The 56,796-nt window shown below is 74.2% G+C and carries 46 protein-coding genes and 1 tRNA gene; 16 read left to right on the plus strand and 31 right to left on the minus strand.

The genetic code is table 11. The features are described from left to right. Positions 1–190: 190 nt before the first annotated feature. On the minus strand, positions 191–664 hold the full coding sequence (locus tag ACFY4B_RS16275; protein ID WP_375877113.1) for an SRPBCC family protein: 474 nt from the start codon (positions 662–664) through the stop codon (positions 191–193). 158 nt (positions 665–822) lie between these two features. Between ACFY4B_RS16275 and ACFY4B_RS16280 the strand changes: the two genes are divergently transcribed. From ACFY4B_RS16280 to ACFY4B_RS16290, 3 genes are all read left to right on the plus strand, one after another. Then, positions 823–1,314, plus strand: coding sequence for a hypothetical protein (locus ACFY4B_RS16280; RefSeq protein ID WP_387968374.1), 492 nt, complete (start codon positions 823–825; stop codon positions 1,312–1,314). Positions 1,315–1,389: 75 nt separating this feature from the next. After that, positions 1,390–2,322, plus strand: a complete 933-nt coding sequence (locus tag ACFY4B_RS16285; RefSeq protein ID WP_387968376.1) for a transcriptional regulator — start codon at positions 1,390–1,392, stop codon at positions 2,320–2,322. Positions 2,323–2,393: 71 nt separating this feature from the next. Continuing rightward, entirely contained in the window at positions 2,394–3,377 is a 984-nt protein-coding gene (locus ACFY4B_RS16290) for an NAD(P)-dependent oxidoreductase (RefSeq protein WP_049652368.1), read from the plus strand. 84 nt (positions 3,378–3,461) lie between these two features. Here ACFY4B_RS16290 and def read toward each other — a convergent pair whose 3' ends face one another. From def to ACFY4B_RS16330, 8 genes are all read right to left on the minus strand, one after another. Beyond that, complete coding sequence (gene def, locus ACFY4B_RS16295) at positions 3,462–4,103, minus strand: peptide deformylase (protein WP_117489469.1); 642 nt, start codon at positions 4,101–4,103, stop codon at positions 3,462–3,464. 43 nt (positions 4,104–4,146) lie between these two features. Then, positions 4,147–5,139, minus strand: coding sequence for a tetratricopeptide repeat domain-containing protein (locus ACFY4B_RS16300; protein WP_049652370.1), 993 nt, complete (start codon positions 5,137–5,139; stop codon positions 4,147–4,149). 326 nt (positions 5,140–5,465) lie between these two features. Further along, positions 5,466–6,788 carry an HD-GYP domain-containing protein gene (locus ACFY4B_RS16305; protein WP_387968523.1) on the minus strand — a complete coding sequence of 441 codons (1,323 nt, stop codon included), beginning with the start codon at positions 6,786–6,788 and terminating at the stop codon, positions 5,466–5,468. Positions 6,789–6,913: 125 nt separating this feature from the next. Beyond that, positions 6,914–8,338 carry an HD-GYP domain-containing protein gene (locus tag ACFY4B_RS16310; protein ID WP_387968379.1) on the minus strand — a complete coding sequence of 475 codons (1,425 nt, stop codon included), beginning with the start codon at positions 8,336–8,338 and terminating at the stop codon, positions 6,914–6,916. 422 nt (positions 8,339–8,760) lie between these two features. Continuing rightward, complete coding sequence (gene rsrA, locus ACFY4B_RS16315) at positions 8,761–9,171, minus strand: mycothiol system anti-sigma-R factor (protein ID WP_079271878.1); 411 nt, start codon at positions 9,169–9,171, stop codon at positions 8,761–8,763. Then, positions 9,168–10,073: a sigma-70 family RNA polymerase sigma factor gene (locus ACFY4B_RS16320; RefSeq protein WP_074001401.1), complete on the minus strand. Its 906-nt coding sequence runs from the start codon at positions 10,071–10,073 to the stop codon at positions 9,168–9,170. Before ACFY4B_RS16320 ends, rsrA begins: the two co-directional genes overlap by 4 nt. 163 nt (positions 10,074–10,236) lie before the next feature. Beyond that, entirely contained in the window at positions 10,237–10,890 is a 654-nt protein-coding gene (locus ACFY4B_RS16325; RefSeq protein WP_387968381.1) for an alpha/beta family hydrolase, read from the minus strand. A 44-nt stretch (positions 10,891–10,934) separates the two neighbouring features. Further along, the gene (locus tag ACFY4B_RS16330; RefSeq protein ID WP_387968383.1) at positions 10,935–11,687 is read right to left on the minus strand and encodes an SOS response-associated peptidase; all 753 of its coding nucleotides are present in this window, start codon (positions 11,685–11,687) and stop codon (positions 10,935–10,937) included. 150 nt (positions 11,688–11,837) lie between these two features. Here ACFY4B_RS16330 and ACFY4B_RS16335 point away from each other — a divergent pair, with 150 nt between their 5' ends. From ACFY4B_RS16335 to hisN, 5 genes are all read left to right on the plus strand, one after another. Continuing rightward, positions 11,838–12,563 carry a M50 family metallopeptidase gene (locus tag ACFY4B_RS16335; protein ID WP_074001398.1) on the plus strand — a complete coding sequence of 242 codons (726 nt, stop codon included), beginning with the start codon at positions 11,838–11,840 and terminating at the stop codon, positions 12,561–12,563. Between the two features lie 68 nt (positions 12,564–12,631). Beyond that, complete coding sequence (gene aroA / locus ACFY4B_RS16340) at positions 12,632–13,972, plus strand: 3-phosphoshikimate 1-carboxyvinyltransferase (RefSeq protein ID WP_049655060.1); 1,341 nt, start codon at positions 12,632–12,634, stop codon at positions 13,970–13,972. Between the two features lie 15 nt (positions 13,973–13,987). After that, on the plus strand, positions 13,988–15,040 hold the full coding sequence (gene rsgA / locus ACFY4B_RS16345) for a ribosome small subunit-dependent GTPase A (protein ID WP_049655059.1): 1,053 nt from the start codon (positions 13,988–13,990) through the stop codon (positions 15,038–15,040). Positions 15,041–15,174: 134 nt separating this feature from the next. Continuing rightward, complete coding sequence (locus ACFY4B_RS16350) at positions 15,175–15,498, plus strand: multidrug efflux SMR transporter (RefSeq protein WP_074001397.1); 324 nt, start codon at positions 15,175–15,177, stop codon at positions 15,496–15,498. A gap of 18 nt (positions 15,499–15,516) precedes the next feature. Further along, positions 15,517–16,314 (plus strand): histidinol-phosphatase, encoded by a 798-nt coding sequence (hisN, locus tag ACFY4B_RS16355; protein ID WP_049655055.1) that lies wholly within the window; start codon positions 15,517–15,519, stop codon positions 16,312–16,314. A gap of 90 nt (positions 16,315–16,404) precedes the next feature. On the opposite strand, the gene ACFY4B_RS16360 is transcribed toward hisN, so the two are convergent. After that, the gene (locus ACFY4B_RS16360; protein ID WP_074001396.1) at positions 16,405–17,880 is read right to left on the minus strand and encodes a catalase; all 1,476 of its coding nucleotides are present in this window, start codon (positions 17,878–17,880) and stop codon (positions 16,405–16,407) included. A gap of 104 nt (positions 17,881–17,984) precedes the next feature. Here ACFY4B_RS16360 and ACFY4B_RS16365 point away from each other — a divergent pair, with 104 nt between their 5' ends. Next, the gene (locus ACFY4B_RS16365) at positions 17,985–18,398 is read left to right on the plus strand and encodes a Fur family transcriptional regulator (RefSeq protein ID WP_049655052.1); all 414 of its coding nucleotides are present in this window, start codon (positions 17,985–17,987) and stop codon (positions 18,396–18,398) included. 79 nt (positions 18,399–18,477) lie between these two features. Here the strand turns inward: ACFY4B_RS16365 and ACFY4B_RS16370 are convergent, their stop codons facing one another. From ACFY4B_RS16370 to ACFY4B_RS16380, 3 genes are all read right to left on the minus strand, one after another. After that, positions 18,478–20,454, minus strand: coding sequence for a tetratricopeptide repeat protein (locus ACFY4B_RS16370; RefSeq protein WP_220450059.1), 1,977 nt, complete (start codon positions 20,452–20,454; stop codon positions 18,478–18,480). A gap of 378 nt (positions 20,455–20,832) precedes the next feature. Beyond that, positions 20,833–20,906 (minus strand) — tRNA-Met (locus tag ACFY4B_RS16375). A 76-nt stretch (positions 20,907–20,982) separates the two neighbouring features. Beyond that, positions 20,983–23,943 (minus strand): UPF0182 family protein, encoded by a 2,961-nt coding sequence (locus tag ACFY4B_RS16380; RefSeq protein ID WP_387968525.1) that lies wholly within the window; start codon positions 23,941–23,943, stop codon positions 20,983–20,985. A gap of 246 nt (positions 23,944–24,189) precedes the next feature. On the opposite strand from ACFY4B_RS16380, the gene ACFY4B_RS16385 reads away from it, so the two are divergent. Further along, a complete protein-coding gene (locus ACFY4B_RS16385) occupies positions 24,190–24,762 on the plus strand; it encodes a PPA1309 family protein (RefSeq protein WP_049655907.1) in 573 nt (190 codons plus the stop codon). Between the two features lie 139 nt (positions 24,763–24,901). Here the strand turns inward: ACFY4B_RS16385 and ACFY4B_RS16390 are convergent, their stop codons facing one another. The 4 genes from ACFY4B_RS16390 to ACFY4B_RS16405 form a co-directional block, all read right to left on the minus strand. Beyond that, entirely contained in the window at positions 24,902–26,011 is a 1,110-nt protein-coding gene (locus ACFY4B_RS16390) for a PDZ domain-containing protein (protein WP_375874117.1), read from the minus strand. Between the two features lie 42 nt (positions 26,012–26,053). Next, entirely contained in the window at positions 26,054–26,227 is a 174-nt protein-coding gene (locus ACFY4B_RS16395; RefSeq protein ID WP_234348548.1) for a hypothetical protein, read from the minus strand. 290 nt (positions 26,228–26,517) lie between these two features. Further along, positions 26,518–26,958: a molybdenum cofactor biosynthesis protein MoaE gene (locus ACFY4B_RS16400; protein WP_241852763.1), complete on the minus strand. Its 441-nt coding sequence runs from the start codon at positions 26,956–26,958 to the stop codon at positions 26,518–26,520. A gap of 173 nt (positions 26,959–27,131) precedes the next feature. Beyond that, positions 27,132–28,292: an NAD-dependent epimerase/dehydratase family protein gene (locus ACFY4B_RS16405; RefSeq protein ID WP_107086545.1), complete on the minus strand. Its 1,161-nt coding sequence runs from the start codon at positions 28,290–28,292 to the stop codon at positions 27,132–27,134. Positions 28,293–28,490: 198 nt separating this feature from the next. Here ACFY4B_RS16405 and ACFY4B_RS16410 point away from each other — a divergent pair, with 198 nt between their 5' ends. Then, complete coding sequence (locus ACFY4B_RS16410; protein WP_074001562.1) at positions 28,491–30,014, plus strand: zinc-dependent metalloprotease; 1,524 nt, start codon at positions 28,491–28,493, stop codon at positions 30,012–30,014. Beyond that, positions 30,011–30,595 (plus strand): NUDIX hydrolase, encoded by a 585-nt coding sequence (locus tag ACFY4B_RS16415; RefSeq protein WP_387968386.1) that lies wholly within the window; start codon positions 30,011–30,013, stop codon positions 30,593–30,595. The genes ACFY4B_RS16410 and ACFY4B_RS16415 overlap by 4 nt, the downstream gene beginning before the upstream one ends. 135 nt (positions 30,596–30,730) lie before the next feature. Here the strand turns inward: ACFY4B_RS16415 and ACFY4B_RS16420 are convergent, their stop codons facing one another. Further along, a complete protein-coding gene (locus ACFY4B_RS16420; protein ID WP_259316727.1) occupies positions 30,731–31,468 on the minus strand; it encodes a M48 family metallopeptidase in 738 nt (245 codons plus the stop codon). A gap of 255 nt (positions 31,469–31,723) precedes the next feature. On the opposite strand from ACFY4B_RS16420, the gene ACFY4B_RS16425 reads away from it, so the two are divergent. Both ACFY4B_RS16425 and ACFY4B_RS16430 read left to right on the plus strand, forming a co-directional pair. Next, positions 31,724–32,812: a ThiF family adenylyltransferase gene (locus tag ACFY4B_RS16425; protein ID WP_387968388.1), complete on the plus strand. Its 1,089-nt coding sequence runs from the start codon at positions 31,724–31,726 to the stop codon at positions 32,810–32,812. Positions 32,813–33,482: 670 nt separating this feature from the next. Further along, the gene (locus ACFY4B_RS16430) at positions 33,483–34,910 is read left to right on the plus strand and encodes an ABC1 kinase family protein (protein ID WP_387968390.1); all 1,428 of its coding nucleotides are present in this window, start codon (positions 33,483–33,485) and stop codon (positions 34,908–34,910) included. A gap of 172 nt (positions 34,911–35,082) precedes the next feature. On the opposite strand, the gene ACFY4B_RS16435 is transcribed toward ACFY4B_RS16430, so the two are convergent. The 4 genes from ACFY4B_RS16435 to ACFY4B_RS16450 all read right to left on the minus strand — a co-directional run bounded on the left by ACFY4B_RS16435 (position 35,083) and on the right by ACFY4B_RS16450 (position 38,900). After that, positions 35,083–35,481: a hypothetical protein gene (locus tag ACFY4B_RS16435; protein ID WP_063780373.1), complete on the minus strand. Its 399-nt coding sequence runs from the start codon at positions 35,479–35,481 to the stop codon at positions 35,083–35,085. Next, positions 35,478–35,846: a WhiB family transcriptional regulator gene (locus ACFY4B_RS16440; RefSeq protein ID WP_369808359.1), complete on the minus strand. Its 369-nt coding sequence runs from the start codon at positions 35,844–35,846 to the stop codon at positions 35,478–35,480. The genes ACFY4B_RS16435 and ACFY4B_RS16440 overlap by 4 nt, the downstream gene beginning before the upstream one ends. 170 nt (positions 35,847–36,016) lie before the next feature. Beyond that, positions 36,017–36,472, minus strand: a complete 456-nt coding sequence (locus ACFY4B_RS16445) for a hypothetical protein (RefSeq protein ID WP_049659087.1) — start codon at positions 36,470–36,472, stop codon at positions 36,017–36,019. Positions 36,473–36,731: 259 nt separating this feature from the next. Then, entirely contained in the window at positions 36,732–38,900 is a 2,169-nt protein-coding gene (locus ACFY4B_RS16450) for an ATP-dependent DNA helicase UvrD2 (protein ID WP_074001561.1), read from the minus strand. Between the two features lie 263 nt (positions 38,901–39,163). On the opposite strand from ACFY4B_RS16450, the gene ACFY4B_RS16455 reads away from it, so the two are divergent. Further along, entirely contained in the window at positions 39,164–39,421 is a 258-nt protein-coding gene (locus tag ACFY4B_RS16455; RefSeq protein ID WP_049660517.1) for a mycoredoxin, read from the plus strand. A gap of 86 nt (positions 39,422–39,507) precedes the next feature. Here ACFY4B_RS16455 and ACFY4B_RS16460 read toward each other — a convergent pair whose 3' ends face one another. The 6 genes from ACFY4B_RS16460 to ACFY4B_RS16485 all read right to left on the minus strand — a co-directional run bounded on the left by ACFY4B_RS16460 (position 39,508) and on the right by ACFY4B_RS16485 (position 47,564). Continuing rightward, entirely contained in the window at positions 39,508–40,347 is an 840-nt protein-coding gene (locus ACFY4B_RS16460; protein WP_387968393.1) for a GntR family transcriptional regulator, read from the minus strand. Between the two features lie 210 nt (positions 40,348–40,557). Then, positions 40,558–41,499 carry an NAD(+) diphosphatase gene (gene nudC, locus ACFY4B_RS16465; protein WP_049656848.1) on the minus strand — a complete coding sequence of 314 codons (942 nt, stop codon included), beginning with the start codon at positions 41,497–41,499 and terminating at the stop codon, positions 40,558–40,560. 70 nt (positions 41,500–41,569) lie between these two features. Further along, the gene (locus tag ACFY4B_RS16470; RefSeq protein ID WP_380777640.1) at positions 41,570–42,973 is read right to left on the minus strand and encodes a dipeptidase; all 1,404 of its coding nucleotides are present in this window, start codon (positions 42,971–42,973) and stop codon (positions 41,570–41,572) included. Between the two features lie 134 nt (positions 42,974–43,107). Further along, a complete protein-coding gene (locus ACFY4B_RS16475) occupies positions 43,108–45,975 on the minus strand; it encodes an FtsX-like permease family protein (RefSeq protein WP_387968395.1) in 2,868 nt (955 codons plus the stop codon). Further along, positions 45,972–46,736, minus strand: a complete 765-nt coding sequence (locus ACFY4B_RS16480; RefSeq protein ID WP_049656853.1) for an ABC transporter ATP-binding protein — start codon at positions 46,734–46,736, stop codon at positions 45,972–45,974. The genes ACFY4B_RS16475 and ACFY4B_RS16480 overlap by 4 nt, the downstream gene beginning before the upstream one ends. A gap of 201 nt (positions 46,737–46,937) precedes the next feature. Next, positions 46,938–47,564, minus strand: coding sequence for a PadR family transcriptional regulator (locus ACFY4B_RS16485; RefSeq protein ID WP_049656855.1), 627 nt, complete (start codon positions 47,562–47,564; stop codon positions 46,938–46,940). 79 nt (positions 47,565–47,643) lie between these two features. Here ACFY4B_RS16485 and ACFY4B_RS16490 point away from each other — a divergent pair, with 79 nt between their 5' ends. Further along, the gene (locus ACFY4B_RS16490; protein WP_387968398.1) at positions 47,644–48,615 is read left to right on the plus strand and encodes an endonuclease/exonuclease/phosphatase family protein; all 972 of its coding nucleotides are present in this window, start codon (positions 47,644–47,646) and stop codon (positions 48,613–48,615) included. A gap of 22 nt (positions 48,616–48,637) precedes the next feature. Here ACFY4B_RS16490 and ACFY4B_RS16495 read toward each other — a convergent pair whose 3' ends face one another. From ACFY4B_RS16495 to ACFY4B_RS16505, 3 genes are all read right to left on the minus strand, one after another. Beyond that, complete coding sequence (locus ACFY4B_RS16495; RefSeq protein ID WP_143204490.1) at positions 48,638–49,849, minus strand: PP2C family protein-serine/threonine phosphatase; 1,212 nt, start codon at positions 49,847–49,849, stop codon at positions 48,638–48,640. Positions 49,850–50,040: 191 nt separating this feature from the next. Then, positions 50,041–53,274: a UvrD-helicase domain-containing protein gene (locus tag ACFY4B_RS16500; protein ID WP_387968400.1), complete on the minus strand. Its 3,234-nt coding sequence runs from the start codon at positions 53,272–53,274 to the stop codon at positions 50,041–50,043. Between the two features lie 32 nt (positions 53,275–53,306). After that, positions 53,307–56,723, minus strand: coding sequence for an ATP-dependent helicase (locus tag ACFY4B_RS16505; protein ID WP_387968402.1), 3,417 nt, complete (start codon positions 56,721–56,723; stop codon positions 53,307–53,309). Positions 56,724–56,796: the final 73 nt, after the last annotated feature.

Raw genomic sequence — 56,796 nt, forward strand, 5'->3', positions numbered from 1 at the left:
GGACGGCCTCCAGGCTCGAAGAACAAGCACCGAGCCAAGCGCCATGACGTCGGCAAGACCGTCAAACGCGCCAAGACGATCAAGAAACACCAAGCACACCAGGGTTAAACGGCAAGCTAAGAAGCACACGCAACGACAGAGGTGCCCCGCACGGCTCGGCCGTGCGGGGCACCTCTGTCGTTGCGCGCCGTCACCCGGCGTCGCCGTTCCCGGCCCGCCGGCGGCCGGCGGTGAGGTCGGCGTCGGCGGCGGCGAGGATGCGGCCGAAGGTGTGGGCGATGACCGGCTTGGCCAGGGCCCGGGTGAGGGCCGCGCCGAAGGGCAGGCGGACCTGGAAGGTGGTCGTCCACGCGACCTCGGTCCCGCCGGGGACCTCGGTGAAGGTCATCCGGCCGAGTTCGTGCCGGGACGGCGGCAGGCTGCGCTCGACCGTGTAGTCGAAGCCGTACGGCCGGTTGTACGCGGTGACCCGCTCGCGGAACCAGCCGATCGCCCAGGTGTGCACCCGTACCGCCCCCACGCCGTACGGCGCACCGGCGCCCGGCCGGGCCAGGCGGGCCCGGAGGATGAGCGGGGAGCGGGTGTAGTTGGTGGTGGTGGCGCACCAGTCGAACACGTCCTCGATCGGTGCGGCGATGACGCGTCGGACGGTCAGGGTCTCCATGGTCATGTCCCCTCTCTCGGTCGGCGGCACGGACTGCGGCCACCGCGCCCGACAGATGGACCGGGGAGCCGTCGGAAACGTGACACCGGGGCCGCCGCCCCGTCCCGGAGCGCCTCCGACCACGCCCTGAAACTATCGAATCTGCTACGGTCGTTTATATGACGAAAGATACCGGCGCCCAGTCCGCCGTGACCGAGCTCCGGATGCCCCTCGACACCAAGGTGGTCATCTGGGCCTTCTGCGGCGCGGTCGGCGCCGGCCTCGGCTTCGCCGTCCCGTGGCTCCTCCAGTTCGCCGCCCGGCACCCGATCCCCTACGCGGACACCGTGCGCTTCCTGGGCTCGTTCACCTCCCCGGCCATGGCGATCGGCCGACCGGTGGCGCTCGCCGCCGTCGGGCTCGTGGTCGGGATGTTCGTCACCTACCACGCCGCCACGCTGCGCATCTCGGACGAGAGCATCACCGTCGTCGAGGGCGACGACAGCCGGGTGATCACCCGGGACCAGGTCGGCGGCGTCTTCCGCCACGGCGGCAAGGTGCGGATCGAGTCACCGGTCGGCCGGGTCCTCTTCGACGACGACGTCGAGGGCGGGAAGGCGGCCATCGCCTCGGCCTTCCGCCGCCACGGCTACCCCTGGGAAGGCGCCTGAGGCCCCGCGTGCCGGATGTGGCACATTGACCGGACGGCCCCACCCGGGCCCCGTGATCGAGAACCGAGGTCTCCCGTGTCCGCAGACAACGCCGCGCCGTACCGACCCGCGCCGCGCACGGTCGTCGAGGCCTGCTTCGACCCGCAGGGCACCGCCCCGCTCGACTACGTCTACGACGTCGCCGCGGCGGCCGGCCTGGCGGACCAGCCGGTACGGCTGGCCGTACGGCGGCTGGAGGCGGCGGGCGTCCTGCGGCAGGAGGGGCGGGGCCGCAAGGGCCGGCTCGTCCTGACCGACGCGGGCCGGCTCCGCTCGGACCTGGACGTCCGGTTCGTCGCACTCGCCTACGCCCAGGACGCCGGGCGCGCCCCCTGGGACGGGCTCTGGCGCCTCTACACCTTCTCCGTCCCCGAGCGGCACCGGGCGGAACGCGACGCCCTGCGCACCGCGCTGACCCGGCTCGGCGCCGCCCCGCTCGCGCCCGGCGCCTACGTCAGCCCGCACGACCTGCTCGACGAACTCGCCGCCGAGGCCTCGGCGGCGACCGTCGACGCCTACCTGGTCACGGCGGAGGCCACCCGCCTGACCGGCCGGGGCTTCACCGGCCCCGCCGCCACCGCCGAGCAGCTCTGGCCCGCGGCCGGGACGGTCGAGGCCTACCGGCCCCTCGCCGACGCACTGGCCGAGGAGCCCCTCGGCCCCGACCGCGGCTCCGTCGAACTCGTCGCCACCGCGCTGCACCTGGCCGAGGCCTTCACCCATGCCCTGGAGCTCGACCCGCTCCTCCCCCCGGAGCTGCGGCCCGCCCCGTGGCCGCCGTCCGGGGTCCGGCGCGACTTCGACGAGGCCTGGACCGCGATCCGCGGCCGCACCCCCGACCTCTCGCTCTTCCGCGCCTTCGACACGGAGCCGGAGCACCACGAGCCGGAACACCCCGAGCCGGAACACCCCGAGCCGGAGCGCCAGGAACCGGGACAACACGAACCGGGGCAACACCTGTCCGCCTGATTTTCACCCGGACGGACGCGATTCCGAATTCCCGGATCGCGAATATGTTCGAGGCTTGATATATCGATAATATGCTCGAAGAATACGACAAGGTATTGGTGTCGGGCGGATTGGGTTTCGTCGGAAGGCACCTGACCAGCGCCCTTCTCTTTCTCGGGAAAGAGGTGGCGATCATCGACAACGCCCGCACCGCGACGAGCATCTCGGCGCCGTCCGGGACCACCCTGCACCTGCTGGACATCCGCGAGGTCGACGCCGTCGCCGAGGCCGTGGACGACGCCGACCTGGTCTTCCATGTCGCCGCGAACGCGAACGGCACGCTGTCGGTGACGCAGCCGCGCCTCGACTTCGAGATCAACGCACTCGGCACCCTGATCTTCGCCGAGGCCCTCCTCAAGGCGTCCGTCCGCCGGGTCGTCTACGTCTCGTCCGCGTCCGTCTACGGAACTCCGCGGAAATTCCCCATGGACGAGGACCACCCGACCCGCCCCTTCGTCCCGTACGGCGCGTCGAAGCTCAGCGGCGAGATCACCTGCCTGGCGCTCCACCGCGCCTGCGGTCTGCCGGTGGTGGTCGGCCGCCCGTTCTGCGTCTACGGGCCGGGCGAGAACCCGCACGAGGCGATGGTCGAGGTCGGCCGGTTCCTGCGCTGGCACCTCAACCACCAGCCCATCCAGATCGTGGGCGACATCGACCGGAAGACCCGCGACTTCGTCCACGTCACCGACCTGGTCCAGGGGCTGCTGACGATCGCCGACCGGGCCGAGCTGGGCGAGGTGTTCAACATCGGCTCCGGTACGGAGGTCTCGATGCGCGACCTCGTCAACACGATCGGCGAGGCCACCGGCGTCACGCCCGAGGTCAGCGTGATCCCGGAGATCGAGGACGACACCTACCGGCTGGTCGGCGACATCTCCAAGCTCCAGGGCCTCGGCTACCGGCCGGCGGTCTCGCTCGCCGAGGGGGTGCGCGACCTGGCCGACCACCTCGGCGCGAACCCGGAGCTCCCCGGCAGCCCGACCATCTTCTCCCGCGGCCAGCACGGCGAGTCCTGAGCCGCTCCCCCGTACCGGGCCGCCCCACGGAACGCCGAGGGCCGGGACACCGCTGGTGTCCCGGCCCTCGCGTGCGACGGACCGTCAGTCGTTCGCCACGGTCGCGTACTTCGGGGTGCCCTCGGCCATCTGCTTCAGGGCGTCCTTGCGGTCCCGCTTCGACAGCTTGTCGATGTAGAGGGTGCCGTAGAGGTGGTCGGTCTCGTGCTGGAGGCAGCGCGAGAAGAAGCCGGTGCCCTCGACGCGGATCGGCTGACCGTCCTTGTCGACGCCGGTGACCGCGGCGTAGTCCGGGCGGGCCAGCTCGGCGTAGGCGGTCGGGACGGAGAGGCAGCCCTCGTTGCCGTCGTCCAGGACGCGGCGGCGGTCGGCCGGGTACTCCTCCAGCACGGGGTTGATCACGTGGCCGATGTGGCGCACGCCCTCGTCGTCCGGGCAGTCGTAGACGAAGACCTTGAGGTCGACGCCGATCTGGTTGGCGGCGAGGCCGACACCCTCGGCGGCGTACATCGACTGGAACATGTCGTCGATCAGCGCGGACAGCTCGCCGTCGAAGACGGTGACGTCCTTGACCTCGCGGTGCAGCACCGGGTTGCCGACGACGGTGATCGGGCGGGCGGTGCCCTTGCTGAGGTCGGGCTCCTCACCGATCACCTTCACGGGCGTCTCGGCCGCCGTCCCCTCCACGTCGTGCTCGTGCTCGTGCTGCTCGGCCTGCTCCGCCATGTCTTCCGCTTCCGTCGGTGTACGCGTTACCTCACCAGGGTACTCAGCACACTTCTTCGAGGTCCCGGTACGCCCGGCTTCCCGGGGCGGACGCGACCCAGCGGTCCAGCAGGGTGCGCACCAGATGGGCCGGGGCGGCGATCCCGCACTCGCGCTCGACCAGCCAGGACATCCCGGCCGCACCGCCCTGGCTGAGGTGGCTGAGGTGGCCGGGGTGGGCGGCGTCACCGTCGTCGTGCGGGTCGTGGTGGGCGGCGACCCCGTCGTCGGAGGCCATCCGGCTCTCCGAGCAGGCGCGGCACAGCAGCCGCACCGAGGAGGTCCAGTCCTCGGCCGCGTAGCCGGCGTCGGCGACCAGCCGCTCCAGCGCGTCCCGGTCCCCGGCGGTGGCGGCCTGCAGCAGCACCACGTACGTCGGCACCGGGGAGGGCGCCCACAGCTCGATCTCGTCGAACACCGGGTAGGCGACGCCGTCGGTGACCCGCTCGCCGTGCGGGGCGCCGTCGTGCAGCACCACCTCGCCCCAGCGGCGGCCGGAGGAGGGCAGCGGGATGGACAGCACCTCGATCCGGGCCGGGTCCAGCCGGCGGCCCCAGACCACCTCGGACTCGCCGTCCGGGGACAGCCGCACCGGGGTGGTGCCGAGGTCCAGGCTGACCGGGCCGTCCGGCTGCGCGCCGGGGCCGCCGGACAGCTTCAGCCCGTACGCCTGCCAGGCGCGGCGGGCCAGCGGCCAGTCCTGGAGGGCGGTGGCGGTGATGCCGAGGTTCCACCAGTCCGGGGCGCCGTGCTCGCGGTCCAGCAGGGCGACGGCGCGCAGGCCGGCCGAGCGGGCCTGCTCCCAGTCCCGGCGGAACTTGTGCAGCAGGGCGAGGTTGAACCAGGAGTCGGAGAGCCACGGCTCCAGGTCGGCGGCCATCACCAGCAGGGCGCCGGCGTCCTCGTAGCGGCCGTCGCCGATCAGCGTGAAGGCCCGGTCGGTCGTCTGCCGCCAGGTGGCGGACGGCCGGTGCCGTGCCCGGTGGAAGATCCTCACGTTCGTCCCTGCCGTCGTCGTCCGCTCAAATCCCGTGCCACCGTGCCCGTACCGCCTCGGAGGGCGCCCGGGCCCGGTGCCCCGGGTCGGTGTTCCACGCTACGACCGCATCCAACCACGCCCGCCCCCGCCCGCGCTCCCCACCGCCGAGGTTGGGGCCCGCCCCTCCCCAGCCTGCCTGTCCGATGCCGCCCGCTCAACCCCTGACGGCCGGAACCCGCATCCCGGGCCCCGCGGCGGCGGCCGACGGCCCGGGCCGTACGGGCCCGCGGACCCTGCTCCGCCCGGCCGTACGGGCCCCGCGGACCCGAGTTCGAGGACGGGCCCTAGCCGCCCACCCTGGCCAGGGCGTCCACCACGCGGGCGTCGTAGACCCGGCCCCGGCCCAGCCGCAGGGCCTCCAGCGCCTCCAGCCGCCCGACGGCCTCGCCGACGCCCCGGCCGCGGGCCGCCGTGAGCAGGTCGTCGTGGGCGTTGGCGACCCGGATGATCCGGGAGGCGAGCGGCACCGGGCCGTCGCCCGAGGCGGGCCCGGTGCACGGGTCGGCCAGCCGGGCGACCTGCTCGGCGACCTGCCGGGGAACCCCGGTGCGGCTGATCACCTCGCTGCCGAGGCGGGCGATCCGCTGCTGCTCGGCCTCGGGCAGCAGCGCGGTGGCGCCGTCCGGCACCGGTTCGACCAGGGACAGCTGGCCGACGTCGTGCATCAGCGCGGCGTACTCCAGCAGGGCGAGCTCGCGGGTGCCCAGACCCAGCTCGCGGCCCAGCGCGCACGCCGTGTCCGCGACCCGGCGCGCGTGCCCGTGCGGGGTGTACCCGGCCACCTCGGTGGCCCGGGCGAGGCTGGCGATGGTCTGCCCGGTGGTGGCCCGCACGGCGGCGGCGCGCCGGAAGGACACCTGGGCGAGCAGCAGCGGGGTGCAGAACAGCGGCAGCGCCCACAGCCCGACCTCGCCGGCCGCGAGGCTGACCAGCATCCCGGTGGCGACGATCGCCGAGCCGATGCCGAACAGCGAGCGCAGCTCGTCCTCCAGCGCCGCCGGGAACCGCAGCCCGCCACCGGAGCGGCGCAGCAGCGCCGCCAGGGTCGCGTCGCAGAGCGCGGCCAGCGCGGCGACGGCGGTCAGGAACACCCCGTACGCCGGGCCCTCGGGCGAGAAGCGGTCGACCATGCCGCCGTTGTAGAGCGGCTGGAAGACGGCGCCCGCGAAGCCGACGGCGAGCACCCGGCGGGCGGCGCCGTCGCGGCGGGCCGGGTCGGCCCAGGGCGGACGGCGGTGCGGGCGCCCGGGGCCGTCCGGCAGGGCCCGGTCCGGCAGGACGAGGCCGGCCAGCCGGCCCAGCAGCAGGCCGGCCCCGGTCACCGCGACCACCTGGAGCGTCCCGTGCGCGGTCGGCACCCCGCGCAACGGCCCGAGCAGGGCGTACGCCAGCGCACCGGCCGCGCCGATCGGCGCCTGCTCCCGATCCCCCGGAAGGGTGATGCGGACGCATTCGCCGAGCGCGATCAGCACGGTGAACGCCAGCGCGACCCGGGGCTCCGCGACCCCGCGCAGCGCGATGGCGCCCAGCGCGAGCGCCAGCAGCGCGGCGGCCGCCGCGTGCACCGCGCGCGCGGTGCGCCCGCAGGGCGCGCGGCCGAGGACCACGCGCCGCAGCGCCCGGGGCCCGGACACCCCGGGCCCGAACAGCTCCCGCCCGGCGGCGGCACCGGCACCACCGGAGGCCGCGCCACCGGAGGCCGCGCGCCCGGCAGCCGCCCGCCCGGGGGCCCTCACGGCTGCCCGGCCGCGGGGACGGTCCCGCCGCCCTGGGGCGGCACCCGGCCCGGGGCGGCCCGGACCGGCTCGGGCACCCCGAGCGGGATGTCCGGAACGGCCTCGATGGAGTCCTCGGAGTGCACCACCGGCTGCCAGTCGTACCCGGCCAGCGCGTCGATCAGCGCCCGCACCATCACCGGGTCGAACTGGCTGCCCGAGCAGCGCTCCAGCTCCGCGACCGCCTCGCCGACCGGGCGGCCGCGCCGGTAGGAGCGGGTGGAGGTCATCGAGTCGAAGGCGTCGGCGACCGAGATGATCCGGGCGAACTCGGGGATCTGCTCGCCGGCCAGCCCGCTCGGGTAGCCCCGGCCGTCCAGCCGCTCGTGGTGGTGCAGGATCCCGGCGTGCGCCTCGCCGAGGAAGTCGATCCCGCGCACCAGCTCGTACCCGTACACCGGGTGGATCTCCACCGCCCGGCGCTCGGCCTCGGTCAGGGGACCGTTTCTGCGCAGCAGCTCGGTGGCCACGCCGAGCTTGCCGACGTCGTGCAGGATGCCCGCGAAGCGCAGGGTGCGCAGCCGCTCGGCCTCCATGCCGAGCTGAGTGGCGATCAGCACCGAGGCCCGGCCGACCCGTTCGCTGTGGCCCCGGGTGTAGGAGTCCTTGATCTCCACGGCCTGCACCAGCGACTGCACGGTGGCCTGGTGGGCGTCCCGCTCGCGCTGGCCCTGGGCGAACACCCAGGCCGAGATGGACAGCGGCAGCAGCGCGAGCAGCGCCGCGAACGCGCCGTACGGGCCCTGCCAGAGCACCGCGACCATCAGCCCGCCGGCCGCGTGCACCAGCACCGGCAGCCCGCAGGACGCGTGCGCCCCGCTCAGCAGCACCCCGGGCCGGCGGCCCTCGCTGAGCATCAGCATGACGCCCACCACCACCCCGTTGACCAGGCAGAACACCGCGACGGCGGCGAATCCGGGCAGCAGTGCGGCCGGGAAGCGGGAGCCGAGCAGCAGCTGCGGGCCGTGCAGCAGGTGGAAGGCGACGGAGGAGGCGAAGGCGCACAGCGCGAGCTGGGAGCCGTTGAACAGCTGGCGCGGGCGGCAGCCGCGCCCGCTCGGTCCGCCGAGCAGCGCGGCCGGGGCGGCGACCAGGGCGGCGGCGGCCGGCGGGAGCATCAGCACCCCGGCGAACAGCACCGGGAAGAAGGTGTTCACCCCGGGCCGGGCGGGCGTCCGCTCGGGCAGCGCCGGCCGGCGCAGCAGTCGGCGCACCAGCACCAGGCAGGGCGTGGGCAGGCCCTGGGCCAGGGACTCCCAGCAGCCGTGCAGGAAGGCCAGCAGCGCGACCTTGGGCCAGTCCACCGGCGCGCCGAGCCAGTGCGGCCCCCCGGGGGCGGCCGCGGCGGGCAGCAGCGGCACCAGGCAGCACAGCGCCGCCACCGGCACCACCACCAGGTAGCGCGCCGCCCCTCGCGGCAGGGTCGAGCCTCCACAGTCGGTAGCGATCTCGACCTCCCCGCCGTACGGACCCCGTGTTGCCTCAGCGCGTCGGGCGGACCGACGGTGAGTGTCCGTCAGGAGAATAGGCCGCCCTCCGGACATGGGGACGCATGATGGCGCAATGGCGCAGTTGGCGCACCGCCAGCTCACTCGAACGAGTGACGGCGCATGCGAGCAGAACGGGAGCGGCCCCGGGAGTGTGTACTCCCGGGGCCGCTGTTGCCCTTGCCCTGGACCCGCCCGACACCCGCCCGGACGTGCCCGAACCGTCCGGCCCGCCCTCGCCGGCGGGCCGCGGGGCTACCGCCCCCGGCGGTCGACCAAGGAGTCGGCCGCCGTACGGGCGTTCGCCCGACGGGTCGTCACTCCGCGGGGGCGCCGGCCTCGACCGGAGCGCCCGAGCGCCCGGCCGTCTCCGCCTCGCCCGCCCCGCCCGGCCTGGGCGCCGGCCGGGCCGACTCGACGTGCAGCTCGACGGTGGTCTCCACGGCGACCACCACCTGCTCGCCCGAGCGCTGCCCGGCCCGGATCGAGTCGATCCTGGCCAGCACCTTGCTGCGCAGGTCGGTCGGGGTGTCGTCGCACCCGCAGGAACGCTTGATCAACGCCTTGATCGCCTGCTCCAGCCCGTACTGCTTCAGGCAGGGTGAGCACTCCTCGAAGTGCACCCGCAACTTGGCGCAGTCACCCTCGGCCATCTCGTTGTCGAGGAATTCATAGAGGTGGTCGAGGACCTCGCCACACTCGGTTTCGTGCGGATCGCCGCAGCTCATGAGCCCGAGCCCTTCGCTTCCTGCCCTGCCCCGCTGCCGGCCGGGACGAGCCCGCGCTCACGGGCGTAATCCTCCAGCATGCCGCGCAGCTGACGGCGGCCGCGGTGCAGCCGGGACATCACCGTACCGATGGGAGTACCCATGATGTCCGCGATCTCCTTGTACGCAAAGCCTTCTACGTCCGCGAGATAGACGGCGATCCGGAATTCCTCCGGGATGGCCTGGAGCGCGTCCTTCACATCGCTGTCGGGGAGGTGGTCGAGCGCCTGGGTCTCGGCCGAGCGCAGACCGGTCGACATGTGCGACTCGGCCCGGGCCAGCTGCCAGTCCTCGATCTCCTCCGCCGCGGTGCGCTGGGGCTCCCGCTGCTTCTTGCGGTACGAGTTGATGAACGTGTTGGTGAGGATGCGGTACAGCCAGGCCTTGAGGTTCGTCCCCTCACGGAACTGGTGGAAGGACGCGTACGCCTTGGCGAACGCCTCCTGGAGCAGGTCCTCCGCGTCGGCCGGGTTGCGCGTCATGCGCAGCGCCGCCGAGTACATCGGATCCAGGTAGCCCAGGGCGTCGCGCTCGAAGCGCTCCCGCCGGGCCTCCTCGCTCTCCTCCGCCGACACCCGGTAGGTGTCCTCACCGATCGCCTCGGCCAGCTCCTCACCGGTGAGCGCCTCGCCCGCGGGCAGGGCGTCGCCCGGGCCACGGCCCGGATCGGCCTCGTGCTCGGTCCCGACGACCGGACCCACCTCCTCGGCATGACGGGCACGGCCCACGGCGGGCCGCCCAGAAATGGAGGATATCGGGCTGACGGGCTTCTCGCCCGCGTCGATCCAGTCCGACCAGGAGGGGGCGAACGCCGCGGTGGCCTCGCGCTCCTCAGGCCGTTCGGGGCACGCGATCGAACCCATCTGCCCTGCCTCTCACCGGTGACTCCTGCTGACGGAGACGACAACCACACGCGCCCCGCCCGCATTCCCGTCCCCGGGCGCCATTCACTCGCACGAGTGAGCGAATGGAAACTCCCTGCTCACGGCCCCGGAGCCGGAGCCGGAGCCGGACCGCCCCACGGCCTCACACCAGCCGCAGCACCCAGTCCCCCACCGCCGAGCAGATCAGGTCCAGCACCTCGTCCTGCCCCACCGGCGCCCGCTTGGGCACCTCGAAGCCGTGGCTGCCGTACGGCACCGCCACCAGCTCGTGCCCCTGCGGCAGCTCCGGGAACTCCACCGGCCCGCCGAACGGGTCCGCCGCGCTCTGCACCACCAGCGTCGGCAGCGCGGACCCCAGCAGCTCCTCGGCCCGGCTCTTCTCCGGCCGGCCCGGCGGATGCAGCGGGAACGCCAGCGCCACCACCCCGACCGCCCCGGTCGCCGCGCCCGTCCGGCAGGCCACCCGCGCCCCCGCGCTGCGCCCGCCGACCACCAGCGGCAGCCCCTGCCCGGCCAGCCGCTCGGCCACCGGCCGCCAGCCCACGTCCAGCGTCTTCGGCGCCGGGCCCAGCCTCCGGCCCGCCACCCGCCAGGGCTGCTCGACCAGCGCCACGGTGATCCCCCGGGCCGGCAGCTTCGCGGCCAGCGCCACCAGGTCCCTGGCCTCGATCCCGCCGCCCGCGCCGTGGCCGAGGGCCAGGACGGCCACCGGCTTCGCGGCCCGGTGGTAGCTGATCCGGGCCTCCCCGGCCCCGGTCGGGACCGCTTCGGTGCGGACCGGTTCGGTGGTGCTCATCTCGACGTCTCCCGGAACGTTCGCAAAAGGTCGGAACAGGCGGTTCAGAACAGGGTGGTCTCGTACTCGGGCTCGGCCCACGGCTCCTTGAGCTCCGGGCCGTTGTTGCGGATGCTGCCGACCGCCGGCGACACCGGGGTGGCCACCAGCGCGCCCGGCGACGGGGGTATCAGCAGCCGGCGCAGCCCGTCCGGGTCGGTCAGCCGCGGGTCCAGCCACTCGTCCCAGTCCCCCCGGTCCAGGAACAGCGGCATCCGCTCGTGGATCGGCGCCAGCAGCTCCTCGGCGTCCGTGGTGACGATCGTGAACGTCACCAGCCAGGCCTCCGGGTGCCCCGGCGGCACCGCCCGGTTGCGCCAGAACTCGTACAGCCCGGCCAGCGCCAGCGGGGCACCGTCCGCCCGGGACACGAAGTACGGCCTCTTGCGGGCCTTGCCGCGCTCCCCCGGGACCGTCTGCCACTCGTAGTAGCCGTCCACCGGCAGGATGCACCGGCGGGCGGCGAAGGCCTGCCGGTACGAGGGCTTCTCGTGCACCGTGTCCGACCGGGCGTTGATCATCTTCACCGCCGTCTCGGCGGAGTTCGACCACTGCGGCACCAGCCCCCAGCGCAGCACCCGCAGCTGGCGCACCGGCCGCGGCCGCTCCCGGCCCAGCCGCTCCAGCACCACGAACGCGCTGTTGGTCGGCGCGACGTTCCAGTTCGGGTCCAGGGTCTCCTCGGGGTCCCAGTGCTCGACGCCGAACAGCTCGACGACGTCCCCGGGCTTGCTGCTCGCTGCGAACCGACCGCACATGCGGGCCAGCTTGCCATGCCGCCGCTCCTCAGGACCTGTTCATCCACGGACCAGAACCACCCCCTGCCTCCCGCCCGTCCCCGCATGGGAGGCTGCCCCGAACGGCCCACACGGCGGCCCGGTACGACGGACGGAGGCGGAGAGACCCCGATGAACGCGAACGACCAGACCCTCGGCGACCTGTGGAACCAGGTGACCGGCACCCAGGCCGCCCCGCCCGGCTGGCTGGTCCTGGCCACCGGCGCCGCCGCCCTGCTCACCGTCCTGGCCCGCCCGCTCTGGCACGTCGCCCGCAACGCCGTGACCATCGCCCACGAGGGCGGCCACGGCCTGATCGCCCTGGTCACCGGCCGCAAACTGGCCGGCATCCGGCTGCACTCGGACACCTCCGGACTCACCCTCTCCTACGGCCGCCCCACCGGCCCCGGCATGGTCCTCACCGCCGCCGCCGGCTACACCGCCCCCGCCCTGCTCGGCCTCGGCTGCGCCGCCCTGCTCGCCGCCGACCGGATCACCCTGCTGCTCTGGCTGGCGATCGTGCTGCTGCTCGCCCTGCTCCTGCGCATCCGCAACGCCTTCGGCTTCCTCACCGTGCTGGTCGCCGGCGGCGCCTTCTTCCTGGTCTCCTGGTTCGGCAGCGCCGAGGTCCAGGCCGGCTTCGCCTACCTCGGCTGCTGGTTCCTGCTCCTCGGCGCCGTCCGCCCCGTCCTGGAGCTCCAGCACCAGCGCCGGATCGGCTGGGCCCGCGACTCCGACGCCGACCAGCTCGCCCGGCTCACCCACGTCCCCGCCCTCGCCTGGGTCACCGTCTTCCTGCTCGTCGCCCTCGCCTGCCTCGCCCTCGGCGCCGCCTGGCTGCTCCAGCCCCTGCAGTGAGCCCACCGGGCCTCCCGCCGCCCGGCCGCGCGCCGAGAACGTTTCCGTACGGCCCCTAGACTTGCCCCATGACCGAGACCCTGTGGCCCGCCCCCGTCGCGACCAGCCCCGTCGACGCCACCGTCACCATCCCCGGCTCCAAGTCGGTCACCAACCGGGCCCTGGTGCTGGCGGCCCTCGCCGACGGGCCGGGCTGGGTGCGGCGCCCGCTGCGCAGCCGCGACTCCCAGCTGATGGCCGACGGCCTGCGCGCCCTCGGGGTCACCATCGAGGAGAAGGTCAACAACGACTCCGGCGGCACCGGCGGCGGCGAGGCCTGGCGGGTCATCCCCGCCCCCGCGCTGCTCGGCCCGGCCTCGGTCGACGTCGGCAACGCCGGCACCGTGATGCGCTTCCTGCCCCCGCTGGCCGTCCTGGCCGACGGCCCGGTGCACTTCGACGGCGACCCGCGCTGCTACGAGCGCCCCCAGCACGGCGTGATCAACGCCCTGCGCGCGCTCGGCGCCCGGATCGAGGACGGCGGCCGCGGCGCCTTCCCGCTGACGGTGCACGGCACCGGCTCGCTGGACGGCGGCCCGGTCGAGCTGGACGCCTCCTCCTCGTCCCAGTTCGTCTCCGCCCTGCTGCTCTCCGGCGCCCGGTACAACCACGGCATCGAGGTCCGCCACGTCGGCGGCCCGGTCCCGTCGCTGCCGCACATCCGGATGACCGTGGAGATGCTGCGGCTGGCCGGCGCCCAGGTCGACGCCCCCGAGGACGGCGGCGAGAAGGACGTCTGGCGGGTCACCCCGGGCGCCGTGATCGGCCGCGACCTGGTGGTCGAGCCGGACCTCTCCAACGCCGCGCCGTTCTTCGGCGCCGCGCTGGTCACCGGTGGCCGGGTCACCGTGCGGGACTGGCCCAAGCACACCTCCCAGCCCGGTGACCAGCTGCGCGAGATCTACACCCGGATGGGTGGCGCCTGCGAGTTCACCGACGAGGGCCTGCAGTTCACCGGCACCGGCCGGATCCACGGCATCGAGGCCGACCTGCACGACGTCGGCGAGCTCACCCCGGTGATCGCCGCCGTCGCCGCGCTCGCCGACTCCGAGTCCCACCTGTACGGCATCGCGCACCTGCGCCTGCACGAGACGGACCGGCTCGCCGCGCTCGCCAAGGAGATCAACGACCTGGGCGGCGACGTCACGGAGACCGAGGACGGTCTGCGGATCCGCCCGCGCCCGCTGCACGGGGGCGTCTTCCACACCTACGAGGACCACCGCCTCGCCACCGCCGCCGCCGTCCTCGGCCTCGCCGTCCCCGGCGTGGAGGTCGAGAACGTGGCCACCACCGCCAAGACCCTGCCCGACTTCCCGGGGATGTGGGCCGAACTGCTCGGCGAAGCGGCGGAAGCGACGGCGGGCGTCTGAGCGGAGACTGAGCACATGCGCCGCTACGGCAAGGACGCCGACGAGGACGACATCCGCAACCGCCCCGCCCGCCGGGGGTCCCGGCCGCGGACCCGGATCCGGCCCAAGCACGAGGACGCCGCCGAGGCGATGGTGCTGACCGTCGACCGCGGCCGGGTCACCTGCCTGGTCGACCCGGGGACGAAGCAGGAGCGCGAGGTCGTCGCCATGAAGGCCCGCGAGCTGGGCCGCAAGGGCGTCGTCGTCGGCGACATGGTCAACCTGGTCGGGGACCTCTCCGGGGACGCCGACACCCTGGCCCGGATCGTCCGGGTCGAGGAGCGCGGCTCGGTGCTGCGGCGCACGGCGGACGACGACGACCCGTACGAGCGGATCGTGGTCGCCAACGCCCAGCAGCTGGCGATCGTCACCGCCCTGGCCGACCCGGAGCCGCGCCCCCGGCTGATCGACCGCTGCCTGGTGGCGGCCTACGACGCGGGCATGGAGCCGCTGCTGGTGCTCACCAAGTCCGACCTCGCGCCGGCCTCGACGCTGCTGGACTCGTACGCCCCGCTGGGCATCACGTACGTGGTCACCCGCCGCGACGAGCTGGAGACCACCGGCGCCGAGGCCGTCCGCGAGCACCTGCGCGGGCTGTCCACGGTGTTCATCGGCCACTCGGGCGTCGGCAAGACCACCCTGGTCAACGCGCTCGTCCCGGACCGCCAGCGGCAGACCGGGCGCGTCAACGCGGTGACCGGCCGCGGCCGGCACACCACCGTCTCCGCCCTGGCGCTGCGGCTGCCCCCGCCGCCCGGCGCCAAGCCGGGCTCGAAGAAGGCGCTGAACCCCGGCTGGGTGATCGACACGCCCGGCTTCCGCTCCTTCGGCCTCTCGCACATCGACCCGTCCCGGGTCATCCTCGCCTTCCCCGACCTGGAGCCCGGCACCGTCGACTGCCCGCGCGCGTGCAGCCACGACGAGCCGGACTGCGCGCTGGACGCCTGGGTCGCCGAGGGCCACGCCGAGGCCGCCCGGCTCTACTCGCTGCGCCGGCTGCTGGCCAGCAAGGAGGGCGAGCTCGACTGAGCCCGGCGGCGCCGGGCCCGTCCTCGGGTTCGGCGCCGGTGGCCCGTTCGAGGTGTCGGAGCGGGCTCACCTGGCGATCATAGGAAGGTCGGACCGTACCCGGTCCGACCCCCGATCGACAGGGAGGGCACGCGATGGCATGGGCCCTGGTGGTCCTGGCCGGCCTGCTGGAGACCGGCTTCGCGATCAACCTCAAGCTCAGCGAGGGTTTCACCAGGCTCTGGCCCACCATCAGCTTCTGCGTGTTCGCCCTCGGCAGCTTCGGCCTGCTCACCCTCTCGCTGAAGACCCTGCCGGTCGGCCCCGCCTACGCGGTGTGGACGGGCATCGGCGCGGCCGGCACCGCGATCTACGGCATGGTCTTCCTGGACGAGACCAGTTCGGTCCTCAAGCTGGTCTCGATCTCGCTGGTGATCGCCGGCGTCATCGGCCTCCAGCTCAGCGGCACGGCCCACTGAGCGGCTAGGGTTTCGGGCATGGCCGACTACCACGACGACCTCCGACTCGCCCATGTCCTCGCCGACTCGGCCGACTCGGTCACCCTGGAGCGCTTCCGCGCCCTCGACCTGAAGGTCGAGACCAAGCCCGACCTCACCCCGGTGAGCGACGCCGACAAGGCCGCCGAGGAGCTGGTGCGGAGCGTGCTCCAGCGCGCCCGCCCGCGCGACGCCGTCCTCGGCGAGGAGTTCGGCCTCCAGGGCTCGGGCCCGCGCCGCTGGGTGATCGACCCGATCGACGGCACCAAGAACTACATCCGCGGCGTCCCGGTCTGGGCCACCCTGATCGCCCTGCTGGAGGACGGCCCGGACGGCGTCGAGCGCCCGGTGGTCGGCATGGTCTCCGCCCCCGCGCTCCAGCGCCGCTGGTGGGCGGCCAAGGGCCTCGGGGCGTTCGGCGGCCGCAGCCTGGCCAAGGCCTCCCGGCTGCACGTCTCCGGCGTCTCCCGGATCGAGGACGCCTCCTTCTCCTACTCCTCGCTCACCGGCTGGGAGGAGCGCGGGCGCCTCGACCCGTTCCTGGACCTCACCCGCGCCTGCTGGCGCACCCGCGCCTACGGCGACTTCTGGTCCTACATGATGGTCGCCGAGGGCGCCGTCGACATCGCCGCCGAGCCCGAGCTGTCGCTGTGGGACATGGCGGCCAACTGCATCATCGTCGAGGAGGCCGGCGGCCGCTTCACCGGTCTGGACGGCGTCCCCGGCCCCGGCGGCGCCGACGCCGTCGCCTCCAACGGCCTGCTGCACGAGGAGGCCCTGCGCCGGCTGGGCGTCTGAGCCGGATCCTCGGGCCGAGGCGTGCGCGGGCCCCGGTGACCTGTGGGAGCAGGTCACCGGGGCCCGCCGTTCTCGCCCGGGTGCGCGGGGCTACTGCTTGCGCAGCTCCCGGACCGCCGCGTCCAGCCGCTGCCCGAAGTCGGCGTCGGCCTTGCGGAAGTTGTCGACCGCCCGCTCCACGATGTCCTCGCGGTCGGCCGAGACCTTGGCGATGAAGCCCGCCAGGTTGGCGACCAGGCGCTGCTTCTCCTCCTCGGAGAACAGCCGGTAGAGGTCGCCGGCCTGCACGAAGTCGTCGTCCTCGGCGTGCGAGGGCGCGACGTGGTTGCCGGTGAGGCCGTCGACGGCGGTCGCGGCCCACAGCGGACGGCCGGTCTGCACCGGGCCGCCGAAGCTGTTCGGCTCGTAGTTCTTCTGCCGGCCGTGGCGGCCGTCGTACAGGTAGCCGTCCCGGCTGTTGGTGCGGGCCTCGGTGGCGTGCGGACGGTTCACCGGCAGGTGGTCGGCGTTGATGCCGACCCGGTAGCGGTGGGCGTCGGCGTACGCGAACAGGCGGCCCTGGAGCATCTTGTCCGGGGACGGGCCGATGCCGGGCACGAAGTGCGCCGGGGAGAAGACCGACTGCTCGACCTCGGCGAAGACGTTGTCGGGGTTGCGGTTGAGCTCCAGCTTCCCGATCTCGATCGGCGGGTAGTCGGCGTGCGGCCAGACCTTGGTCAGGTCGAAGGGGTTGAAGCGGTAGTTCGCCGCGTCGGCCGCCGGCATGATCTGGACCTGCACCGTCCAGCTGGGGAACTCGCCGCGCTCGATCGACTCGCGCAGGTCGCGCTGGTGGCTGTCCGGGTCCTCGCCGGCGAGGGTGTTGGCCTCGGCCTGGGTGAGGTTGCGGATGCCCTGGTCGGTCTTGAAGTGGTACTTGACCCAGAAGTGCTCGCCGGCCTCGTTCTGCCACTGGTAGGTGTGCGAGCCGTAGCCGTTCATGTGCCGGTACGAGGCCGGGATGCCGCGGTCGCCGAACAGCCAGGTCACCTGGTGGGTGGCCTCGGGCGACAGGCCCCAGAAGTCCCAGACGTTGTCCGCCTCCTGCGAGCCGGTGTACGGGTCGCGCTTCTGGGTGTGGATGAAGTCGGGGAACTTGATGGCGTCCTTGATGAAGAACACCGGGGTGTTGTTGCCGACGAGGTCGTAGTTGCCCTCCTCGGTGTAGAACTTCAGCGCGAAGCCGCGCGGGTCGCGCACCGCGTCGGCCGCGCCGAGGTTGCCCGCCACCGTGGAGAAGCGCAGGAACGTCTCGGTCTGCTTGCCGACCTCGGAGAGGAACGCCGCCCGGGTCCAGGGCGTCAGGTCGGCGGTCACGGTGAAGGTGCCGTACGCGCCGGCGCCGCGGGCGTGCACCACGCGCTCCGGGATCCGCTCGCGGTTGAAGTGCGCGAGCTTCTCGAACAGCAGCTGGTCCTGGATGAGCGCCGGGCCCCCGGGGCCCGCCGTCTCGGTGTTCTGGTTGTCGGCGACGGGGGCACCCGCCTCCGTGGTCAGGGTCGGGCGCAGCTCGTCCTGGGTCGTCATGGGAGTGCCTCCGCGGTATCCGGTCGTGATGACACGATCCTAACTTGGACTTTGTCCAAGTCAATACTGGAACCAATCTCGGAGCGTGACCTACTCTGGAGGGCATGAGCGACCTGCTGGAGAGACTGCGCGCGAGAGGCTGGCGGCTGACCTCGCAGCGCCGGGTCGTGGCCGAGGTCCTGGACGGCGAACACGTCCACCTCACCGCGGACGAGGTGCACGCCCGCGCGACGACCCGACTGCCGGAGATCAGCCGCGCCACCGTCTACAACACGCTCGGCGAACTCGTCGCCCTCGGCGAGGTCCTGGAGGTCGCCGCCGACGGCCGCGCCAAGCGCTACGACCCCAACGCCCACCGCGCCCACCAGCACCTGATCTGCTCGGGCTGCGGCGCGATCCGCGACGTCCAGCCGCAGGGCGACCCGCTCGCCGCCCTCCCCGCCGCCGAGCGCTTCGGCTTCACCGTCACCGCCGCCGAGGTCACCTACCGCGGCCTGTGCCCGAACTGCCGCCCCTAGCCCGCCGGTTGCCCCCTGCCTCCCGGCTACCCCCGGCCGCCCCGGCCGAACCGCCGCCCCCAGCCGCCCGGTTGCCCCGCTACGCGCTCAACTCCGCGTTCAGCGCGCCCAGCAGCCGCCCGGCCCGCTCCGCCACCTCGGCCGGCCCGGAGTCGATCGCCCGCCGGCACCAGTTCTCCGCCTGCATCGGCTCCCCCCGGCGCAGCGCCAGCAGCGCCAGGCGCAGCGCCGCCCGGCCGTGCCCGGCGTCGGCGGCCCGGGTGTACCAGAGCATCGCCTCGGCCTCGCTGTCCTGCCGGGCCAGCAGCAGCCCCAGGTTGAACGCGGCACTGCGGCTGCCCGCCTCGGCGGCCCGCCGGTACCAGCTCTCGGCGATCTCCAGCGCCCCGCGCTCGGCCGCCCGCACACCCATCCGCACCTGCGCCCGGCGGTGCCCGGCGTCGGCCGCCAGCGCGTACCAGTGCTCGGCCTCGGCGTCCGCGTCCCCGCGCCGGTCCAGCAGCGAGGCCAGCCGGAACGCGCCCTCGGCCGAGCCGCCGGCCGCCGCCTGCCGGTAGCGCTCCAGCGCCCCGCCCAGGTTGCCGCGCTGCTCCTGGACGACCGCGAGCTGCAGGGCCGCCTCGCCGTGCCCCTCGGCCGCGGCCCGCGCGTACCACTCCTGGGCCTGCTGCTGCTCGCCGCGCCCGGCGTGCAGCACGCCGAGGTTGAACGCCCCGTCCACGCTGCCGGCCTCGGCCGCCTTGGAGAACCAGGGCTGGGCGCCGGACTCGTCGCCGCGCTGCAGCAGCACCACGGCCAGCGCGTTGCAGGCCTCCCGGTGCCCGGCGTACGCGGCCCGGCGGTACCACTGCTCGGCCTGCTGCTCGCGGCCGGTGCCGGCGCAGAGCAGGCCGAGGTTGAAGGCGCCGTTCTGGTCGCCCGCGTCCAGCGCGGCCCGGTACCAGCGCTCGGCCGCGGCGGCCTCGCCGCGGCTCGCGTGCAGCGCCCCCAGCGCGTTGGCGGCGTTGCCGTCCCCGGCCTCGGCGGCCTCCTGCCACCACTCGGCGGCGGCCGCCAGGTCCCCGGAGTCGCGCAGCAGGAAGCCCAGCGCGCAGGCCGCGCGCGGCTCCCCGTTCTGCGCGGCCTGCCGGTACCAGCGGGCCGCCTCGTCCAGCAGCGACCGGTCGGTGCGGGCCCGCTCCTCCAGCAGCACGCCCAGGCGCAGCGCGGCGCGGGCGTGGCTGCGGGCGGCGGCGGTGCGGTACCAGGTCTCGGCGGTCTCCTTGTCCCCGGCGGCCTCGCGCATCCGGGCCAGCCGGTAGGAGGCCTCCCGGTGCCCGGCGTCGGCGGAGACCTTGAACCAGCGCTCGGCGCGCACGTCCCGCCGGTGCTCCATCAGGTCGCCCAGGGCGTAGGCGCCCAGCGGGTGGCCGTGGTCGGCGGCGTAGTGCAGCCAGTACTCGGCGGCCTCCTCCTCGCCCTGGTCGCGCAGTTGCAGCCCGAGCGCGTGCGCGGCCGGCGCGCTGCCGGCCACGGCGGCCTGGCGCCACCACTGCCCGGCCTCGGCGCGGTGGCCCTGCTGGTGCAGCAGCACGCCGAGGTTGTTGGCGGCGGCGCGCACCCCGGCGGCCGCGGCGGCGCGCAGGTAGGGCTCGGCGTCCTCCAGTTCGCCGCGGCGCAGCAGCAGGGTGCCGAGCCGGCAGGCGGCGTCCGGGTCGCCACCGTCGGCGGCCTGCCGGTGGCGGGCCTCCAGCGCGGCGGACTCGCGGGCGGCGAGGGCGGTCTCGAAGCTGGTCGAGTCGAGGCCGGCCGGGTCGATCGCGGCGCCGGCGCCCGGCTCCCCGCCGGGCTGCTCCCCGTACGCGCCGACGGCGGCGGCGAACTGACGGGTCGACACGTGGACGAGGCTGTCGGGCCCGTAGCCCTGGGTCGGGGGGCGCTCGGACAGTCCGCTGGTGCGCTGGGCGGGCAGGGCTCCGGGGTGGTTGGCCGTACGCTCGGCGCTCTCCGCCCAGGCGTCGGTGTCCGCCTCGGCGGCCGCCGAGGACCTGGCGCCTGACTTGCCGATCAGCCTCATGCCGACTCCCGCTCCCCCAGAGTGTCGCGGCATCGTGCCCCGGCGTGCGTCCGGGGGGACTCCCAGGGGAGGCGCCGGACCCGACGGCCGGTCAGCGGCCGTGCACCGTCCCCCATGTGTCCCATCGTCGCATCACCCAGTACCCGCGTACACCTGCCCCGGCCGAATTCCGGCGGGGCCGACCCGAAGCCGACGAAATTGCTTCGGCGCTTTGTCGATTTCCCGACACGTCAACCCCACAAACCCCGTTGCCGTCCTCCTTGGCGACGGTCGATAGTACCGGAGCGGTTCCCGCCGCTTCCGGACGAGAACGGCCCGGGAGCGGCGCGGGAAACACCAGAGGCCCGGAGGAAGAATCCTCCGGGCCTCTGGCCTTTGTAGCGGGGACAGGATTTGAACCTGCGACCTCTGGGTTATGAGCCCAGCGAGCTACCGAGCTGCTCCACCCCGCGTCGGTGGTTAAACCATAGCACGGGCGCGGGGTGGAACGGAAAACGGTTACCGCAGCTCAGCGGCCGCCTCCGCGGACTACGGCTGCGGGCTGGGCGATCCGCCGCCGGTGGCGCCCGGGGCGGGAGTGCCGGCCGGGGCCGGCGCCGGGTTGCCGCCACGGGCCGCCTCCGCGGCCTTCAGGGCGTCGCCGAGCGCCTTCTGGGCGTTGCCGTAGGCCACCCAGTCGCCGTTCTTGAACGCGGTCTGGCTGTCGCCGTACGCCTTCTCCGCGTCCGAGAGCGCCTTCTGGAGCTCCGGCGAGATCGTCCCGCCCGGCGCCGGCGTCGCCGGTGCCGTCGGGGTGGTGGTCGGAGCGGTCCCGGTACCCGGCGTGGACGGCACGATCGGGGTGGTCGACGGGGGCGCCCCGCCGAACACCTTCTTCAGCGCGGCCTCCAGGGTGTCCTCGAACGCCACGTTGTCGTCCCCGTACACCGCCAGGACCTTCTGCATCGTCGGGTACTTGGCACCGCGACCGCGCACGTACACCGGCTCGATGTTGAGCAGCCCGCCGCCGACCGGCAGGGTCAGCAGGTTGCCGTACTCCAGCTCGGCGTCCCCGCCGCTCTTCAGGGCGAAGATCTGGTTGGCCACCTCCTGGCGGGAGTTGAACTTCGACTGCACCAGGCCGGGGCCGGGGGCGCCGCTCTCGCCCGTCATCTTCAGGATGCGGATCTTCCCGTAGTCGTCTCCCGGGTCCGCGTTGACGGCCATGAAGGCCGCCAGGTTGGGCCGCTGGTTGGGCACGAAGGTGCTGGTGAGCGAGAAGTTCGCGGTGTTCGTGTCCGGCATCCGCACCGTCACGTAGTACGGCGGCTGGACCTGCTTGGTGTCGCTGCTCGGGTCCACCGGGACCTGCCAGATGTCACTGCCGTTGAAGAAGGAGTTGGCGTCGGTGACGTGGTACTGGCCGAGCAGGTCGCGCTGCACCTTGAACATGTCCTGCGGGTAGCGCAGGTGCGGCAGCAGCGTCTGCGGGATGTCCGCCTTCGGCTCGACGGTGCCCGGGAAGGCCTTCATCCAGGTCTTCAGGACCGGGTCCTTGTCGTCCCACTGGTAGAGCTTCACCTCGCCGGTGTAGGCGTCCACCGTGGCCTTGACCGAGTTGCGGATGTAGTTGACCTGGTTGGCGGCGGTCAGCAGCTCACCGCGCTGGTTGGTCAGCGAGTCCTTGGTGGCGGCGCCCAGCGTCGTCTTCGAGGAGAACGGGAAGCCGTCCGAGGTGGTGTAGCCGTCCAGCACCCAGACCACGCGGCCGTCCTGCACCACCGGGTACGGGTCGGCGTCGATCGACAGCCACGGCGCGACCTTCTCCACCCGCTCCTTCGGCGTGCGGTTGTAGATGACCTTGGCGCCGTCGGTGATGGCCCCCGCGTAGAGGATCTGCGGCTCCGTGAAGCGCACCGCGTACGCGGCCCGGGTCAGCGGGTTGTCCAGCGAGACGCCGCTGCCGCCGGAGTAGGTGTACTCGGCGTTCTGGCCGGTCTTGGGATCGGTGTAGTCGATCTCCTTGTTGGCGCCGCCGACGATCGAGTACGTGGTGGTCTTCTCGCCGTAGTAGATCCGCTGCTGGTAGTCGCCCAGCGTGCCGGTGGCCGGCAGGCCCGACTCGGTGAACACCGGCTGGCCCTTGTCGTCGACCTGGTTGCCCTTGGCGACCACCGCGCCGTAGCCGTGGGTGTACTTGAAGTGGTCGTTGATCCAGTTGCGCTGCACGCCGTTGAGGTCGAGCTCACGCAGGCCGATCACGCTGTCCTGCTTGTCCTGCCCGGTGCCGTAGCGGTCCACGTCCAGCGTGTTCGGGAAGGCGTAGTAGTTGCGCTGCTGCTCCAGCGACTGGAACGCCGGCGAGACGACGTTCGGGTCCAGCAGCCGGATGTCCGCGATGGTCTGCGCGTCCGGCTTGAGCGCGTCGGCGTTGGTGGTGCCCTGCGGGGTGTACTGGGTGGTCTGCGCGTCCGCGATCCCGTACGCCTGGCGGGTGGCGTCGATGTTCTTCTGGATGTACGGCGTCTCCTTGGCCTGCTCGTTCGGCTTGACCTGGAACTGCTGCACGATCGCCGGGTACAGCCCGCCGATCAGCACCGCCGACAGCACCATCAGCCCCAGGCCGATCAGGGCCGGGGCCCAGGTGCGGCGGATCGGGGTCAGGAAGAACAGCACCGCGCAGATGATCGCGACGAAGAACAGGATGGTCTTGGCCGGCAGGAACGCGTTGGCGTCCACGTAGCGCAGACCCGTCCAGCCCGAGACGCCCTTGTACGAGCCGGTCTTCACCGCCAGCGCGTACCGGTCCAGCCAGTACGCGACGGCCTTCAGCAGCACGAACACGCCCAGCAGCACCGCCAGGTGCCCCTGCGCGCCCGCGCTCGCCCGGCGCCCCGGGCCCTGCAGCCGCAGCCCGCCGTACAGGTAGTGCACCAGCGCCGAGGTCAGCAGCGAGACGATCACCGCGCTGAACGCGAAGCCCAGCACGAACTCGTAGAACGGCAGGTCGAAGGCGTAGAACGAGACGTCCATGCCGAACTGCGAGTCCTTCTCACCGAAGGAGGTCGAGTTCGTCCACATCAGCCAGGTCCGCCACTGGCCCGAGGCCGCGGCGCCGGCCACCAGGCCGATCACCAGCGAGACCCCGATCAGCGCCCAGCGCTTGAACGGCGCCAGGCCCGACCGGTAGCGGTCCAGGCTCTGCTGCTCCACCGACATCGCCGACAGCGGCGGCCGCAGCCGGTGCGCCAGCCAGATGTTGAAGCCGACGATCACCGCCATCAGCAGGCCGAACACCCCGAACAGGCCGATCTTCGTCCACAGCTGGGTGGTGAACACCGAGGAGAAGTGGACCGACCTGAACCACAGCCAGTCCGTCCAGAAGCCCGCGAACATGACGAACAGCAGGAAGAGCACCGCGAGCACGCCCAGGGTCAGCAGGGCCACCCGCGCCCGCCGGGAGGGCGGGCCTACCCTGCGCCGGAAACCCGGCCCTGAGCGTTCGGGCATCTGGAAGACCACGGTGGCACCTCGGCTGTGTCGTCTGAATGGGGTCGGTCGTCAGAGCAACTTAACCAGGCTTTGGCCGAGTTCCCACCGTTAGCAGACGGTTACGACGACCGCCCGCCGCCGGCCGTCCCCGCCACGGCTCCCCCGGCCCTCCCGACGGCCCGCGACAACCCCCGCGACGACCCCCCGACCGCCCCCGGCGGCCTTCCGGCGAGCGCGCCCCGCCCGGCGTGTGAGGATTGAGGCATGTCCGACGCGTCTGATCTGAACAACTCCCCCGACGACGTCTCCAAGCTCCCGGCCGCCACCCCGCTGACCCGGGCCGCGCTGGAGATCGACGAGTACGCCTCCACCCTCGGCTGGGACCTCCCGGCCCGGCTGTTCGCCCTGGTGGACAGCGCCGCCCTGCGCAAGGCCAACCCGAAGATCGCCAAGCAGCTCGGCCTCGCCGACGGCGACGAGCCCGGCCTGACCCCGATCGAGCAGGACGAGCTGCCGGCCGGCATGGAGCTCGACAAGTTCCTCGGCACCATCGCCTGGCCCGACTCCGTGGCCGGCTGCGCCCTGGTCGTCGAGCGCCTCATGCTGCCCCCGGGCGCCGAGCAGTCCCGCCCGCGCGGCGCCTCCGACGCCCAGCTCGCCGAGTGGGTGGCCAACCACCCCAAGCGCGAGGAGGTGCGGATCACCGCCGCGGTGCTCCGCGGCGGCAAGAAGGAGATCGCGCTGCGGCTGCGCTCCAAGGACGTCGCCCGCGAGGTGCTGACCGGCCCCGACCTGGTGCCCGGCCTGACCGACGCGCTGCTGGCGACCTTCGCCTGACGCCTTCCCGCCGACGTTCCCGGGCGGCCGCCCCGGCGGCTGCCCGGCAGGCCCCGTGCCGACGGCCCGACCGCTGCCCGGCGGCTGCCCGGTGACCACCCGGCCGCTGCTCGCCGACTGCTCGCCGACTGCCCGGCCGCTACTTGGCGGCGCAGGACGGCAGCGCGGAGGTCTGCCCGGCCCGGACCTGCTCCAGCGACTTCAGCGCGCTGTCCAGCGTGTCCGTCTTGATCAGGGTCAGCCCGGACGGGACGTTCTTGGTCGCCTCGGCGCAGTTCGAGGACGGGGTGAAGAAGTACTCGGCCCCGGCGTCCCGGGCGGCGATCAGCTTCATCGAGATGCCGCCGATCGGCCCGACCTTGCCGTCGTCGTCGATGGTCCCGGTGCCGGCCACGAACTTGCCGCCGGTGAGGTCGCCGCCCGGGGTGAGCTTGTCGATGATGCCGAGCGAGAACATCAGCCCGGCGCTCGGGCCGCCGACGTCCTGCAGCCCGATGTCGATCTGGAACGGGTAGGTGTGCCGGATCCCGGTGCCGATGCCCACCACCGCGAGCTCCGCCCGCTCGGCGGGGGCCTTCGGGTCGAGGTCCTTGGCGCGGACGGTCGGGACGGTGACGTCGGTCTTCCCGCCCGCCGTGGCGACGCCGTTCGCGTCCTTGACCCGCGGCACGACGGTGAAGACCGCCGACTCTCCCGGCTTGTGCTTGGTGACCGCCGCGACCACCTGCTCGACCGAGCCGGCCGGGACGCCGTCCACGGCCACGATCTGGTCGCCCGCGTGCAGCCGGCCCTCGGCCGGGGCGCCCGCGGTGACGGACTTCACGATCAGCTCGCTGCCGACCGGCACGCCCAGCTGCTTGAGCGCCGCGGTGCGGGCGCTGTCCTCGGAGGAGGCGAACTCCTCGGCGTTCTGCTTCTTGGCGTCCGCGTCCGACTGCCCCTTGGGGTAGACGTTGTCGTGCGGCACCACCAGCACGTCGTCCCGCAGCCAGCCGACCACCGCGTTGACCAGGCTGGGCTCGTACTTGGCCCCGGTGACCTGGACGGTGGTCATGTTGAGGTGCCCGGTCGTCGGGTACGACTCGTGCCCGCTGATGCTGATCACCGGCTTGCCGCCCTGGTTGCCGAGCGTGTTGTACGTCGGCCCCGGGCTCATCTCCGTGTACGGCACCTTCATCAGCACCGAGACGCAGAGCAGCGCTATGAGCAGCAGGGTGGCAGCGAGCATCGTCGCGGAGCGGCGTGGCATGCCTCGACAGTACGGGACGTGCCTGAAGCGGCGCCCGCCGGGCTACCGGCCGGAGCCCTCACCCGGGGCGGCGGCGCCCGCGGTGGTGCGTTCCATCGCGGCCATGAAGCGCCGGTGTTCGGCGAGTGAGGCCGGATCGCCGGTGGCCCGCGGGGCCCGCTGGGCCCACCCCGCCCAGAGGGCGGCGACCAGGACGGCGACAACCGGAATGATCAACCAGGCGAGCACACCCATACCAGCACTCCCAGCTCGTCGTGTCTATGAGCAGATTAACCACTCCGGCGGACAACGCGGCCGGCGCCGTCCGGGTTACGGGACGGCCGATCGGCTCACTTCCAGGGAGTATCCGGAGCGCCGGCACGGACCCGTTGGAGTGAGACCGCGGCGCGCCTGACCCGACGGACGCGCGAGGTGTGCCGTTCGGTTCCGACCGGCTCGGTGCCCTCGCGTCCGGTTCCATGCCGTGCCGTGCCGTCCGGTCCGGTTCCGTCGTGCCCGGGCCGGTCTCAGCAGTCGCCGGCGCCGACCCACTCCTCCGCGCCGTCGGAGAAGACCTGGTGCTTCCAGATCGGCACCTCGTGCTTGAGGTCGTCGATCAGCCGGCGGGCGGCCGCGAAGGCCTCGCCGCGGTGGGCGCAGGAGACGGCGACGATCACGGCCTTGTCGGTGATCTCCAGCCGGCCCACCCGGTGGACCGCGGCCAGCGCCCGGACCGGGAAGTCCGCGGCCACCTTCTCGGCGACCCGGCGCAGCTCCTGCTCGGCGGTGGGGTGGCAGCTGTACTCCAGCGCGGAGACCGACTTGCCGCCGTCGTGGTCCCGGACCGTCCCGACGAAGACGGTGGTGCCGCCGGCCGCGTCGTCGCCGACCGCCTCGTACACCTCGTCCAGCGAGAGCGGGGTGTCGCGGATGGCGAGCAGGCGGATGGGGTCGTGGTTGTCGGACATGACCCCATGATTCCCCATCCGGGACGCTCCGGGGCAAGTGCTTTCCGCATCACGGTTCCGGAATTTCGCATCGTGAGAAGTCGCGGGAGAGCGCCGCCCGCCGGCCGGGCCCCGCCGTCCGGCACCGGCCGATCGGGACCGGCGCTCAGGACCGGCCGCTCGGGACCGGCCGCTCAGAACCGCCGCCGCTTGCGGGCCCGGCGCACCAGCGCCGCCGTACCGACCAGCGCCACCGTCGCCCCGGCCGCCCCCAGGCTGGTCGCCGCCTCCTTGCCGCCCAGCCGGCGCCCGGCCACCGCGTGCTTGCCGGACACCTGCTCCAGCAGCTCGGCCAGCACCTGCTCGTTGGTGTGCGCCGGGCGCCAGCCCGCCTCGTGCAGCCGGCTGCCGGACACCACCCACGGGTACATCGTGTACGCCAGGTCCCCGGCCGGGGCCGGGGTCAGGCCCAGCCGGTGCAGCCGCGCGGCCGTACCGAGCGCCAGCGAGGCCGGCAGCTCCATCCGCCGGATCCCGGACAGCCGCTCCACGTCCTCCTGCTCCAGCCAGCCGTCGCAGCCGACCGTCACCTCGCCCTCGACCAGGCCCAGCGCCGCGTACTCCAGCGCCGCCGCCAGGTCGTCCACGTGGCAGAACTGCCAGCACGGCCGGGAGCCGGCCACCACCAGCAGCCGGGGCGCCTCGAAGTGCCGGGTCAGCACGGTGTCCACGCCGGGGCCCACCACCACGGCCGGGCGCAGCACCGTCACCTGCAGGCCCGGGTGGGCGCGCGGCGCCCGGCGGGCCAGCCGCTCGATCTCCAGCAGGTCCCCGACCAGCGAGGCCTCCTCGGTGGCCCGCAGCTCGGAGTCCTCGGCCAGCGGCACCTCGTTGTCGGCCAGCGCGCCGTAGACCATCGCCGAGGTGCACAGCACCACGCGGTGCACCCCGGCCGCCGCGGCCGCGGTCAGCACCGTCTGGGCGCCGCGCACGTTGTAGGCGCTGCGGGCCCGGGCGTCGGACTCCATGCCGAAGTCCATCGCCAGGTGCACCACCACGTCGACCCCGGCCAGCCGCTCGGCCACCGCCGGGTCGCGTACGTCGAGGACCCGCCACTGCACGCCCGGCACGTCGCCGCGCCGGTCGTCCACCGCGAGGACCTTCCGCACGTGCGGCGAGGCCACCAGCCGGGCGGCGACCCGCTCGCCCAGCACCCCCGCGGCGCCCGTGACCGCCACGGTCAGCGGCCGTCCGCCGTAGGCTGGAGGCGGCGACGCCGTGGTGTCCGACGCGTCCTCTCCTCCGGTCTCTCCTCCGGTCAGCCCAGAGCGAACGTCCGAGGGCGGGGAACTCACCGGCCATCCTCCACGGTTAGCTTTATGTGCGTACGGACGTGTGTCACGTACGTCCATCCTGCCCGAGGCGAAGGCCCGGTGGTGCACCCGGCGCGGGCCTGCCGCGCGGGAGCCGCCCCGAGTCCCCCACTCCGCCGCCGCCCCGGGCGCAGACTTTCCCGCCACACCCGCATGACGGCCGACCGGATCGAGGACCCCGTGAGCGACCTTCCCTTCGGATTCGGCGTTCCGCCAGAGGAGCCCGAGGACGGCAAGGCCAAGCCCGACGACGCGCAGAAGAAGAAGGACCAGGAGCAGTCCGACAGCGGCCCCCAGCCGTTCGGCTTCGGGAGCGGCAACCCCTTCGGCGCGCTCTTCGGCATGCCCGGCGCCCCGGGCGGCCCCGGCGGCGCCGGTGCCGACAACCCCTTCGCCGCGATGTTCGGCGGCATGAACCCGGGCGACCTCGGCGCCGCCTTCCAGCAGCTCGGCCAGATGCTCTCCTTCGAGGGCGGCCCGGTGAACTGGGACCTCGCCACGAACATCGCCCGCCAGACCGTGGTCGCCGAGCCCGCCGAGGGCAAGAGCAAGGACCGCTCGGTCAGCGCGGCCGAGCGCTCCGCCGTCGCCGAGGCCGTCCGCCTGGCCGACCTGTGGCTCGACGGCTCCACCGAGTTCCCCTCCGGCGCCGGCACCGCCGTCGCCTGGAGCCGCGCCGAGTGGATCGAGGCCACCCTCCCGGTCTGGAAGGACCTGGTGGACCCGGTCGCCGAGCGGGTCGGCAACGCCATGGGCGGCGTCCTGCCCGAGGAGATGCAGGCCATGGCCGGCCCGCTGATGGGCGTGATGCGCTCGATGGGCGGCGCCATGTTCGGCACCCAGATCGGCCAGGCGCTCGGCGCGCTCGCCGGCGAGGTGGTCGGCTCCGCCGACATCGGCCTGCCGCTCGCCCCGGCCGGCAAGGCCGCGCTGCTGCCGCAGAACGTCGCCGAGTTCGGCGAGGGCCTGAGCGTGCCCGCCGACGAGGTCCGGCTCTACCTCGCCCTGCGCGAGGCCGCCCACCAGCGGCTCTTCGCCCACGTGCCGTGGCTGCGGGCCCACCTGCTGGGCGCCGTCGAGGCCTACGCGCGCGGCATCAAGGTCGACACCTCCCGGATGGAGGAGCTGGTCGGCCAGCTCGACCCCACCAACCCGGAGGCGCTCCAGGAGGCACTGGCCGGCGGCCTGCTCCAGCCCGAGGACACCCCCGAGCAGAAGGCCGCGCTCGCCCGCCTGGAGACGGCGCTCGCGCTGGTCGAGGGCTGGGTCGACGCCGTCGTGCACGCCGCCGCCGAGCCGCACCTGCCGCAGTCCGGCGCGCTGCGCGAGACCGTCCGCCGCCGCCGCGCGGCCGGCGGGCCCGCCGAGCAGACCTTCGCCACCCTGGTCGGCCTGGAGCTGCGCCCGCGCCGGCTGCGCGACGCCTCCCGGCTCTGGGCACTGCTCGCCGACGCCCGCGGCATCGAGGGCCGCGACGCGCTCTGGGAGCACCCGGACATGCTGCCCACCGCCGCCGACCTGGACGACCCGGACGCCTTCGTCCACCGGGGCTCCGCCGACGACCTGGAGGGCGGCATCGACTTCGACGCGCTCGACAAGCTGCTCGGCGAGGCCGCGGCCGGCAAGCCCGACCTCACCAAGAAGGACGAGCAGCCGAAGACCGACGAGGACGGCACCGACGGGAAGGGCGAGCCCACCGCATGACGGCCACCGAGACCTCCTCCGGCCTGCACGCGGACGCCGTCCGCGCGCTGGGCGGGTGGCGGCCCGCCGACCAGGACCAGGAGCGGCTGCGGCTCGACTACCTGGAGCACCTCGCCGCGCGGCCCGACGGCCTGTACCGCTCCTGCCTGCCCGCGCACATCACCGCGAGCGCGGCGGTCGTCGACCCGGCCGCCGGGCGGGTGCTGCTGACCCTGCACCCCAAGGTCGGCATGTGGCTCCAGATGGGCGGGCACTGCGAGCCCGGCGACCGCGACCTCGCCTCGGCCGCGCTGCGCGAGGCCGTCGAGGAGTCCGGCATCCCCGACCTGGTGCTGCTGGAGAGCGGCGGCACCCCGGTGCCGGCCAAGCTGGACCGGCACCTGGTGCGCTGCGCCGGCAAGGACCGGCCGGAGAACACCCACCTGGACGTCCAGTACATCGCGCTGGCCCCGGCCGGTGCCCAGGCGCTGATCAGCGAGGAGTCGCTGGACCTGCGCTGGTTCGACTACGACCGGCTGCCGGAGCTCACCGACCACTCGGTGCGCGACCTGGTGGCCCGGGCACGGCAGCTGACCGGCTGAGGTGCGACACCGGAAGGGGGCGCGGGCCATATCGGCCCGCGCCCCCTTCCGTCGTTCCTACGGTCGGACGGCCCGCCCGTGGCTCCCGCGCTGCCCCGGCCCTGACACCACCGCGACTCCCGCGACGCCGCGGCGTCAGTCGCAGGAGGCCGCCTGATCGGGCCCGGTCGGGCCCGGGGCGGCGTGCCGGGCGCCGGGGATGTGCGGCAGCCGGGCCGCGGAGACCACGCCCTCCAGGTAGCCGCGGGCCCGCTCGGTCCGCGGGTAGGCCTCCAGCAGGGCCCAGAACGCCGGGCCGTGGTCCGGCACCAGCAGGTGCGCCAGCTCGTGCAGCAGCACGTAGTCCAGCACGTACTCCGGCATGCCCTGAAGACGGTGGGAGAGGCGGATCGTCCCCTCGCTGGGGGTGCAGGAGCCCCAGCGGGAATTCTGGTTGGTGACCCAGCGGACCTGGCTGGGCCGGGCGCGGTCGTCCAGGTAGGAGGCCGACAGCTCGCGGGCCCGGGCCATCAGGGCCTCGTCCCCGGGGATCCGCCGGGACTCCTGGGCGGCGAGCTTCTCCAGCATCTGCGCGACCCAGCGCTGCTCCTCGGCGTGCGACATCCGGGCCGGGATCAGCACGATGGTGCGGTCGCCCTCGCGGTAGGCGGAGACGGTACGGCTGCGGCGGGCGCTGCGGCGCACCTCGACCCGGCTGCGGTCGTGCGCCTCGGGGGCCGTGGCACCGGCGGGCGGCGGCTGCGACGGGGCCGGCCCCGGCTGCTGCCGCTGGTCCGGGCGCCCGCGCGTGTTCGGCGCCGCGACCTGCGACCCGGACGCTGCGGGGGCACGCCGACGCGACGCCGGTGGATGGGAGTCCCGCTCGGCTGCCATGGCACACGACGTTACCCGGTACCACGGACAGAAGTCCGCTGCCATGGCCGGAATCTTTCATGGAGCGATCGGGAACGAAAAGTCGACGGGGGGTGTCCGGAAAGCGACCTCGGGGAGGATGGCCAGTTATCCACAGGGCGTGCGAACGGATGGGGTGATCATAAGCACAGACCTGTGGATAACTCTGCGCACGACATCGGCGTGATGGGGCAAGCTGCGGTCAGCCGTCCGGAAACGATCGGAAGGAAGATCGTCGTGCGCCTCGCCCTCAAGCCCGCGCTGTCCCGCAGCTGGCGGGACTCGGAGACCCTGCAGTTCGGCACCGTCACCCGGTTCGCCGGGGTGCTCGGCAACGCCGACAAGACCCTCTGCGACTTCCTCGCGCTGCTCGACGGGACGCGCGACCGACCGGAGCTCCTGAACGAGGGAGAACGCATCGGGCTCGGCCGCGAACCGACCGACACCCTGCTCACCGGCCTGGAGGAGACCGGCCTGCTGGACGACGCGGAGGCCGGCTGCCGCGCGCTGGCCCGCTTCCCCGCGCAGCAGCGGGACCTGCTCGAACCGGACCTCGCCTCGCTCTCCCTGGTCCACTCCGGGCCGGGCGCCGCACCGGCGGTCCTGGGCCGCCGGGCCGACGCGCGGATCGAGGTGCGCGGCGCGGGCCGGGTCGGCGCCGCCGTGGCGGCGGTGCTCGCGGCGGGCGGCACTGGCACGGTCACGGTCGCGGACACCGGCCGGGTGAAACCCGGCGACTGCTCCCCCGCCGGGCTGCCGCCCGGGGACGTCGGCCGGCTGCGCTCGACGGCGGCCCGGGAGGCCGTGCAGCGCGCGGCGGGGCGGCCACCGGCGCCCGTGCCCCGCCGCCGGCCCGGGGACCCGCCACCGGACTTCGTGGTCCTCGCGCCCCGGGACGGCAGCGCCGCCTTCGCGGGCGGGACGTACGAGGCCCGGCTGCTGCTGCGGGCCGGGGTGCCGCACCTCTACGTGGGCGTGGTCGAGGAGTTCGGCGTCATCGGGCCACTGGTGATCCCCGGGATGTCGGCCTGCGGGCACTGCCTGGTGCTGCGGCGGGAGGACGAGGACGCCGCCTGGCCGAGAGTCCTGGCCCAGCTGGCCGACGGAGGGCCCGGCCGGGCCCGTACCCCGGCCTGCGACACGGCGCTCGCGACGGCGGTCGCCGGCCTGGCGGCCCTGCACGTCCAGGTGTTCCTGGACGGCGGGCGCCCACCGAGCGTGGACGGCTGGTGCGAGGTCTCGGCCGGGGACGGCATGCCACGGCGCCTGCGACTGCGCGGGCACCCGGACTGCGGCTGCCTCTGGCAGCCGCTGCCCCCGGGGTGAGGAACGGAGGAGGAGAAGAACGAGTCTGACGGGAGCAGGCCCGGCGGCTGCACGGCTCGGCAGCCTCCGGCCTCCCCACGGGACCACGGGCACCCACCCGGCCATACGAGCCGATGGCCGGGATGGGCCCGCCGTCCCGACGAACCCCCGGCCGGGGCCGACAAGCCCCACGGGCGGGTGCGAGGCCTCCCAGGGTCCGTGCCCTGCCCCGGGCAAGGCACAGGCCATGGCACGGCACGGGCACGGGCACTGACCGGGCACAGATCGGGCACGGCACGGACCGGCAGAGAGGACGGGGCACCACCGCTCGGGGTACGAGGTGGGTGGGTGGGTTGTGGGTGCGGTGGGTGGTGGGTGGTGGGCGGTGGGCGGTGGGCGGTGGGCGGTGGGCGGTGGGCGGGGAGGGGGGAGGGGGGAGGGGCCCCGGGGAAGAGGGAAGCGAGCAGCATCACAACACTGCGCAGGAAGTCGGCCGAGCCGACTTCCTGCGCAGCAACCACCTGCCCCCACCCCCGCCCTCCCCGGACCAAGCCGCCCAACTCCCCGCAAAGGGAGGCCACTCTCCGCCCCGCCCCACGGAATTCCGAGGGGCACGCAGCAGGGAGCGGGCACAATGGCGTAGAGATGGTCGGCCGTCCGGAACCGGGGGGCCAGGGAATGGAGGCCCGGGGTGAGCGATCTTCCGCGCAAGGCAGTGACCCGCACGGCACGGCTCGCCGCCCTGCCGCTGGGGATAGCCGGTCGCGCCACGCTCGGCCTGGGCAAGCGGATCGGCGGCCGCTCCGCCGAGGTGGTCACCGCCGAGCTCCAACAGGCCACCGCGGACCAGCTGTTCAAGGTCCTCGGCGAACTCAAGGGCGGGGCGATGAAGTTCGGGCAGGTGCTGTCCGTCTTCGAGGCCGCGCTGCCCGAGGAGGTCGCCGGGCCGTACCGGGCGGCGCTCACCAAGCTCCAGGACGCCGCTCCCCCGATGCCCGCCGCCAAGGTGCACACCGCGCTCGCCCAGCGGCTCGGTGACGACTGGCGCGGGCTGTTCCGGGAGTTCGACGACCGGCCCGCGGCCGCCGCCTCGATCGGACAGGTGCACAAGGCGGTCTGGCACGACGGCCGCACGGTCGCCGTCAAGGTGCAGTACCCGGGTGCGGGGGACGCGCTGCTCGCGGACCTCTCGCAGCTGAGCCGGGTGGCCTGGCTGCTGGGCCCGCTGATCCCCGGGCTGGACATCAAGCCGCTGATCACCGAGCTGCGCGAGCGCGTCTCGGAGGAGCTGGACTACGAGCTGGAGGCGCAGGCCCAGCGCCGCCACGCCGAGGAGTTCACGGACGACCCGGACATCGTGGTGCCGGGCGTGGTGGCCCAGGCCGACCAGGTGCTGGTCACCGAGTGGATGGGCGGCACCCCGCTGGCCGAGGTGATCGCGGGCGGCACCCAGGAGGAGCGCGACCGCGCCGGGCAGCTGCTGGCCCGGTTCCTGTTCGCCGGCCCGTCCCGGACCGGCCTGCTGCACGCGGACCCGCACCCGGGCAACTTCCGGCTGCTGAAGGACGACGGCCCGGTGTCGGGCTGGCGGCTGGGCGTGCTGGACTTCGGCACGGTGGACCGGCTGCCCGGCGGGCTGCCGGCCCCGATCGGGGCCTCGCTGCGGATGGCGCTGGCCGGGGACGCGGCGGGCGTGCTCCGGATGCTGCGCGAGGAGGGCTTCGTGAAGCCCTCGGTCCGGCTGGACCCGGACGCGGTGCTGGACTACCTGCTGCCGATCATCGAGCCGGCCGCGGTGGAGAACTTCCACTTCACCCGGACCTGGATGCGGGCCCAGGCGGCCCGGATCGCCGACCCGCGCTCGCCCGCCTACAACCTGGGCAAGCAGCTGAACCTGCCGCCCGCGTACCTGCTGATCCACCGGGTGACGCTGAGCACCATCGGGGTGCTCTGCCAGCTGGGCGCCAAGGCGCCGTTCCGCGCGGAGATGCTGGAGTGGCTGCCCGAGTTCGCCGGGCGGCCGTCGGCAGAGCGCGCGGAACCCGCCAACCCCGCCACCCCCACGAAGCCCGTGAAGCCCGCCAGGACCGCCGAACCCGCCCGGGTCCGCAAGGACTGACCCCGACAGCGAGACAACGGCCGCAGGCCGCTCCCCCGACGACGGGGAGCGGCCTGCGGCACGACGGGGGTGGTTCAAGGTCCGACGGCGAACCGGCGGCCGGCCGTGGACCGGAGCCGGCGGGGGCCTGTCGAGGACGGGCCCTCCGGGCCGGCGGGACCCTGCATCAGCGCTACATCAGCGCGACGGCGAGCGCCTTGCGGGCGCGCATCGAGGCCCGCTCGGCCCGCTGCCTGAGCTTGCGGGCCCGGGCGACCCGGCTGACGAGCCGTTGGTTCTCGGCCTCGTGCAGCCTGTCTTGCATATGGGCACGGGCCAGGGATTCGTGGAGGAGTTGCATCTCGAGGATCCTGTTCTGGGTCTGACGTTCGGTGGCCTGCTCGGCGCGGGCGGTGGGATCGACGGCGGCGGGGTTCATGTCGTGGTCCTGCTCGTGGTGCTTGCTCGGGGACGTGATGCGGGCTGCGGCGTCGGCCTTGGCGGCGGCGATCCGCACGGATCGGCGGAGGGCGCTGTCCAGCGGGGGCTGCTCTCCCCGGCGGACGACCCTGGCCTCGTGGGCGGGGTTCATGCCATGACCTCGGTCTTGCGCGGACGGCCACGGGGACGCTTGCGCGCCACCACGACGCCCTGGACGAACAGCTCGCCACCCCAGACGCCCCACGGCTCGCGCCGCTCCAGGGCGCCGGCCAGGCAGGCCTCCTTCACCGGGCAGGTGCCGCAGAGCGACTTCGCGTACTCGACGTCGGCCGGCGTCTCCGCGAAGAAGACCTCGGGGTCGAAGGCGCGGCAGGGGATGGGGAGACCGAGGGACTCGGCCTGCTCGATCGAGCTGAGCTGCATGGAAGGAACCTCCGGGGGGTCGGCCTGGTCGGCCTTGGTGATCTGGCTTGTCGGCGGTACGGACGGGGTGGGCGGTGTGATGACCGTGGACACTGTGGGCGTCTTCCTCGTCTTTTCTCAGTGGTTCCGGCCCAGGTGACTGGTGGTGCTGGGCCGGAGGCCCCGGAGGGCCTGGGTGGTCTTGCGTACCGGACAAAACAGAAGGGCCGCGGATCCCGGTGTGACGGGTTCCGCGGCCCTGGAGGTGCCGACCTGAGGCTGGCTCAGGTTCGTTCTCTCCAGGGTTCAGGGCCGCGGAAGGCCTGCATCCGGATGGCCTCGGCGCCCGTGAAGGCGGCCATGGCCTGGTTAATCTGCTGCTCGTTCTGCTTCTGGGCGTTTCCGGCACCGACGACCTGCGCATAGCCGCCATGCATGGCGGCGGCTACTGCTGCCTTCGGTGCCTGGGTCGGTCGCTCGTCGCGCAGGGAGCACGACGTACCGAACGACGCCCAGTCACGGGACAGACCGGTCTCGACAAAGGTGCCTTCGAAGCTCCTGCCGCCCGTGAGGCACAGATCAGTGTGTCCAAGACCACTGACAACGGGAGCGGAGACACCGGTGGTGTCGAGACCCAGACCGGTTCCACCGAGCTCGGCGAGCGCCCGCAGACGGGCGGCACGCAGGGAGGCAGCGACAACGGTCTGGCCAGTCATTTTGGTGATCATGATGTTTCCCACTGTCTTCGCCTCCTCTCGGCGTCTCGCGGAGCCTGGTCTCCCTGGCTCCGAATGTTCGGATGTCTGTCTCGGTAAAGCTCTCGGGCGAGGGGCATCGGCACAGGTTTCACCCCGTGCGACCGCGTCCCCTTGACCGCTCCGGCAGGCTATTGCGCTCCCGGTACGCGGCGCAAACTATTTTTCACGCGAGTTCTTCGGCACGTCACACGACGGGTTCCGAAACCCTCGGAGCGGCCCCTGGGACCGCGCTCGGACCTGCTCAGGCCTGATCGGCCGGACCGCCGTCCTCGACGTCGTCCGGATCCTCCTCGGGCTCCTCCCCCGCACACAACGAGAGCACGGCGGCCCCGTACTTGTCCAGCTTCATCGCGCCGACCCCGGAGATGGCCGCCAGCTCACCGCGGCCGGCGGGCACGTCCTCGGCGATCGCCATCAGCGTGGCGTCGGTGAACACCACGTAGGCCGGCGCGCCCTGCTTCTTCGCCTGCCGGGCCCGCCACTCGCGCAGCCGCTCGTACAGCCCCTCGTCCATCGTGGACGGGCAGCTCTCGCAGCGGCGCAGCTTGCGCTCGACGGCCTCGGTGAGCACCTTGTCGCAGACCCGGCACTTGACCGGTCCGCGGGCCCGCCGCCCGGCGGAGCGCTCTCCGGGCTCGACGCCCCCCCGCCCGCCGCGCGCGCCGGTGCGCGCGCCCGGGGCGGCGGAGCCGGGGCGCAGCCCGTCCAGGAAGCGGGTCGGCTTGCGGCTGGCCCGGCCGCCCGGGGAGCGGGAGAGCGCCCAGGAGAGGCTGAGGTGCTTGCGGGCCCGGGTGACGCCGACGTAGAGGAGGCGGCGTTCCTCCTCGACCTGCTCGTCGGTCTTGGCGTAGATGATCGGCAGCGTGCCCTCGGTGAGGCCGACCAGGAAGACGGCGTCCCATTCGAGGCCCTTGGCGGCGTGCAGCGAGGCGAGCGTGACGCCCTCGACGGCCGGGGCGTGCTGGGCCGCGGCCCGGGCGTCCAGCTCGGCGACGTAGGCGGCGAGGTCGGTGGTCTGGCCGGCCGCGGTGCGGGTGCGCTCGAACTCCTCGGCCAGCCGGACCAGGGCGGCCAGCGACTCCCAGCGGTCCCGGACGGCGCCGGAGCCGGCCGGGGGGTCGGCGGTGAAGCCGCGGGTGGCCAGGACCGCGCGGACCTGGCCGGCCAGGTCGGGGGCGTCGTCGGTGAGCGGGTCGGAGGCGGCCCGGGCGGCGCCGCGCAGCAGCACGCCGGCGTCCCGGACCTCGGGGCGCTCGAAGAACCGTTCCGCGCCCTTGAGCTGGTAGGGCACGCCGAGGTCGGCGAGGGCCTGCTCGTAGACCTCGGACTGGCCGTTGGTGCGGAACAGCACGGCGATCTCGCTGGCGCGCACCCCGGCGGCGAGCAGGTCCTTGATCCGGCGGCCGGTGGTCTCGGCCTCGGTGGGCTCGTCCTCGTACTCGGTGTAGACCGGCTCGGGGCCGGCCTCGCGCTGGGAGACGAGCTCCAGGCGGTGCCGGGCGGCCTCGCCGCGCGCCTGGGCGAGCAGTCCGTTGGCGAGGTGGACGACCTGGGGGGTGGAGCGGTAGTCGCGGACCAGCTTGACCACCGTCGCCTCGGGGTGCCGGGTGCGGAAGTTGAGCAGGTAGTCGGGGGTGGCGCCGGTGAAGGAGTAGATGGTCTGGCTGGCGTCGCCGACGACGCAGAGGCTGGCGCCGCCGTCGGGGCCGGTCCACCGGTCGAGCAGGCGCTGCTGGAGCGGGGAGACGTCCTGGTACTCGTCGACGGTGAAGTGCCGGTACTGGGAGCGGACCTGGTCGGCGATGTCCGGGCGGTCCTCCAGGATGGCGGCGGTGAGCAGCAGGACGTCCTCGAAGTCCATGCTGCCGCGGCGGCTCTTGGCCTCCTCGTAGACGCGGTAGACCTGGGCGGTCTCGGCCGGGTCGCGGGGGGCCTCGCGGCCGGACTTGGCGACGGCCGCGGGGTAGTCCTCGGGGGCGATCTGGGTGACCTTGGCCCATTCGATCTCGGCGGTGAGGTCGCGCAGTTCGGTGCGCTGGACGCGCAGGCCGCAGCGGCCGGCGGCCTCGGCGACGAGCTGGACCTTGCGTTCCAGGAGCTGGGGGACGGGGCCGCCGACGGCGCGCGGCCAGAAGTACTGGAGCTGGCGCAGCGCGGCGGCGTGGAAGGTGCGGGCCTGGACGCCGTCGGCGCCGAGCTGGCGCAGCCGGCCGCGCATCTCGCCGGCGGCGCGGGCGGTGAAGGTGACGGCGAGGACCTGCTGGGGGTGGTAGACGCCGCTGCGCACGCCGTAGGCGATCCGGTGGGTGATGGCGCGGGTCTTGCCGGTGCCGGCGCCGGCCAGGACGCAGACGGGACCGTGCAGGGCGGTGGCGACGGCGCGCTGCTCGGGGTCGAGCCCGGCGAGCACCGCGTCCGGGCCCGTGTCGGCACCGGGGTCGGCCCAGGGGGAGCCGTGGGGGCCGTCGTAGGGGCTGCCGCTCAAGAGGTCTTCCTGCATGCGTTCCATCCTCTCAGCCCGGGGGGACATCGCGGACGGGGTTGTCCACAGGCCCGGTGCGATCGCAGGATGATCACTCCGCGCGACGGTCGACGGCGCTCCGGAATGTCCGCCGCCCGGTGGACGTTCCTGCCGGTGACCGTACGCCCCCCTCTTTCGAAGGAGCCCCCTCGATGTCCGGCACCGTGACGATGTACAGCACGACCTGGTGTGGGTACTGCAACCGACTCAAGAGCCAGCTGGACCGTGAAGGCATCGGCTACACCGAGATCAACATCGAGGAGGACCCGGCGTCGGCGTCCTTCGTCGAGTCGGTGAACAACGGGAACCAGACCGTCCCGACGGTGCTGGTGACGCCGGTGGGCGGCGGCGAGCGGGTCGTGATGACCAACCCGAGCCTGCTGCAGGTCAAGAAGGCCCTGGCGTCCTGACCCCACCGGGTCCACACCCGCCGGGCCCGGGCCCGACCGGCCCCGACCCGGGCCCCGCGGGCCCGGGCCGCCGGGGCCGGCGCGCGTCACGGCGCGTCGGCCCGGGCCGGGTCGACGGGCGCGGCGGGCGCGGGCAGGGTGGTGCGGGCGCCGAGGTCGCCCACGCCATAGACGAGCCGGCTGCGGTCGGCCGAGTAGCGGGTCTCGATGACCCGCACCGGCCCGCGCCGGTCGTAGGTGACGCGGGTCTGCACCATCAGCGGCACGCCGGGGCCGCCCTGGAACCACTGGGCCTCCTCGGGGCCGGGCATCCGCGCGACCAGGTGGTCCACCGCGCCGATCTCGGTGCGTCCGAGGGTGGCGAGCACCGCCTCGTCGCCGCCCTCGACGGGGTCGGGCTCCATCAGCGGGGAGCCGGCGGCGAGGCCGGCCCGGTAGTGGCTCTCCTCGATGGAGTACGGCTCGCGGTCGAGCAGCCGCAGCTGGCGGCGGACCACGATGGCCTCGCCGGGGCGCAGCCCGAGCCGTTCGGCGATGTCCACCCGGGCCCGGACGATCATCATCTCGAAGTCGGTGCCGAGTTCCCGCCCGGCTTCGGCGGCCTCGCCGAGGTAGACGTCGGAGGGCGCGGCGAGGCAGTCGCGCGGCGCGGGGGTCAGGCCGGGACCGTAGGCGCGGTGGTCCAGGACGGGGTGTTCGCGCAGGTACGTGCCCTTGCCCTGGAGGCGGACCAGGCGGCCCTCGTTGACCAGGACGTCGACGGCGAGCCGGACGGTGTTGCGGGCGACGCCGTACTGGCGCTCCAGTTCGCTCTCGACCGGCAGGGCTGCGTCGGCGGTGAACTCGCCCTCGGCGATCCGGCGGCGCAGGTCGGCGGCGAGGCGCTGGTATTTGGGGGATTGGGCGGTGCCCCGGGGGATTGTCACCCTCGTGAATGTAGCGAGCGCGGTGAGCCGGTATCAGCCGTTTCCGGCAATATCGTCCGAGCGGGTTGAATGCGCCCCCGCGCCGACCCCTCCCGGTAGCAGAACTGGCCCGTCCGGATACGAACAGCTGGTCGTGGTGAATTCGGGAAGGGGTTGGAGAGAAAAAGGGGGGCGCATGGAATTGACCACGCGCCCCCCTTTCGTCCTGGATTACCAGCGCGCCGCCGAGGGCAGCGGCTCCCCGTACCAGAGCTCGACCAGGTGCCGGGCGATCGAGATGCCGGACGGCGGCAGGATCTCGCCCGCCTCCATCCCGGCGCGCAGCTCCTCGCGGGAGAACCAGCGCGCCTCGGCCAGCTCCTCGCCGTCCACGGTGATCTCGGTGCCGCCGGGCAGCGCCCGGCCCAGGAAGCCGAGCATCAGGCTGGACGGGAACGGCCAGGGCTGGCTGGCCACGTACCGCACCTCGCCGACCTTGACGCCCGCCTCCTCGTGCACCTCGCGGGCCACCGCCTGCTCGATCGACTCCCCCGGCTCGACGAAGCCGGCCAGCGTCGACCAGCGGCCCTCCGGCCACAGCGCCTGACGGCCGAGCAGGCAGCGGTCCTGCTCGTCGGTGATCACCATGATCACCGCCGGGTCGGTGCGCGGGTAGTGCTCGGCCGCGCAGGAGGTGCAGCGCCGCACGTGCCCGGCGCCGGCCTTCTCGGTCGGGTGCCCGCAGCGCGAGCAGAAGCTGTGCAGCCGGTGCCAGTGCTCCAGCGCCACGGCGTGCACCAGCAGCCCGGCGTCCCGGTCCGACAGCAGCCCGCCGACCTCGCGCAGCCCGGCCGGCCGGGCGTCGCCGTCCAGCCGCCCGGGCAGGCTCTCGCCGGCCAGCGCGAAGTACGAGACGCCGTCCTGGTCGGTGCCGAGGAAGTACCGGTCGCCGGTCTGCGGGGCCTCGAAGGAGGGCATCAGCACGAGTTCGGTGCCCTGCGCGGTGTCGACCACGAACGCCTCGCCGCCGGCGATCGGCAGCACCCGGGTGTTCGGGTGGCTCCAGGCGGCCGCCAGCCAGGGCTCGTCGAGGCGGTGCTCGGCCGCCCGGTCCACCCCGGACCGGGCCAGGGCCAGGGGCAGCGGGCGCTCGGTCTCAGGCACGGTGCTCACGTCTGTTCCATCCCCACGTGGTGAATCATCCGGATGAGTGATCTGGCTGCCATGGTGCGCGCGGTGGGCGTCATGCCCCCGGCCGGAAGTTCTCGGCCAGGTCGCCCCAGAGGTACGCGGCCGTCTCCACGCCCTTGGCCAGCAGGTCCAGCTCGACCTTCTCGTTGACCGAGTGCCAGCCGTCCGAGGGCACCGAGATGCCGAGGAACAGCACCGGCGCGCCCAGCGCGTCCTGGAGGTCGGCGGCCGGGCCGGAGCCGCCCTCGCGGGTGAAGAGGATCTTCTGCTCGAAGGCCCGCCCCATCGCCCGGACGGTGGACTGGAGCGCCGGGTGGTCCAGCGGGGTCAGGCAGGGCCGGGTCGCGCCGGGGAAGACCAGCTCGTACCGGACGCCCTCGGGCACCCGCCCGGCCACCCAGTCCCGCACCGCCTCGCGGACCTGCTCCACCTCCTGCCCGGCGACCAGCCGGAAGGACAGCTTGAGGTGCGCCGAGGCGGGGACGATGGTCTTGCCGCCGGGGCCGGTGTAGCCGCCCCAGATGCCGTTGACCTCGGCGGTCGGGCGGGCCCAGATCCGCTCCAGGGTGGAGTAGCCGGCCTCGCCGCGGGTGCCGTACGACTTGGCGACCCGCAGCCACTGCTCCTCGTCGAAGGGCAGCTCGGCGAACAGCTCGCGCTCGGTCCCGGTCAGCTCGACGACGCCGTCGTAGAAGCCCGGGATCGCGACCCTGCGGTCGGCGTCGTGCAGGGCGGCGGCCAGCTCGGCCGCGACCTGGGCCGGGTTGGGGACGGCCCCGCCGAAGGAGCCGGAGTGGATGTCGGTGTCCGGCCCGTACAGGTCGATCTGGGCGTCGGCCAGGCCGCGCATGCCGGTGCAGACGGTCGGCGTGGTCGCGGACCACATGCCGGTGTCCGAGATGACGACCACGTCGGCGGCCAGCCGCCCGGCCTCGCGCCGGACCAGGTCGGCGAAGTTCGGCGAGCCGGACTCCTCCTCGCCCTCGATCAGCAGCTTGAGGTTGACGGCCGGCGCGGTGCGGCCGGTGGCGGCCAGGTGGGCGCGCACCCCCAGGGTGTGGAAGAACACCTGGCCCTTGTCGTCGGCGGCGCCGCGCGCGTACAGCCGGCCGTCGACCACGGTCGGGGTGAACGGCTCGGTGTCCCAGCCGTCCTCCCGGGCCGCGGGCTGCACGTCGTGGTGCCCGTAGACCAGGACGGTCGGCGCGGACGGGTCCCCGGAAGGCCACTCGGCGAACACCGCCGGCAGTCCGTCGGTCTCCCACACCTCGGCGACCGGGAAGCCGGTCTCCCCCAGCTTGGCGGCCAGCCACTCGGCCGAGCGCCGCACCTCGCCGGCCCGGGCCGGGTCGGCGGAGACGGAGGGGATGGCCAGCCACTCGGAGAGGTCGGCGAGGAACGCGGCCTGGTGCTGGTCGATGTAGGAGCGGACGACGCTGTCCGGGGTTCTCGTCATACCGACGACTGTAGTTCGCCCGTGCGGGTGCCCGCCCCGGCCGTCCGGCTGCCGGGCGTTCCCGGCTCTGTAACATGCGTCACCCCCGCCGCGACAGGGGTGCGCGACGGGGGTGACGGACGGGTGCGCCGGGCTCAGCCCGAGCGGCGCAGCAGGGTGATCCGCGAGCGGGTCATCACGGCGGCCAGGCCGGCCGCGAGCAGCGGCAGCAGCACCACGGTGGCGGCGATGGTGGGCCACGGGAAGACCACGATCGCCTTGTTGGCCAGCTCGGCGGCGCTCATCCCGGGGTAGCCGCCCGTCGCGGCCTCGACCTTGCGCAGCGCCACCCCTGGCACCACGCCGCAGACCGCGCCGAGCAGGGCGCCCATGGCGGCGATCACCCCGCACTGGAAGCCGGACAGCGAGCGCCGGATGCGGGGTTCGGCGCCGACCGCCGCGAGGGTGGTCAGGTCGCGCTGGGAGTCGGCGGCGGCCAGTCCGGTGGCGATGCCGGCCGCGCCGAGGGCGACGATGGCCGCGAAGACGTTCAGGCCGAGCTGGACCAGTCCGGCCCGGGACTCGTAGCCGCGTTCGATCTTGAGCATCGTGTGGTCGGTGAGTTTGGCCATCGCGCCGTCGGCCTTCTGCTGGGCGCCGTCGGAGGGCATCGCGGCGGGCAGCCAGACCGAGCCGGCCGGAGCGGTGGCGAAGCCGAGCCGGGCCGCGGTGGCCGGGCTGACCACGGCCTGGCCCGGGGCCGGCACCGAGGAGTCGACGAGGACGGCGTCCACGGCGATCTCGGTGGTGACCGGCTTCTCCCGGGAGTTGCCGCTCGAATCGGGGTGGACCGGCAGGGTGTACTGGAGGGCGAGCTTGCCGTCCTTGAGGTACCGGGGGTCGAAGACCACGGCCTTGCCGGCCGCGAGGGCCTGGCCGGCCCCCTGGTCGGTGACGCCGTAGAGGTTGCGCAGCAGGGTGGCGTCGCCGGCGACCAGCGCGGTGTACGGGGTGCTGCGGCGGTTGTCCGACTTGCAGCGCGGGTCCGTCCCCATGATCCGGTAGTGCTCCGCGGGGTCGAGCTCGTTGGTCGGGTCGAGGGCGGGGCAGCGGTCCGCCTTGGGCACCTCGACCCTGATGTAGCCGCAGAAGCTGCCGTCGGGGCAGTTGCCCTTGGGCTCGACGCGCTGGACGTCGGCGCGCTGGCCGAGGTCGGGGATGCTGCGTTCGACGGCCTCGCGCGCCTGCGGCAGCAGCTTGCTGTCGGCGTCGGTCATCCAGCCGCTGCCGAGCATCACGGCCTTGGAGGGCCCGGAGGCGACGTAGTCGCGCCGGTTCTGCTCCTCGTAGCTGGCCATGTAGACGCTGACCGCGACGGAGCCGGCGACGGCGGCCATCACGGCGGCCACGGCGGGCGCGGTGCGGCCGCGGTGGCGCACCGAGTCGCGCAGGGCGAGCCGGGGGCCGAGCGAGAGCCAGCGGCCGAGCCGGCCGAAGAGCCCGACCAGGTAGGGCGTCAGGACGACCATGCCGAGCTCCGCGACGACCGAGCCGCCGAGGACGGCGACGCTGCGGTTGCCGATGCCGCTGGTCGCGCCGAACAGGGCGAGGGCGGCGCCGCCGCCGAGCATCAGCAGACCGAGGACGGCGAGCTTGCGGCTCGGCGGCTTGAGCGTGTCGCGGCCGGTCAGCGCGGCGACGACGTCCTGGCGGGAGGCCTGGACGGCGGGCACGACGGCGGCCAGCAGGCCGGTGACGAGACCGACCAGGAGGATGCCGAGCAGGTCGAGCGGCTGCAGGTTGAAGTGGCCGAAGCGCTTGCCGGAGTAGTCCTCGGCGCTGGTGCGCAGCAGGGCGACCAGGCCGACGCCCAGGCCGAGGCCGACCAGGGCGCCGGTGACACCGAGGACGATGCCGCCGCCGAGCACGACCGAGCGGACGTTGGCGCGTTCACCGCCGGCCGCGGCCAGCAGCCCGAGCTGCCGCCGCGAGCGCCGTGCGCCGACGGCGAAGGCGGGGCCCGCGAGGAGGACGATCTCCAGCAGGGCCATGCCGACGACGGTGGCGAGGATGACGACGTCGGTCCGGTTGAGGTAGGAGGTCTCCTCGCCGCCGCGCGACTTCTGCTCGACGTAGTAGGGGACGTCGGCGCGGGCCGGCGGGTCGAGCAGGACGGCGCGGGAGGTCACGGTGAAGCCGTACTCGTTGACCTCCTTGACCTTGTTCCAGTCGAGCGCGGCCCCGGCCGGGAGCTTGACGAGCCAGCGGGAGGTCTCGGTGCCGGCCTCGCGGGCGTTGTCCGTCCTGGTGGCCTTGGCGAGCCGCTCCAGCAGGGTGCCGGGGCGGGCGGTCAGTTCGGTGGCCCGCAGCTCACCGGGGTACTCGTAGACACCGCTGATGGTGAAGGGGGCGGACTCCAGGCCGCGGACGGCGGTCTTGTCGCCGACCTTGAGGCCGGAGCGCTTGAGGAAGTCCGTGGTGACGGCGGCCTCGGTGTCGGCGGCCGGGGCGCGGCCCTGGACCAGGTTCACCCGGCCCTGCCAGACCGGGTCGGTCAGGTCGGCCTCGCCGACCCGGGTGCTGAGCAGGCCCTGGGCGCTGCTCGCGGCGGTGTACGGACCCGAGAGCTCCGGCACCAGGACGGCGCCGGCCGGGAGCAGCTGGCGGGCCAGCTCGGCGGGGGCGGTGTCCAGGGAGCGCCGCTGGACGGGGGTGTACGCGGGGGCTTCGCCCTCCTTGGCGTCGTCCTTGGGGTCCTTGACGGTGAAGCCCTTGTCGGGGTCCGGCGCCTGCTTGACGGTGGAGCCGGCCTCGACCACGCTCAGCTCGCCGGCGGCCTGGCCGATGAGCCGCGCCACCTGTTCGGTGGGCGTGAGCTCGGCGCTGCGGAAGACGACGTCGGCGCCGGTGACGCCGAGGACGGGCAGGGCGACCATCGCGATGACGAGGGCGCTGCGGCCCTTGGCGCGCAGGGCGTCGCGGCGGGCTATGCGCAGGGCGACCCGCCAGGCGCTGAGCTTCACTCGTCCACCTTCAGGGCGTTGCCGGCGGCGGTGACAAGCAGGCTGGCGGCGTCCTGGCTGACGGACTCGTCGACCATCCGGCCGTCGCGCAGGAAGACGACCCGGTCGGCCCAGGCGGCGTGCCGGGCCTCGTGGGTGACCATCATGGCGGCGGCGCCGGCGTCGCAGCGGGCGCGCAGGACGGCGAGCACGGCTTCGCCGGTGGTGGAGTCGAGGGCGCCGGTGGGCTCGTCGGCGAGGACGAGGCGGCGGTCGCCGATCAGGGCGCGGGCGATGGCGACGCGCTGCTGCTGGCCGCCGGACATGTCGTCGGGGAACCGGTCGGCGAGCTCGGGGATGCCGAGTTCCTCCAGGGCGACGAGGGCCTCGCGGCGGGCGGCGCGGGTGGACAGCCCGTCGAGTTCGCGCGGCAGCGAGATGTTCTCGGCGGCGGTGAGCGCCGGGATCAGGTTGTAGTCCTGGAAGACGTAGCCGACGGAGCGGCGGCGGACCTGGGCGAGCTTCTTGCGGTTGAGGCCGCCGAGGGCGACGCCCTCGACCAGGACCTGGCCGCCGCTCGGGGTGTCCAGGCCGCCGGCCAGGGTGAGCAGGGTCGACTTGCCGGACCCGGAGGGGCCCATGACGGCGACGAACTCGCCGGGGTGGACCTTGAGGTCGACGCCGCGCAGGGCCTGGACCTCGGCGGCGCCGTGGCCGTGGACCCGGGTGACGTTCTCCAGGTGGAGCACCGGCGTCTGCCGGGCCTCTTGGGTGTGGGACACGAATTCCCCCCTTGTGCTGGGTGTGGGCTCGGAGTCGGGCCGAGCCTGGTGGTTCGGGTGGCGCGCGGACTCACGCGCGCGGAATCAGGCGGTGGGCTCAAGCGGTGCGCTCGGGCGGTGCGCTCGGGCGATGCGCTCGGGCGGTGGGCTCAAGCGATGCGCTCGGGCGGTGCGCTCGGGCGATGCGCTCGGGCGGTGGGCTCAAGCCCGCAGGCGGCGGCCGCGTTTCGCGGGCGCGCCGTCGTCGCGGGCGGCCTCGGCGGTGCGGGCCTGCAGGAGCTCGGCCTGCTGGGCGAGCCGGGTCTCGCAGTGGTCGAGCCAGCGGATCTCCGCTTCGGTCTGGAAGATCAGCTGGTCGAGGACGAGCAGCCAGGCGAGGTCGTTGCTGGCGGAGGGCACCACGCCGGGGCGCTTCTCGCCGGCGAGGGCCCGGCCCTTGAGCCGGGTGTAGTCCTGGAGCGCCTTGATGCTGTGCCGGCGCTGGCCCTGGACGACGGCGGAGACGTCCACTCCGGGGACGGTGACCGCCATGGCGAGCTTGATCGCCAGTTCGTCGCGCGGGGGGTTGGTCCGGGGCACCGGGGTGTCGAACCAGGACCGCAGCTCCTCCCGGCCGGCGTCGGTGGCGGCGTAGAACTGGTGGCCCTCGCCGTCCTCCCCCGCCGGCTCGACCAGCCCGTCGCGCTCCAGTCGCGACAGCGTGGTGTAGACCTGCCCGACGTTGAGCGGCCAGGTGGCGCCGGTGCGCGCCTCGAACTCGGTGCGCAGCTGGTAGCCGTAGCGCGGGCCCTGGTCGAGCAGGGCGAGCAGACCGTGACGGATGGACATACCGAGTATGTATACCCGGTATGCCCTACCGCCTCAAGCCGGGCCCCCCTCCCCCGGGGACCGGGTACCGTCGTGCGGTGTGAGCCAGTTGCGCATCGCCACCTTCAATCTGTTGCACGGACAGCCGCTCGCCCCGGACGGCGCGCCGCGGCCCTACCCGTCCGACCCCGGCGGGCCGTTGGCCGAGGCGGTGGCCGCGCTGGACGCCGACGTGCTGGCGCTCCAGGAGGTGGACCGCCACCAGGCGCGCTCCGGCCTCACCGACCAGGCGGCGGTGGCCGCCGCGGCGATGGGCGCCAAGGACTGGCGCTTCGCCGCCGCGCTGCACGGCCGCCCGGCGCCGGTGGCGGGCTGGGTGCCGGAGCTGTCCGGTCCGGTCGGCCTGCGGGTGTACGGGCCGGACGAGGTCGGCGACGGCGCCGCGCCCTCGTACGGGACGGCGCTGCTGACGAGGCTTCCGGTCCGGCACTGGCGGGCCCGCCGGTTCGCCCCGGCCCCGTTCGGGCTGCCGCTGCGGGTGGCCGGGCGGCGCGGGCTGACCCCGGTGCCGGACGAGCCGCGGGCGGCGCTGGCGGCCGTCCTGGAGGGCGAGCACGGGCCGTTCACCGTGGTGGCGGCGCACCTGTCCTTCGTCCCCGGCTGGAACATGGCGCAGCTGGCCGGCATCCGGCGCTGGATCGCCGACCTGCCCCGGCCGTACCTGGTGCTGGGCGACTTCAACCTGGTCGGCGCCGTGCCGCGGACGGTGCTCGGCGGGGCGACGGCGCTGGAGCGCACCGCGCCGCGGGCGCGGGTGCGCGAGCTGCGGGCGGCCCGGCGGGCCCGGCCCGCGCTGACCGAGCCGCGCCGGCGCCGGGTGCGCGAGCCGCGGCCGCGCCTGCAGGGCTGGTACGACCTGGCGCGCACGCCGACCTACCCCTCGCACCGGCCGGCGGTGCAGTTCGACCACGTGCTGGCGATCGGTGTGCCGCGGACGGCGGTCGGCCCGGCGGCGGCGCCGCGCGCGGTGGTGTCGGACCACCGCCCGCTGCTGGTCGAGGTGTCCCTGTAGGTCCTCTGGGTCCTCTGGGTCCTCAGTGGCGCGCCAGGACCCCGGCCTGCTGCGGGAGGTGGACGGTGGCCGCGCCCCGGGGTGCTCCGGGCCCGAGCGCGGGCGGCGGGTCGAACTGGAGCAGCAGCATGGCCGCGTCGTCGCCGAGCTGGCGCCCGACGTGGCGTACCACGTCCTCGTGCAGGCGCTGCAGGACGTCGGCCGGGCGGCCGGCGGCGCAGCGCGGGAGGCGTTCGGCGAGCGGGTAGAAGACGCCGGCCCGGTCGCGGGCCTCGATCACCCCGTCGGTGAACAGCAGCACCCGGTCCTCGCCCTGGAGCAGCAGCCGGTGCACCGGCGGGCGGACGTCGGCCGGGTCGAGGACGCCCAGCGGCGGTACGGTCTCGGCGAGTTCGAGCGGGCTGACCTCGCCGCCGCGCAGCAGCAGCGGGGCCGGGTGGCCGCAGTTGACGATCTCCGCGGCGCCGTCGGGGCGGACGCCGATCAGCACCAGGGTGACGAACTCCTCCTCCACGCCCGGGTGGTCGTTCTCGTGCAGGGCGCGGTCGAGGCTGACGGCCAGCCAGCCGGCCACCCGGTCCAGGGCGGCCTCCTGGTGGGCCGCCTCGCGGAAGGCGCCGAGCACGGCGGCGGCCGTCTCCACCGCGCCGAGGCCCTTGCCGCGGACGTCCCCGACCACGGCCCGCACCCCGTGCCGGGTGTTGACCACCTCGTAGAGGTCGCCGCCGATCCGGGCGTGCGCGGCGGCGGCCTCGTAGTGGACGGCCGCCCGGACGGTGCCGACCCGTTCGGGGACGGGCCGCAGCAGCACCCGGCGGGCGATCGAGGCGACCAGCTGGGCGTCGGCCAACGCCTGTTCCTGGCGCAGTCTCAGGGTGGCGCTGACCCAGCCGATCGCGGCGACGAGCAGGATCGCGAAGACGCTGGCGGCGTGCACGGATTCGCCGAGCGTGTCGCTGCGGAAGGCCATCAGGAAGGCCGCCGCCTCGGTGCCCAGACCGATGGCGAGCGGGTACCAGGTTCGGCGGCTGACCACGGCGGCCAGCGCGGGTACGGCGGTGAGGGCCGGTTCGACCGTCACCTCGGTGCCGCTGAGGTAGTCGAGGGCGACGATCAGCACCATGCCGATGAACGGCAGCGCCAGCGCCGTCCTCGGCCAGGTGCCGGTCGCGCGCGGAGCGGGCCCCGGTGTCGGCCCGGTGAACCGCTCTCTGATCCATCCGGTCGCGCTCAACTTCGGTCTCTCCAGCAGAAGACGCCGATGCCCGAGGGCACCTGCGGTGATGACTGAGGGTCAGGGAATACGGGCCTCGCTGGCGGCCGGAGCACGGGGGTTGACCGGTTACCGACCCCACAATAGGCGCGAAACGTGCATGACGCACAGGTTTCGGGCACTGGCGTGATGACTTGGATGCTCTGTGTGACTCAATAGTCACTGTTCCCGATCAGGAGCCGTTCCAACTCTTTTCGGTCGGGAAGTCCTGCGGGACGGACGATCCGTCCGCTGCGGACGTACAGGAAGGAAGCCGTGACCTGCTCGGGATCGACGCCCGCGTGCTCGGCCCAGGCCAGCCGGTAGACCGCGAGCTGCAACGGGTCGGCGGTCTCCTCCCGGTGGGTCTTCCAGTCCACCACTTCGTAGCGTGACGCACCACCGGATTCCGACAACGCGTCATCTTCCCGGTAGACCGCGTCGATCCGTCCCCGCACCACCCGTCCCGCCAGCACCAGCTGGAACGGCGCCTCCACCCGGTGGGGCTTGCGCTGCGCGTACGGGGTGCGCAGGAACGCCTCCTTGAGCCGCTCCAGGTCCTGCTCGTCCTCGATGCCGTCGTCGTCGGCGCCGGGCAGCGCGCCGGGCTCGACCAGCAGCAGCGGCTCGATCCGGGACTGCACCCAGGCGTGGAAGCGGGTGCCGCGCCGGGCCGCCGGCTGCGGGGGGCGCGGCATCGGACGGGCCAGCTCGTGCGCGAAGCCGTCCGGGTCGGCGGCGAGGCGCAGCAGCTGGGTGGCGGACAGCGAGGCGGGCAGCGGCACGTCCCGCGCGGTGCGCCGGGAGCGCTCCAACTCGCCCAGCAGCGCGGTCAGATCGCGGTCCCAGGAGGCGACCTGGCGCTGGTCCTCGGAGGTCAGCTCCTCGGCCTCGGGGGCCGCCGCGCCCGCCACCCGCGCGCGCACCACCTCGGCGACCCGGCGGCGGGCGTGCTGGGCGGCCGGGTCCAGCGGCAGCGGCCAGGGGCGCTCGACCGGGGAGGCCAGCGCCGGGTTCTCGGCGCCCTTCTCCGGCTGCTCGGCCCAGTGCTCGACCTCGCCGGCGCCGGGCCGCTCGCAGTGCTCGCGCAGCCGCTCCAGGAAGTCGGACGGGCCGCGGACGGTCTTCTGGCTCGGCCCCCACCAGTGCCCGGAGGCCAGCAGCAGCGACCGGGGGCGGGTGAACGCCACGTAGCCCAGGCGCAGTTCCTCGACGGCGGAGTGGTCGGCCAGCTCCTTCTTGAAGGCCGTCATCGACTTCCCGTTCCACCCGCCGCGCACGTCGGGCAGCGTTTCGGCGTCGCCGCGCAGGGCGTGCGGGAGCACGCGCTTGGTGCTCGTCCAGCGTTCGCGCGGGCTGGACGACGGGAACGCGCCCCGTACCAGGCCGGGGACGGCGACCACGTCCCACTCCAGGCCCTTGGACTTGTGCGCGGTGAGCACCTTCACGGTGTCCTCTCCGCCGGGCAGGCTGCTGTCCAGGCCGCGCTCGTACTCCTGGGCGGCGCGCAGGAAGCCGAGGAAGGCGGCGAGGCCCGGGTCGCCGTCGAGGTCGGCGAAGGAGGCGGCGACGTCCAGGAAGGCGTGCAGGGTCTCCCGCCGCCGGGCGGCCAGGGCCTGTGGGGAGGCGGCGAGTTCGACCTCCAGGCCGGTGACGGACAGCACCCGGTGCAGCACGTCCATCAGCGGGTCGGCGAGCGAGCGGCGCAGGTCGCGCAGCTCGGCGGCGAGCCGGGCGAAGCGCACCCGCGCCTCGGCGGAGAACGGCAGGTCGTCGGGCTTCCCCTCGTCGCCGGCCGAGGCGTCGAGGAAGGTCTCCACCGCGTCGGCCAGCGAGACCACCTCGGTCGGGTCGGCCTCGGCGACGGCCGCGGCCAGCGCCTCGACGCCCTCGGGGTGGTCGGTGCGCACCAGGTCGGCGGCCCGGCGGCCGAGCAGGGCGAGGTCGCGCGGGCCGATCCGCCAGCGCGGGCCGATCAGCAGGCGCACCAGCGCGGCGTTGGCGGTCGGGTCCTGCAGCACCTCGCAGACCGCCACCAGGTCGGCCACCTCGGGCAGCTGCAGCAGCCCGCCGAGGCCGACCACCTCGACCGGCACCTCCCGGGCGACCAGCGCGGCGTGGATGTCCGGGAAGGCCGCGCCGCCGCGGCACAGCACGGCGATCCGGCCGGGCGCGGTGCCGGTGCGCACCAGGTGGGCGATCGAGTCGGCCAGCCAGTCGACCTCCTCGGCGTGGGTGGGCAGCAGCGCCGCGCGCACGTAGCCGTCCCGCTCGGCGCCGGGGGCCGGGCGCAGCGCCTCCACGCCCTCGTGCATCTCCCGCAGCGGGGCGGCGAGTTCGTTGGCGAAGGCGAGCAGGCGGCCGCCGCTGCGGCGGTTCTCGCTGAGCGCGTAGCGGTCGGCGGGGCGGCCGTCGGCCTTCGGGAAGTGCCGGGGGAACTCGTCGAGGTTGGCCACCGAGGCGCCGCGCCAGCCGTAGATCGCCTGGCAGGGGTCGCCGACGGCGGTCACCGGGTGGCCGCTGCCGGTGCCGGTTCCGTCGCCGGGGGCGCCGAACAGGCCGGCGAGCATCAGCCGCTGGGCGACCGAGGTGTCCTGGTACTCGTCCAGCAGCACCACCTTGAACTGGCCGCGCAGCAGCTCGCCGACCTCCGGGCGCTGCTGGGCGAGGCGGGCGGCGGCGGCGATCTGGTCGCCGAAGTCCATCAGCCCGGCGGAGCGCTTGCGGCGCCGGTAGTCCTCGACGAGGCGCAGCAGTTCCAGCCGGGCCCGGGCGGTGGCCGGGACGGCCCGCAGGTCGTCGTTGGTGAGCTTGACGGTGGCGAGGGTGTCCAGCAGCCGCTCGTCGAACTCGCGCAGGGTCTGCGGCTCGACCAGGTGCTCGGCGAGTTCGCCGTCCAGTGCGGTCAGGTCGGCGACCAGGTTGGCGAAGGTGCCGGTGAGGGCGGGGAACGGGCCGCGGGCGGTGCGCAGCACCTTGGCGGCGAGCTGGAAGCGGGTGGCGTCGGCGAGCAGCCGGACGTCCGGTTCGATGCCGATCCGCAGGCCGTGCTCCTTGAGCAGGCGCCCGGCGAAGGCGTGGTAGGTGGAGATCTCCGGGTCGCCGAGCGGCTCGGCGCCGTCCCGGTCGACGACCCCGGCCCGCAGGAGGGAGGCGCGCACCCGCTCGGAGAGCTCGCCGGCGGCCTTGTTGGTGAAGGTGAGGCCGAGCACCTCCTCGGGCCGCACGGCGCCGGAGCCGACCAGCCAGACCACCCGGGCGGCCATCACCGTGGTCTTGCCGGAGCCCGCGCCGGCGACGATCACGGCCGGCTCCAGGGGGGCTGCGACGGCCGCCATCTGCTCCCGGTTGAACGGGATGCCGAGCAGCTCCTTGAGCTGGTCGGGATGGCTGAGCACGGCGGTCACCCCGCAACCGTAACCGGAGCGTCGGACAGGATTCACTCCACGAGCTGCGCCCCGTCGCGCTGGGCGGAGCAGCTGCGGCGGAAGGTGCAGCGGTCGCAGCCGCCGCCGGTCTGCGGGACGAAGCGCTCGGCGAGGACCTTCCCGGCCGCCTCGGCGAGCAGGTTCTCGATCCAGGGCTCGCCCTGCGGCGGCTCCTGGTGCTGCACCTTGGGGGTGTCCTGGGCGGCCTTGGCGGCGGGCTCGCGCAGGTGGACGAGTTCGGCGCCGCCGGTGTCCGGCGGGTGCCCGGGGAAGCCGGGCAGCTCGTTGAGGGCGCCGGCCCGGACGGCGAGCTGGTAGACGGCGAGCTGCTTGTGCTCGGGCAGCGACCTGTCGGTGGGTATCTGCTTGCCGGTCTTGAAGTCGACCACGTAGGCGCGCCCGGCGGCGTCCTTCTCCACCCGGTCCATCGAGCCGCGGATGCGCACCGAGACGCCGCCGACGTCGAGGGTGACGTCGAAGCCGTGCTCGGTGGCGACGAGGTCCCGGCCGCGCTCCAGGACGTGCCAGTTGAGGAAGCGCTCCAGGGCGGCGCGGGCCTCGGTCTTCTCCTGCTGGGACTTCCAGGGCGCGTCGAAGGCCAGCGCGTCCCAGACGGTGTCCAGCCGCTCCATGAGCACGGCGAGGTCGGCGGGGGTGCGGCCGGAGCCGACCTCGTCGGCGAGGGCGTGCACCACGTTGCCGAAGCCCTGGGCGGCCGAGCCGGCGCCGCGCGCCTTGACCTCCTTGTCCAGGAACCACTGCAGGGAGCAGCTCTCCAGCTGTTCCAGCCCGCTGCCGGACAGCCGGACGGGCGCGTCGGCGCTGCGCAGCGGCTCGGCGGCGGCGGTCGGGTCGTCCAGGCCCCACCAGCGCTCGGGGCGGGCGGCAGGCACCAGCGGCTGCCCCTCCTCGTCGGTGGCGGCGGCGAGGGTGGCGAGGCGTTCGGCGGCGGCGCGGCGCAGTTCGGGCGAGCGGGCGGGGTCGACGGTGACGGCGCGCAGTTCGGCGACCAGCGCGGCGACGGACAGCGGGCGGCGCGGCCGGTGGGTGACGTCCTCGACGGTGACCGGCGGGGTGCGGCGGACGACCCTGCCGGTCCTGGGGTCGACGTCCTCGCGGTAGAGCTCGCGCAGGAAGCGGGACGGTTCGTCGCCGTCGTCGGCGGGGGCCTTGACGGCGGTGACGATCAGCCGTTCCTTGGCGCGGGTCGCGGCGACGTAGAAGAGCCGGCGCTCCTCGCCGAGCAGCGCGCCCGGGGAGAGCGGTTCGGCGAGGCCGTCGCGGCCGATCCGGTCGGCCTCCAGCAGGGAGCCGCGGCGGCGCAGGTCGGGCCAGAGGCCGTCCTGGACGCCGGCCACCACGACCAGGCGCCACTCCAGGCCCTTGGAGCGGTGGGCGGTCATCAGCCGCACCGCCTCGGGGCGCACGGTCCGGACGGTGAGGGTGTCGGCGGCGATGTCCTGGGCTTCGAGTTCGGCGAGCAGGTCGAGGGCGCTGCGGTGGCCGGTGACCTGTTCCTCGGCGCGGGCGGCGGTCTCGAACAGGGCGCAGAGCGCGTCCAGGTCGCGGTCGGCGTTGCGGCCGGCCGCGCCGCCGCGCAGGGCGGCCCGTTCCAGTCGCTCGCGCCAGCGGCGGCTGCCGTCCCACAGCTCCCAGAGCGCCTCCTCGGCGGTGCAGCCGCCGGCCAGCAGTTCGCGGACCTTGCGCAGCAGGGTGCCGAGGTCGCGGGCGCGGCGGGCGTGCGCGGGGTCGAGGGCGACGAGGCGCTCGGGTTCGGCGAGGGCCTCGCGGATCAGTTCGCCGGCCGGGCGGGGGGCGGCGGCGGGGCCGGGGCCGGGGTCCGTCGTCGCGCTCCCGTCGTCCGCCCCGCCCTCGGGGGTCCGGAGGCGGGCCCTGGCCTCGGCGCGCAGCGCGGCGCGTTCCTCCTCGCGCAGGGCGCGGCCGAGGCGGCGCAGGTCGGAGCCGTCGAGGCCGCCGAGCGGGCCGGTGAGCAGGGCGTGCGCCAGGTCGGTGGTGAGCGGGTCGGGGGCGTCCGGGTCGCCCTGCTTGTCGCGGGCGGCCTGTTCGGCGCAGACCCGCAGGGCGAGCAGCAGCTGGGCGACGGCCGGCTCCTCGCGCAGCGGCAGGTCGTCGCCGTCGATCTCCAGCGGGACGCCGGCCGCGCCGAGGGCCCGCCGTACGCCGGGGATGGAGCGGGCGCCGGCCCGGACGAGCACGGCCATCTCGCCCCAGGGCACGCCGTCCTCCAGGTGGGCGCGGCGCAGCAGGTCGGCGATCGAGTCGAGTTCGGCGCCGGGGGTCGGGTAGGTGTAGACCTCGACCCTGCCGCCTTCGCGGGAGGGCAGCAGGGCGCGGTGCTGGGCGAGCTTGTCGGCGGGCAGCCGGCCCATCGGCATCCGGCGGGCGACTTCCCGGGAGGCGGCGAGCAGCAGGGCGCCGGAGCGGCGGGAGACCCGCAGCACCTTGACCTCGGCGGGGCTGCCGTCGGCCTGTCGGAAGGTCTGGGGGAAGTCGAGGATGCCGTTGATGTCGGCGCCGCGGAAGGCGTAGATCGACTGGTCCGGGTCGCCGACCGCGACGAGGTCGCGTCCGCCGCCGGCGAGCCGGCGCAGCAGCCGGACCTGGGAGGGGTCGGTGTCCTGGTACTCGTCGACGAAGACGACGTCGTAGCGCCGCCGCAGCTGCTCGGCGACGTCGGGGCGCTCGGCGAGCAGCACGGCGCGGTGGACGAGTTCGGCGTAGTCGAGGACGCCGCGCAGGTCGAGCACGTCGAGGTAGTCGGCGAGGAAGTGCGCGGCGGCGGCCCAGTCGGGGCGCTGGACGCCCTGGGCGAAGCGCTCGAGTTCGGCCTCGCCGAGGCCGAGTTCGCGGCTGCGGGCGAGGACGGCGCGGACCTCGTCGGCGAAGCCTCGGGTGGTCAGGCAGGCCCGCAGGTCCAGCGGCCAGGCGATCCGGCCGAGGCCGAGCTTGGCGTCCTCGGCGCCGCCGGCCAGCAGTTCGCGGACCATGACGTCCTGTTCGGGGCCGGAGAGCAGCCGCAGCGGCTCGGCGTAGTCCTCCGGGTCCTGGTGGGCGCGCAGCAGGGCGTAGCAGTAGGAGTGGAAGGTGGTGGCCTGGGGGGCGGCGGCGGTGCCGCCGAGCCGTCCGGACATCCGGTCGCGCAGTTCCGTCGCGGCCTTGCGGCTGAAGGTGAGGACGAGGATCCGCTCGGGGTCGGTGCCGTCCTCGATCCGCCGGGCGACCGCCTCGACCAGGGTGGTGGTCTTGCCGGTGCCCGGCCCGGCCAGCACCAGCAGCGGCCCGCCGGGGTGCTCGACCACGGCGCGCTGGTAGGCGTCCAGCACGGGTGGGTCGGGCTGGACGAGCGGGCTGCGCACGAGCCGGTACGGGGAGGTCACGAACGGGTCCTGGGGTCGAACAGGGGGCATGGCGGGGCGGGCCCGCGTCGGGCCCGCCCGTATCGAGCCTACGGTCCCGCGCTGTCAGTCCGGTCCGTGCGGC

This window comes from Kitasatospora sp. NPDC001261 (assembly GCF_042896795.1).
GTDB lineage: Bacteria > Actinomycetota > Actinomycetes > Streptomycetales > Streptomycetaceae > Kitasatospora.

Coding starts and splice junctions, on each gene's coding strand:
- ACFY4B_RS16275 (WP_375877113.1), bottom strand. CDS start 664: ATGGAGACCCTGACCGTCCGACGCGTCATCGCCGCACCGATCGAGGAC.
- ACFY4B_RS16280 (WP_387968374.1), top strand. CDS start 823: ATGACGAAAGATACCGGCGCCCAGTCCGCCGTGACCGAGCTCCGGATG.
- ACFY4B_RS16290 (WP_049652368.1), top strand. CDS start 2,394: ATGCTCGAAGAATACGACAAGGTATTGGTGTCGGGCGGATTGGGTTTC.
- def (WP_117489469.1), bottom strand. CDS start 4,103: ATGGCGGAGCAGGCCGAGCAGCACGAGCACGAGCACGACGTGGAGGGG.
- rsrA (WP_079271878.1), bottom strand. CDS start 9,171: ATGAGCTGCGGCGATCCGCACGAAACCGAGTGTGGCGAGGTCCTCGAC.
- ACFY4B_RS16320 (WP_074001401.1), bottom strand. CDS start 10,073: ATGGGTTCGATCGCGTGCCCCGAACGGCCTGAGGAGCGCGAGGCCACC.
- ACFY4B_RS16325 (WP_387968381.1), bottom strand. CDS start 10,890: ATGAGCACCACCGAACCGGTCCGCACCGAAGCGGTCCCGACCGGGGCC.
- ACFY4B_RS16330 (WP_387968383.1), bottom strand. CDS start 11,687: ATGTGCGGTCGGTTCGCAGCGAGCAGCAAGCCCGGGGACGTCGTCGAG.
- ACFY4B_RS16335 (WP_074001398.1), top strand. CDS start 11,838: ATGAACGCGAACGACCAGACCCTCGGCGACCTGTGGAACCAGGTGACC.
- aroA (WP_049655060.1), top strand. CDS start 12,632: ATGACCGAGACCCTGTGGCCCGCCCCCGTCGCGACCAGCCCCGTCGAC.
- rsgA (WP_049655059.1), top strand. CDS start 13,988: ATGCGCCGCTACGGCAAGGACGCCGACGAGGACGACATCCGCAACCGC.
- ACFY4B_RS16350 (WP_074001397.1), top strand. CDS start 15,175: ATGGCATGGGCCCTGGTGGTCCTGGCCGGCCTGCTGGAGACCGGCTTC.
- hisN (WP_049655055.1), top strand. CDS start 15,517: ATGGCCGACTACCACGACGACCTCCGACTCGCCCATGTCCTCGCCGAC.
- ACFY4B_RS16360 (WP_074001396.1), bottom strand. CDS start 17,880: ATGACGACCCAGGACGAGCTGCGCCCGACCCTGACCACGGAGGCGGGT.
- ACFY4B_RS16365 (WP_049655052.1), top strand. CDS start 17,985: ATGAGCGACCTGCTGGAGAGACTGCGCGCGAGAGGCTGGCGGCTGACC.
- ACFY4B_RS16370 (WP_220450059.1), bottom strand. CDS start 20,454: ATGAGGCTGATCGGCAAGTCAGGCGCCAGGTCCTCGGCGGCCGCCGAG.
- ACFY4B_RS16380 (WP_387968525.1), bottom strand. CDS start 23,943: ATGCCCGAACGCTCAGGGCCGGGTTTCCGGCGCAGGGTAGGCCCGCCC.
- ACFY4B_RS16385 (WP_049655907.1), top strand. CDS start 24,190: ATGTCCGACGCGTCTGATCTGAACAACTCCCCCGACGACGTCTCCAAG.
- ACFY4B_RS16390 (WP_375874117.1), bottom strand. CDS start 26,011: ATGCCACGCCGCTCCGCGACGATGCTCGCTGCCACCCTGCTGCTCATA.
- ACFY4B_RS16400 (WP_241852763.1), bottom strand. CDS start 26,958: ATGTCCGACAACCACGACCCCATCCGCCTGCTCGCCATCCGCGACACC.
- ACFY4B_RS16415 (WP_387968386.1), top strand. CDS start 30,011: ATGACGGCCACCGAGACCTCCTCCGGCCTGCACGCGGACGCCGTCCGC.
- ACFY4B_RS16420 (WP_259316727.1), bottom strand. CDS start 31,468: ATGGCAGCCGAGCGGGACTCCCATCCACCGGCGTCGCGTCGGCGTGCC.
- ACFY4B_RS16435 (WP_063780373.1), bottom strand. CDS start 35,481: ATGAACCCCGCCCACGAGGCCAGGGTCGTCCGCCGGGGAGAGCAGCCC.
- ACFY4B_RS16455 (WP_049660517.1), top strand. CDS start 39,164: ATGTCCGGCACCGTGACGATGTACAGCACGACCTGGTGTGGGTACTGC.
- ACFY4B_RS16470 (WP_380777640.1), bottom strand. CDS start 42,973: ATGACGAGAACCCCGGACAGCGTCGTCCGCTCCTACATCGACCAGCAC.
- ACFY4B_RS16485 (WP_049656855.1), bottom strand. CDS start 47,564: ATGTCCATCCGTCACGGTCTGCTCGCCCTGCTCGACCAGGGCCCGCGC.
- ACFY4B_RS16505 (WP_387968402.1), bottom strand. CDS start 56,723: ATGCCCCCTGTTCGACCCCAGGACCCGTTCGTGACCTCCCCGTACCGG.